Consider the following 55,312-nt stretch of genomic DNA (forward strand, 5'->3'; position numbering starts at 1 on the left):
GAAATTATCGACGGCGCCCTGGTCGTGACCGACAACGATGCCAAAGCAGACGGTGTGGACACCAATGCGGTGAAAGCGACGGTAACCGATGCCTCCGGCAACCCGGTTCCGGGTGTGGCGGTCACCTTCAGTGCCGGTAACGGTGCTACCATCCCGCCCAGCGCGGACACAGACGCCAGCGGTGTTGCCACGGTCACCCTGACCAACACCACCTCCGGTGCCACGGTAGTGACGGCGACGATCAACGGCAGCAGCCAGGACGTCACCACCACCTTTGTGCCGGATGACACCACTGCGGAAATTATCGATGGTGCCCTGGTGGTCACGAAGGATAACGCGAAGGCAAATGGCACTGATCACAACAGGGTGAAAGCGACGGTAACCGATGCCTCCGGCAACCTGGTACCGGGTGTGACAGTCACCTTCAGCGCGGATAACGGAGCCACGATCCCTGCCAGTGCAGACACCAACGTTCTCGGCGTTGCCGCAGTGACCCTGACCAATACGGCAGCCGGAGCCACGGTGGTTACCGCAACTATTAACGGTAGCAGCCAGGATGTCACCGCCACCTTTGTGCCGGATGACACCACGGCCGAGATCATTGATGGCGCGCTGGTGGTGACCGACAACGATGCGCAAGCTGACGGCGAGGACACCAACGCGGTGAAAGCGACGGTTACCGATGCCACCGGCAACCCGGTACCGGGCGTGACGGTAAACTTCAGTGCAAATAACGGCGCTACCATCCCACCAACTGCAGATACCAACGCCAGCGGGGAAGCCTCTGTGACGCTGACCAACACCACGTCCGGCGCCACAGTGGTTACTGCGGCAATTAACGGCAGCAGCCAGAATGCCAGCACCAATTTTATGGCGTTCACACCGGATGACACGAAGTCATCAATCACGGCAACGCCAGAAAGCATCCCGGCAGACAACACAACCACTGCACTGGTGCAGTTAACACTGAAGGATGAGCTGGATAACGCAATAACGGGCAGGGCAGCAGATATTACCTTTGATGTTACAGGGGTAACTGGCACAACCGTTGGGACTATCACAGAAAGCGCGTCTGACCCGGGGGTTTATGAAGCGACGCTGAAAGGCAGTGAAACCGGTATGGCAACAGTGACACCAAAAGTTGACGGAACCGCACTGTCAATCAGCACTCAGGTGGAACTGGTGGTTAACTGGACATCACTGACTGTCACACCGACCAGTGAATACGTGATACCAGGCGATAACCTGCAATTCACCGCAACAGCAGTGATAGAAGGCGCTGATGTTGATGTTTCAGATGAAGTGACATGGAGCAGCAGCAGCGACGCGGTAGCAACAGTCAGCAGTTCTGGTCTGGCGACTGGCGTTAGTGCAGGTTCGGCAAACATTATTGCCACCAACGGAGCCATGTCTTCTCAGGGCAGCCTGACTGTGGTTGACCCGGACTGGTCAGAAGTATTCGGTGAACGCCGGGCCGGAGATAACTCCAAACTGTATCAGGTTAGTTCAGATAATATGCTGGCATTCCGCTGCGGATCAATTGTGGATGCCATGGGGACCCCAAGCCAGGGGGTAACCGGAGGTACCGGTGGTACTGCCCGGCAAACCAGTACGGAAAATGTGACATCAGTGGATGTGGAATGGGGGAATTTTTCCTATGAACCAGGGGGCGTGACTATCTCCAAACTGACTATCCACTACAGCGATGCTGCTGACTTCGTTTGTGGTAGCTCGGGTTCTACTTCGAGTATCCAGAGAGGGAGCTGGACAGTTCCTGCCGGGATGAGGTTTACCGGGTTTTATGTCTACTCAAAAGCGTATTCTCATGAAATGCAATTTACCGCCACGCCATAAGTAATTCTGGCTGGTCGTAAGATATAACCACTGGCACACTGTCAATTACTTTGGCAGTGTGCTTTTTTTTGTGAGTTAAAGTCAGTGAGACTGAAAGTTGCAATTATGCAACATATATGGCGCGAATTCTTAAAACAGGCTGTAAATAATCACGGTGTTTATTCTGTTGATATATATCAATTGCTGTCTGATGCCGTTTGTTTATTTTATTGCCAGCGCAAAATATCTGTATGAACGGGTATTGCCAGTCAAATTTCAGCAACAAAATATTAGTGGTGATTATTCCATTTTCTAAAATGGTATGGCGCCATACAGTCTTGCCGGGAGGAAACGAATATTAACTGGAAAAATATAGGCAGCATAGGAGTTATCGCTGCCATGGTAATGGTGCTAAAAGTAACCGCCAATGACAGGCCGGTGCGCAGTGCCGCTGAATTTGGTAACGGCCATCAAAGACTGCACTATGTACAGCATATTCAACGCATGAAAGACCAGGCTATGAGTTTATCTTCCCGAACCAGGGGAGCCCTCGTGGGTAAGCATCTCCAGTTTGAGCGGGTCTATATTGATGAAGGCGCAAAAAGTGTGGTGTATGAATTTATTGCACCAGCACTAACCGGAGAAAATGTTCAGTCAATTTCAGGTGCTGAGTTAAGCCAGCTTGAAAAAGAAGGCGCTGACTATTCTCACCAGAGTGTCAGGAATAGTGATGACATCTGGTTTTTAATTAGTCTGGGGTGGCGAGTTGAAAGCTGTTTGCTCACCCAGGAGGGCATAATCCTGGTAGATGATATCTTTAATAAGCAGGACATTTTGTAACCGGTGCCGTTGATGCGGGTTACTGTTGACCTCCATGCCGGGAAACCTCCACCCGGGCATAGTAAAATATGGTGCGGATTTTATTATTATTGATTTTAATATGCGATGGTACAAAAAATACTAATTCAGAATTCTCGCCGGGCAGCATGAGATTTTATTTTTGTTGCTGGTTTTATGTGCGCCTTTTAATTTGAAATGGTAAGTGGTTATTATGGATAATCACCTGGCCCGTATGGTTATCCGGATATTTCCCTGCCTGTGCGGTAGCTGTGGCCTGTTTATGATAAATATTGGGCGGTCTTCCCGGTAAGCCAATTACCACCAATATAATTGGCTCTGGGCGATTTTAACTGAGTTGGCTACGTATTTATTAGCTTTTACATAATTATATTTTCCTGGCTGGCGTGTGGAACGCCGGGCGTACTGATGCACTGAGATGCACTGAAAGGAAAATCGAAAATTACTGTTAACACCAGGATGGCAACGCAACAATGAAAACACGTTTTACACCCCGCAACCGCGCTCTGATGCATTCTTGTACGCTTGGTTTACTACTGCCTGCGCTACTGGGTACTTCCTTTGCAGCCAGCGCGATAAGCCTTGGCCTGCAGGCTGGGGAACATTACACCGATGTGCGGGTGGATATGGGCAAGGAAACGCCAGGGTTTTATTCCCAACTGACCTGGGCGCATAACGACAATGACGGTGACCGGGGCGGAATGGAACTAGGGTTCGGCCTGCCACTGGGCAGCTTTATGATTTCTGCTGGCGGGAAATTACTTTACCTGCATCCGCGTGGTGAAGACGACGGTTATGCACTGGCAATAGGCAGCCGGCTCGCCTGGAACATCACCCAAAAATTTACCATTTTCGGCGAGGGGTACTATTCACCAGACTCATTATCCAGTGAGGTTGACCACTACCGGGAAATGGATGCAGGTTTACGCTGGGCGATTGTTCGGCCAGTCACGCTGTCTGTTGGTTACCGGTACATTGATCTGGCCGGTAAAGACGGGCGTCGCAGCCGTAAACTTGCCGATGGTATGTATCTGGGGGGAGAAGTGGGGTTCTGAACCCGTTCACGCGGTGAATGACTATTGGGCGAGCCACAGGCCGCCCACCAATTCTGTTGTACAACCTGAGGCTCATTTTTGTGCGACCCACTTTTATTCATGATAACTCACTGGCTGCTGTTGGCTTTACTGAGTTATTGAGCAGCCAGCTTCAGGCACAGTGGCGCGGGAATTCTTTCGTTCATGTTGTTTCCCGCAGCATGCCATGCAGCAAGCTTCAGTATGACCACATGGTCTCCACACCTGGTTATTCAGCTGGCGCGTGTGTGGTGCTGGAGTCTATGCCAGCAAATTCTTGCCGGGCAAAATTACGAGTAAAAGAGGGGCGCATATTTATTATTAACGCCCGTCTTTCGTTACCGGAAATGCGCCTGATTGCCAGGTATATCATTAGCTACCTGAGCGATTTCTCAGGCACTCAGCGTAAAAATAACTGGCAGGTTATGTGGGAAATCGTACCTCTGCATGTTTTACGCAGCCGTGCTCCCTCCTGGCTCACTCGCAATGAGCAGCGCACGTTGCGTTACTTACTGGCTGGCTACCCCATGAAAACGATAGCCGCCATTAGCGGGCTGAATGTAAAAACTATCAGCCGTTACAAACATGGGTTGATGCATAAACTGAATGTGTTTTCCCGCGCAGAGCTGCATTTTCGGATATGCATGGAAAAACATATTTTGCAGCCAGAGGTGGGGAAGATCTGCAAAGTAAATGTACCAGTGAAAAAGTTGAGTGAGTGCACTGAAACACACCCCATAAACCTGAAACCGTATTTAACAATACAGGCTGCCTGCATGTTGGAAGCACCCGAAATTCAGGATGGGTGCTGCCTCAACCGGCCAGTCTGCCATCTTTTAACCTGAAATGTAATTTGAAATGAAACAGAGTGGAATCACTATGGGTAATGCCTTAGCGGTATCGGGTGCAGCGCCGCAAAACGATAAAGTGACCTATAACCGTATGGCGGATAAAGCGCGGGGGCAGGAGCAGTCTTGTAAATTTAACGCGGCAGCAGAGCTGTGGCTGGAAGCGAAGGTCCTGGCGCGTTTGGATGTTAACCGCAACTGGGCTGAAGGGCGTTATTTGCATTGTGCTCATATGTGCCATTTGCTTGAAATAGCTGATGAATACGGTCGCAGTAGTTTGCCGCAGTGTTGCCGCCAGGACGTATTGTAACTATGGAACCTGTTTGTGTCTCAAAAGCAGGCCATGGTGATCACATTGCTGTCTGTTTTTCTTCCCGGGTGCTGGCAATTTATTTGAAGTTGTCGTTACCAGTATTTGACTATAGCCAAAAAGAAGATAACGAACATCCATAAATACCAGGGAGGTTATTTTGAAATACAGTCACTTTCTGTTGCTGTTGTTAACTATATTACCGGGTAGTGTTTACGCACAGAACGAAAGAAGCAATAACCAGAATAGCGAGAAGTACAGCGTTAGTGAATTTATGGCTGATTTTACCCGTTACCACCCGGGAGACCTGGCTCCGGCGCTTTACCTTACTAAACCCTATATCATCACTGCATGGAAAGTTCGGAATTTACCTGTGCCGGGCGCTGAAAATCACTGGACGTATATGGGGGAAACCTATGTGCTACTGGACAATAAAACAGGGCGCATCATCAAAGCTTATCAGCATGATATTTTTTATCCTCAGAGTTAATTGTGGTGAATAACTGCCTGAAAAGATATAGCTCAACCAGGCGTGTAGGGAGGCTTGCCAGATAACCCGTCTTCAACATAACGCCTCTGAGGAAACAGAATGATTATACCCAGGGCCATATTTTTGAACCAGACATATCAGAAGTCATGTGTCGAGCACCGCCACCAGGTGATGAAAGAAATACGCCAGTTTAAAAGCGAAATTGTCAGGATGTTGCGGGCAACGGAAAATCATAAGTTGGGGAATATTCGGATTGAAATGCCATGTGCTGATTATCCAGTACTGACAGTACTGGTGGCCGGGAACATCTGGCAACAATACGTAATGAAATTACCATGGCAGGTTATGATGTTTTTTTTACCTACACAGAAAGCGGCGATGTATCGTTTTCTGTCGACTGGCGAATGGTTGTGAATAACCAATAACAGGAATCAGGGTATAGCACCGTGTATTCCTGCTGTAGTGGTATCCCGGTAGTGTTGCTACTTAACCTGCATCTCAGCTTTATTTATAACCGAGATAAAAGAGAGAGAAGAAGTTATGCGGCCAGAGTATATATTCCCTTTTGTTGGAATGTTCCCCCGGGTGGCAGATGGTCACATGCAGGCGCTGGCTAATGCGTTAAATAGCCAGAGAGAATTGTGTATGCACTGGCAGCCAATCATAAACTTGCAGACTGGTAAAATAACCAGTATGGAGGCGCTGGTGCGCTGGCACCACCCGGTAAAAGGCTGGATAAAGCCAGCAGAATTTGTTCAACAGGCTGAAAAACAGGGGTTGAGCCGTTTGCTGACCCGGCATGTTATTACTCTGGTCTTAGCACAGCTCACCCAGTGGAAGGGCAAAGGGCTGGTATTGCTACCAGTTTCGGTAAATGTTTTCGCAACCGACCTGTCTTCCCCGGGGTTTGCAGAATACATTATTGGTTGCCTTACTAAGGCGGGTATAGCCGGGAACTTACTGATTATTGAGTGTATTGAAACTGCAAGCCTGCTGCAAAATGAGGCAGTAGTAACATGCCTTAACGTGCTACGCAGTGCTGGTGTACGGATTGCTTTGGATGACTTTGGCGCGGGTTACAGCAATATTGGCTGCCTGGGGGCACTGCCTTTAGATATCATTAAACTGGATCGCTCACTCATAAAAAATATTCGCCATGACGCTGTGGATGTAAAAATATTGCAGCATACGGTACGGTTACTTAGTGCGTTGAACTATGGCATTGTTGCCGAAGGTATTGAGCATCAAGAAGAAATGAATATATTACAACTAACTGGTTGCAATAGTGCTCAGGGGTTTTATTTCTCCCCACCGGTTGCGGGTGAACAGGCCGAGCAATTTATACGCCAGGCCGGTAAGTCTTTTGCTATTGTTAGTAGTGACGGTTGATATTTACCTTAAATGTGCCGGGCGTGGTTACTGAAAATAGTAGCTAAATTTTTTTAATACCGGCCTGCATGTGTATTTCATAATGCAGCACTTCTTGTAACTGACTGCCAGGTCACCTGGTCAGGTTTTGTGGGCAGTTAACTGTGATGGATTTCATTTTCATTGATTTGGGGTTGTTGTGCTGGATCAGCGCCCTGACCAGTTGGGTATTCTACCAAATACACACAACCGTACTGTTGGCAGTGTTGTCAGGTACGGCATTTATTCTTCACTATTTGAAAAAGGTAACACCAGGGATGTTTGGTAAAAAGAAATCGCAGCAAGAGGTACATCTTCCGGTATTAGAAAAAAACAGTGGCAGCCCGCATGGTACTGTTATTGCTCAGGGCGTATGTTTTGACGGAAACATCACAGCGTCAGGGCAGGTCTATATTTACGGTACTGTAACCGGAAATATTTATGCCCGGGAAGGAAAAATTAGTGTGATGCACAATGGTTCAGTGACAGGGAATGTTGAATCACAGTCACTTATTGTTGATGGCTCAGTACATGGCGAGAGTTGTGCTGAACATGTTGAAATTTGTGAAAATGGGCGTGTAGAAGGGCGGCTACGTTACAGCACACTGTCTATTGTTCAGGGGGGCGTGCTGGCTGGGGACATGGCACACAATTCAGATTGCCCAACAGCAAATATTGTGGATTTTTCGTCTGAGCAAGACATTGCAAAAGAAGTTTAGGTCTGGTGCAGGCAATTGCCCGCACCCGGGTGGTAATGTTATTCAATAACAATATTACGACAACTATTTTACGACAACCGTGTTACAGGAACCCATGTATTATGAAATACAAATTACTGCTATTAGTGTCAATACTGGCTATCGCCGGGTGTAGTGCCGAAGGCGATACCGCCAGCCAGCAACGTGCATCAATACAAAAAATGCGTACGGAGACGCTAACGAAGTTATATACACTCCACCCTGAAGCGCGTAGCGAGATAAAACACGCTCAAGGTTACGCTGTTTTTACCGCGAACAGCAGTAAAATATTCCTTGTTGGTTTTGGTAGTGGTTATGGTGTTGTCAGAGATATGCGTAGCGGAAGAGATACCTACATGAAAATGGCACAAGGCGGCGCAGGTGTAGGGATTGGTGTTAAGCAATTAAGCTCCGTTATGGTTTTTCATGACAGAGATTCTCTGGATAAGTTTATTAGCAATGGTTATGTAGTCGGGGCCGATGCTAATGCTGCGGCACAGTATAAAGACAAAGGGAGTTCCGCCGGAGCAACGGCAAAAGGTGTCGCTCCTGATTCCGCTGCATTACCAGCCAAAGTGAGTGTTTACGAAATCACGGAGAAGGGCCTGGCGGTTCAGGCTATGCTGAATGGTTATAAATACTGGCCGGACAGTGATTTGAATAAATAACCGGGTTGTAGTTTAACGTTGCTTGTTTACTTTTTCTGGGTTATTGGCCCTGTATTGTGATACCGAAACATCTTTATTTTTATCACCTGTTGCGTGGTTACGTTTGTGATACTTGTTTTCCACCCAATTGTAGATAACACAGATGGCTAATAACCCAATAATTGTCCATGTCTGCCACATAGTTTTCTCTTTCCAGTAAATAATATGGGTCACCAGCATACTCCGCTCTATCGGGGTGGGTAATTATTTTTATTCATAATTATAATTATCCATAATGAATTGAACCAAAGTGATAACCTCATTTAGAATCAGTGCCTCAGTCATTTGGTTGGCATATTGGTTTGGCTGGTTGCTTGTGCGGTTCGTGAAAACAAAATGCTATTCTCCGTGTGATAATCCCCCCCATTTATGAAAACAACTGTATATATCAGATATGAATTTTTCTCTGAATAGCTGTATTTGTGCCTGTATGTTAGTAGGTAACTAATAATGAGAACATCCTTTTGGGCTTTGCTCATACTACAATTGCTGGCAAGCAAATTGTGTTATGCAGAAAGTGACAAAACACCGCAGTCCTCGGATACCTCTTTCTTCCCGGTCTGGGGCGAAGAAGCAACAGCTCGTGGCTATGAGTTACCGGAACCTGTTGGCATTAATGTCAGCCATATGAATATCCGCCAGAACGTGGATGTTGATAGCATTACATTTTCCGGGTTAAGTCTGGGCTCTCACCCTATACCCGTGGATATGTTCGCGATTGATGTCGGCAATACTCGTGAGCACAGTACGACAGACAATATCCGCCTTGATCTATGGGTTTTCCCCTTTCTGAATGTATATGGCCTTCTCGGCAATACACAAGGGGCATCCATTTCAACAGTTTCCGTTGATGCAAATCCTGCAAACTTTAGTGGCATTGACCACCTCATTGCTCAGTCTGTCCACCGGATGCACCAGAGTGGTGAATTACAGAATATTGATTTCAAACTTAAGTTTAAAGGTATGACCTGGGGCGGAGGGGTGACGCTTGCTGGTGGCTATAACGACTGGTTTGCTCTGGTTGACACCAATTATACCCGTACCGATTTTGACATTCTGGATGGCAAAATTTCAGCGCTGACTGTGTCGCCACGCGTGGGTTATCGCTTTCATTTTACCGGCATTGCTGGGCCTTCCCATTTAAGCCTGTGGGTTGGCAGCATGTATCAGGATGTGCAGCAGGAGTTTAAAGGCAGCCTGGCTGATTTATCTATGCCAGCCGTTTTGGTGCCTTTAATTAACAGTGTCAACCAAAACGGCCAGGGGCGTTTTGCTGTAAACCAGCACCTGACTTCCCCATGGAATCTTCTGGTGGGGATGCAATATGAAATCACGCAAAATTTCAATATCCTGGCTGAGGTCGGGTTTGATGAGCGAAACAGCTTCTTTATAGCCGGTGAATATCGGTTCTGATGGGCAGGGGGACGCAACTCATTGTGAGCCTGCTAAGCCTTGGGTGTGGCCTCTCACACAGTGCAACGCTCAACCGGGAGACTGTCGATACGCTGTTGAACCAACTGGGAGCCGACAGAGCGCCTCTGGCGGGTGATAACGTAGCCTGGAGTGTGTTGCCCGGGCCTTTTTATACGCCGGAACTACGCCTTGGCATGGGCGCTGCCATTGCAGGGGTATACCGCGTCACCCCGCCAGATGACACTACAACACAAAATTCCGCCATTTCTTTCACCGGGTTTGTCAGCACCAGTGGTGCTTCGGGGGTAGGTGTTCATAACTACACCTTTTTTGCTGGTGACCGCTGGCGGCTTTTTGTGGACGGTAACATTGCCAATATACCGACAAAATTTTGGGGAGTGGGTTATGACGCCGCACAAGGTACTGCCCAAAATTACTATGATACGTCGTTGCGGATACACCCACAGTTATTACGCCAGCTTGCAGACCACTTCTATCTGGGTATCGGCTGGGACTACTCGGCACAACATGCTCGTTTTGACCATCCGGAAAACGGCAAATCAACTCTACCAAATTCATCCGTCAGTTCTGGCATAACGTTCAGTCTGAATTACGACTCTCGGGACGTGATAACCCGTCCTCAGCAGGGGCAGTTTTTCAATATGGAGTTGCGTTTCTTTGACCCAAAAATGGGGGCGGATACGCGATTTTCCGTCACTGAATTACAGTACGACGTTTTTTTCCCTCTTGATGCCAGGCGAGTGCTGGCACTGGATACGTGGGGGCAATTTGCCCATGGCGATATCCCGTGGAACAGATTGCCTCAGGCCGGAGATGACCACCGGCTGCGAGGTTATTACCCGGGGCGCTACCGGGATAATGATGTAGTGAGCGTCCAGATAGAATACCGGCAAAAAATGTCCTGGCGGCATGGCATTGTTCTGTGGGCCGGTATGGGGGCGATTGGGGATAAAACACAGAATTTATTTCACCATCCTTTACTCCCCACAGTGGGGGCAGGTTACCGGTTCGAAGTGAAACCGGATATGAATGTTCGCCTGGATTTGGGTGTTGGCAGAGATAGCGCCGGGTTTTATTTCCAGGTAGCGGAGGCATTTTGATGTACACCAGGTTAGTGATACTGATTTTTATCCTGTGGTGTAACACAGTGAGTGGGGAACCGGTAATTAACAATGCCCCGGTTGTAACTGCAGAACACCTGGCTGCGCCATCGGCATTACGCCCATGCTGCGCATTTGGCAATGGCCTGAAGGTTAAGATAGGCAGTCTGCCGGTACCGTTTTACCGTGTCGATAATATATTCTCAGCGGATAATCCCGGGCATCACCACTATAATGATTCACATTTTGCGGCGCTGGTGGCTCTCTCAGGGCTTGGCCGTGAACGCAATGGGATTATTTATACGCATCACGGTGGGTTTATTGATATCGCACATGTCAGGGACACTGCTGACAATACGTTCTATTTGTTCACGCAAATTTACCCCAGGTTAGGCCAGGAGTGGCGGCTCTTTCTGAGTGAGGAGTTGGGGGTGCGCCGGATTCAGCTTTATAGTTTCACTCCCCCGGCAATGCGTGCAGAGCGGTACCGTGTTTCTGCCTGGCTTGCCGGGCAACTGGCATTTCAGTTGGCTCAATGGCACGAGATAGCCCAATGGTATGGTTATCAGTCCGTTTCAGGTTTTCCTGAAGCTATATCGGCATTTTCGCCGGAAGATCTTTATTCAAATTTATTGGGAGCCCGCCTTGCAATAGCGGTTATTTTACGCGGAGAGGCGGGTTCCGTAACGCAGTACAACAATTCGATGGATGCCCGCTTGTCGCAGGCGTTATTACGGTTGGGGGCGGTGAGCCGTAAGGAAACGGAGGAAAGGTTCAGTTCTGTGGATGGTGTCTGGTGGGACAGTACGCGCAGGGTGCCGGATAAATACCTTGTGTTGCGGCGTAACTATGATCTCAGGGCGCAGCGCCAGCCTTTAACTGTACCGGGAGAAGACCGGAAACCATACTTACTTCAGCTCCCCGGGCGGGTTAACGGGGCCGTTCTCAGTCAGCTTGGCGAATTGGAAATCTACCCGGGGGAGTCAATGAAAGCATTGCCTTCCCCAGCGGCATTTTATGCGCCAGCTGATTTTGTTCAATTAGCTGAAATAGCAAAAAGAGCAGACAGTCTTGAGCATAAACAAACTGGCAGTAGACAGGTAACCAGGTAACAATGGTTTAAACAGGTTAGTTATTATGTGATATAAATTAACACGCATTATGAATCAAAATAATATATTTTGATTGTTAAAGATTATTTTTTGTCTGTGATGTGAACTGGAATTTGAAAACTCTCAATTCAATCCCGTTTTATTATGTTTAACGCTTATTTATGCCAGGATGGCCGCACGTTGTAGATAATTTCTAAGGATTAAGCTGTGAGTAAAATAGCGATGTTGCCCGCTCTGCTGGTGTTTGTGTTTACACCAGTCGTTTATGGAGCACATAACCCGCCACCGCCGCCACATCATAACGAACACCATGATAAGAACCACCATGATAATAATGGCCACCATAATGACAAACACCATCATGATAATGGTCATCACTATGGAAATGAGTCACATCATGATAACGGGCCACATCACGATAACGGACCACATCACGATAACGGACCACATCACGATAACGGACCACATCACGATAACGACTCACATCATGATAACGGGCCGCACGAAGGAAATCATGATGGCGGCCATACGACTCCGCCACCTCCACCGCCTCACCATTAACTGTGGCGGGGTAATAGCAACGGGCACAACAGTGTGCCCGTCATGTTTTCATCTGGTGGAACGCCAGGTTATGCCAGACCCGGCCTCATTACTCAGGACTGCCCTTCAGGCATAGCGGATGAGTGGTGTGAGGAAATCAGCCACTGGTTATCAACGTAGTCGTAAGTGAATGTATACCGAGCCTGAATGGTTGTGTTATCGCTAAAGGTAAAAGTATAAATACCGCTGTCAATTGCCGTATTGCAACCGAGGCGCACAGTGCGCTGGTTAATTTCCCCAACCGGCTTTTTTTCTAAAAAATGTTCAAAATAATCTACTCGCTGATCATTGGTGAGGCGAACCTGGTTTGAAACCGTTGGCAGTAAGACGGCATCGCGGGTATATAACGCAGCAACTTGCTGAGCATCACCAGTTTGTAATGCATTATTCCAGACAGTAAACCGTGCTTCTATTTCCGGAATGTCGCTATCCGTACACGTAATTTTTTCTGCTGCAATACTATTCATAGAGGCAATTAAACTAAACAGGGCAATTCCAGTGCGTAAAATCATTTATTCTTCTCTCCATATATAGGCAGGCAAGAGATTAAAGAATAACGTGTGGGGAATATACTGCCTTTACACATGTTTAAATGTGCGTGGTTGTATTTTTTATTGTCAGTTTTTTCGTGGGCTGTTTGCTGCAGGTAAATGTTTTTGCGTAACATTAAAAGAAAATATGCTGAAAAATAAATAATCGGCCTGCCAGTATATGCACAGGCCCGCCAGTTGGCGTAATCACAATCACCTGACGGTTCAACTTGTCCGGGCAATACTAACCCGAGTAGCTATAAGCCACCTGATGAGCCAGTAAACCTGAAAACGAGTTGAATCGTCAGGAATATACAGTGGAATAAAAAGGCAATAACGAATTGATTATTCCATGAAAAAGCCTGCGTGAATAGTATCTGGATAGCACAAAATGCAAAAATAATCTTTATTCCGTTTAAGAAATCGCATGCAGCATGAAATCACGCACTGAGGGTAACTGGCGAATAAAAATTAAACATTTACCAGTCTTCCCGCTATTTTATGGTGTTGGACAGGGAGGGCAGTGCGCCAGAAACACAGAAAAATCCGGTTTCGTTGCCAGCGAAGAGGAAACTGGCCTCATTGAATATTAAATGTGATATAAATCACATTAGCCTGCAATGGGCAATTAACTGATGATTTTGCATGAGAAACAGACTGTTATGGATAATAAACCGCGCCGCGACCTGGGCGGCAAACTGGCGTTATGTGCTTTCTGGATTTTTTGCCTTTATGCCCTGTGGGCTATTTTGCGTTATTTCTGGGTAGTCAGTGCTGTTCAGCCTGTTCCTGGTAACGTTCATGGTACATTTTCCGGCAAATTGCTGGATGCCCTGGCCGGGGGAATGGTATTGGGTGCCATTGCTCTGGTTTTGGGGGTTGTTGTCTGGTTTACCCGGCCAGCCAGTCACCGCTAGAATGTCACTTTAGTGTCATCATTGGCTGGCAACGTATAGCCACATGTGCAGCTCGGGAGTGAAAATGTTATTACAAGACTGGCAGTTACAGTTTGAACAATGGTTGTCGCAGCACGGGCCTCAGGATGATGCAGCCCATGACTTATCACATTTTCGCCGGGTCTGGTGCACAGCGCAAAAGATGTTGCGCCACCACGAAGGGAACGCACTGGTCGTGTTAACCGCATGTTATTTTCATGATGTGGTTAATTTGCCTAAAAACCACCCGGAACGCCATCTGGCATCCAGAATGGCCGCTGATAAAACCCGGCACATTCTGGCAACTTATTTTCCGGCTTTCCCGGCGGAGATCTATGATGCCGTCGCTCATGCAATAGCCGCGCACAGTTTCAGTGCCGGGATAGTGCCTCAAACAACAGAAGCCAAAATTGTGCAGGATGCAGACCGGCTGGAGTCCCTGGGGGCAATAGGACTTGCCCGTGTCTTCTATGTATCTGGTGCGCTGGGCAGGCCGTTATTCGATGCAGAAGACCCGATGGCTGAAGCCCGCGAGCTGGATGATACCCGCTTTGCATTAGACCATTTTCGCAAAAAACTTCTCGCACTCCCGGCTAAAATGCAAACTGAGACCGGGCGCAGCCTGGCGCGCCACAATGCCAATTTCCTGGTGGATTATATGGCAAAGTTATGTGCCGAACTGAATGGGGAATTGCTTGGCTTTGATGAGCACATTCGCCAGCAATTTACCTGTTAACCTCCTGCCCATATCTCGTCCAGGCAGTTCACGGCATAGCAGTGGGCTGCCTTTATTTTGCTGCGCCTTTTGCGTGATTTTTGTTACGGACATAAAATATTGGTTAATCTTCCACCAATGTTGGTAACAGCAGGAGTTTTTTTTGCGTAAATTGATTACAATCAATTTACATTTTCTGCTGCCTGATACCGTATACCCACTTTAATCAATAAAAATAATGTGGGCAAAAGGATGCAAGTCAATCGCAGAGGATTTTTTAAAGTCTGTGCAGGGGGAATGGCTGGCACCACCCTTGCCGCACTGGGGTTTACACCCGTTACTGCACATGCCAGCACTCGCGAATATAAACTGATTCGGGCCAAAGAAACCCGCAACAACTGCACTTACTGCTCAGTAGGTTGCGGCATGCTGATTTACAGCCTGGGTGATGGCGCGAAAAATGCCACCTCTTCAATATTCCATGTCGAGGGTGATCCAGACCACCCGGTCAGCCGCGGGTCTTTGTGCCCGAAAGGTGCCGGGGTGGTGGATTATATTCACAGCGACCAACGGCTCAAATACCCAGAATACCGCGCGCCAGGTAGTGACACCTGGCAACGTATTAGCTGGGAAGATGCAATCGATCGCATTGCACGCCTGATGAAAGCAGACCGCGATGCGAATTTCCAGGTAACGAACAGTTCAGGCGTAACAGTCAACCGCTGGCTGACCACCTCAATGTTTTGTTCTTCCGCTGCCAGCAATGAAACCGGGGTCCTGGACCAGAAGTTCTCACGGGCACTGGGAATGCTGGCTGTGGAAAACCAGGCGCGTTTGTGCCACGGGCCTACTGTATCAGCATTGGCGCCCAGCTTTGGTCGTGGGGCTATGACCAATAACTGGAACGATATCAAAAACGCCAATGTGGTATTGGTGATGGGCGGCAACCCGGCAGAAGCGCACCCGGTCGGTTTCAAATGGGTTGTGGAGGCCAAAAATCATAATAAGGCCACGGTGCTGGTGGTTGACCCGCGCTTCAACCGTACCGCGTCGGTTGCCGACCGCTACGCACCCATCCGCGCAGGCTCGGATGCGGCGTTCTTGCTCGGGGTGATTAATTATCTGCTCGGCCATGACGCAATTCACCATGACTATGTGAAAGCCTTTACCAATGCGGCATTGCTGGTGCGCGACGATTACGCCTTCAACGATGGTCTGTTCAGCGGTTTCGACGAAAAACACCACAAATACGACAAAACCAGTTGGGCTTACGCACTGGATGATGAAGGGATGGCGCAACGTGACGATTCGCTGCAAAACCCGCGGTGTGTGATTAACCTGCTCAAACAGCATGTCGCGCGTTACACGCCAGAAATGGTCGAAAACCTGTGTGGTACCTCACAAGCAGATTTCCTGCATGTTTGTGAACAACTGGCTACCACCGCTGTACCAAACAGAACCGCAACTATTCTTTATGCCCTGGGCTGGACTCACCACACCAATGGCGCACAGATCATCCGTGCTTCGGCAATGATTCAGTTGTTGCTGGGGAATATCGGTATGCCTGGTGGCGGTATCAACGCATTACGAGGGCACTCCAACGTACAGGGCTTTACTGATCTTGGTTTGCTCTCACAAAGCCTGCCGGGTTACCTGAAATTGCCATCAGAAAAACAGAGCACGCTGGAGCAGTACCTTGGGGAAAATACACCTCATGCGCTGTTGCCAGGCCAGGTCAATTACTGGGGCAATACACCGAAATTTTTCGTCAGCTTTATGAAAGCCATGTTTGGCGACGCGGCACAGGCCAGCAACCAGTGGGGATACGACTGGCTGCCGAAGTGGGATAAAAGCTACGACTGCCTTACCCAGGCCGAAATGATGGCGGAAGGGAAATTCACTGGCTGCCTGGTGCAGGGCTTTAACCCACTGGCGGCATTCCCGGATAAAAATAAAGCGCTGCGGGCCTTTTCAAAACTGAAATACATGGTCGTGATTGACCCATTAAGCACTGAAACCGCCAGCTTCTGGCAAAACCAGGGCGAAATGAATGCGGTTGATTCTGCTGCTATTCAGACAGAGGTGTTCCGTCTGCCTTCTTCCTGCTTTGCTGAAGAGAATGGCTCTGTTGCTAACTCATCTCGCTGGCTGCAGTGGCACTGGGCCGCAGCACAACCACCAGGTGAAGCCTGGAACGACGGTAAAATTCTTGGCCATTTATTTATGCGCCTGCGTGAGTTGTACCGGCAGGAAGGCGGCGTTGCGCCAGAACCTGTATTGAACACCCGTTGGGAGTACAACGACCCGCACGACCCAATGCCTGAGGAAGTCGCGCAGGAAGCCAGTGGTTATGCAGTGCAGGATGTTCAGGATGCAGCTACACAAACCAGCCTGAAAAAAGGGGAGCAGTTAGCCAGTTTTGCTCAACTGCGAGACGATGGCTCAACAGCCAGTTTCTGCTGGATCTACTGTGGTAGCTGGACTCAGGCGGGTAACCAGATGGCACGGCGCGATAATGCCGACCCAAGCGGCCTTGGCGCTATATCCGGGTGGGCATGGGCCTGGCCGGTCAACCGGCGCATTCTGTATAACCGTGCATCGGCAGATGCACAGGGTAAAGCATGGGACCCGAAACGCGCTCTGATTGAGTGGAATGGCTCGAAGTGGGCAGGGCTGGATGTGCCGGATTACCCGGTGACGGCTGCGCCGGAGAAAAATGTCGGGCCATTTATCATGATGCAGGATGGCATGGGGCATTTATTCGGGCTGGATAAACTCGCCGACGGGCCATTCCCGGAACATTATGAACCAACTGAATCGCCAATTGGCACGAACCCGCTTCATCCGGCAGTAACCTGGAACCCGGTAGCGCGCCTTTACGCCAGCGATAAAGCCATGATGGGCACGGCCAGCGATTTCCCGTATGTCGCCACCAGTTATTCCATTACCGAGCTGTTCCGCCACTGGACCAAGCATGCGTTGCTCAATGCGATTGTTCAGCCAGAGCAGTTTGTGGAAATAGGCAGTGAACTGGCAAAAGAGAAGGGCATTGTTGCGGGCGATGAAGTGAAAGTGAGCTCGAAACGCGGCTATATCAAAGCTAAAGCGGTGGTGACTCAACGTATTCCGCGCCTGAAAATTGATGGCAAAACAGTTGATACCATTGGTGTGCCTTGCCACTGGGGCTTTGAAGGCACTACCCGTAAAGGTTTTCTGGCAAATACCCTGACACCCAGCATTGGGGATGCCAATTCACAAACGCCGGAATATAAGGCGTTTCTCGTGAATGTGGAAAAGGTGTAAGGGAGATAATAAACGATGTCATATCAATCTCAGGATATTTTACGCCGCTCGGCAACCAATGGTTTGACGCCCGCGCCACAGGCCCGGGATCACAAACAGGAAGTGGCGAAGCTAATTGATGTCACCAGTTGCATTGGCTGTAAGGCCTGCCAGGTGGCGTGTTCGGAATGGAACGACATTCGCGACGAAGTGGGGCACAACCATGGGGTGTACGACAACCCGATGGATCTCAGTGCCAAATCATGGACTGTGATGCGTTTTTCCGAAGTGGTGGAAGATGGACGCCTGCAGTGGCTGATTCGCAAAGATGGCTGCATGCACTGTAGTGACCCGGGCTGCCTGAAAGCCTGCCCGTCAGAAGGGGCTATTATTCAGTATGTGAACGGCATTGTGGATTTTCAGTCTGAGCACTGTATCGGCTGCGGTTACTGCATTGCCGGGTGCCCGTTCAATGTGCCGCGTATCAACAAAGAAGATAACCGCGCGTATAAATGCACACTCTGTGTGGATCGCGTCACGGTGGGCCAGGAGCCGGCATGTGTAAAAACCTGCCCAACCGGGGCTATTCACTTTGGCAGTAAAGAAGAGATGCAGGTGCTGGCGCAAGAGCGTGTGGAAGAACTGAATACCCGTGGTTTCAAAAATGCCGGGCTGTATGACCCGCAGGGCGTGGGTGGTACGCATGTTATGTACGTGCTGCATCATGCCGACCGCCCGGGGCTCTACCATGGTTTGCCAGAAAACCCCGCTATCAGCGAGACGGTTAAATTCTGGAAAGGCATTTGGAAACCGCTGGCAGCCATCGGCTTTGCCGCCACTTTCGCCGCCAGCATATTCCATTATGTGGGGGTTGGGCCGAACAGGGCTGAACCGGAAGATGAAGGCGAAGGTGAAACCCAGGGGAAAGAGCACAAAGGACAAAAAGAGAAGGAAGGGGCTGAATAATGAAGAAAGAAGAGAAGATTATTCGCTACACTGCGCCGGAACGTATTAACCACTGGGTAACCGCGTTCTGCTTTTTGTTTGTCGCCATTAGTGGCCTGGGGTTCTTTTTCCCGTCGTTTAACTGGCTGATGAATATTTTTGGTACACCGCAACTGGCACGCATTCTTCACCCCTTTGCCGGGGTGCTGATGTTCTGTTCGTTTATCCTGATGTTCTTCCGCTACTGGCACCATAACCTGGTCACCCGCGACGATATTTTATGGGCAAAAAACATCCATAAAATTGCTCAAAACCAGGAAGTGGGCGACACCGGGCGGTATAACTTTGGGCAGAAATGCGTCTTTTGGGGCGCAATCTTACTGCTGCTTTTGTTACTGGTCAGTGGTGTGGTTATCTGGCGCCCGTGGTTTGCGCCATATTTCCCCATCCCGGTGATTCGCCTGGCGCTGTTGGTACACTCTTTCGCTGCGGTGGCGTTGATTGTGGTTATCATGGTGCATATTTACGCGGCACTGTGGGTGAAGGGCACAATTACAGCGATGGTAGAAGGCTGGGTGACCGGTACCTGGGCGAAAAAACACCACCCGCGCTGGTACCGTGAGTTGCAGCAGAAACGTTCACAGAACGAATAACGCGTTTATTTTGCAAAGATTGTTCTGCAAAGATTGTTCTGTGAAGATAATTTTGTGCATGATAAGAAAAACCCGGGTAACCCGGGTTTTTTTATGGCTTGCGTGTCAGTTCGACTGCTTTATCAATACGTGATGCCAGTAATTTGGCCACCGCAGCAAACACCGGAACCACCACCGAATTACCAAACTGGCGCCAGGCCTGGGTATCAGATACCGGGATACGGAACCGGGCTTCACCTGGTTGTTCAAAGCCCATCAGGCGTGCGCATTCACGGGGTGTCAGCTTACGGGGGCGGTTAGCCTGGTTGCCTTTATCGCCAAAATCCTGTTCGCCTAATGCGCTGTTCCAGCCGCGGTCTACCAGAATCTCGGAGCCATCTTTGTAATAACGCGCCGAGAGCGTGCGTGCCACCGCGTGCGGGTTGTGCGGGTCAACCAGACCGAAGCCAAAGCCATTCCCTTTTTCCCGGTGTTTACGGGCATAGTTATACAGGTACTTCCACAGAATTTCGCTGAGGATGTATTTCGGGTTGACCTCGTTATCCAGCAGGTTGCTGAATGTTGGCCGTTGTTCCGGGTAAAACTGTGCAATATCACGCAAGGTGAAGTTATCAGCCAGGGCTAAATCGCGGCGAAAACCAACCAGAACAATCCGCTCGCGGTGCTGAGGAAGAAAATGTTTCCCGTCGATAATTTTCGGGTCTGAGGCACTGTTATCGCTGCTGTCTGCTACATCGTAACCCAGCTCATCCAGAGTGTTCTGGATAACCCGAAATGTGTTGCCTTTATCATGGCTTTTCAGGTTCTTAACGTTCTCCAGCACAAAAATGGCCGGGCGTTTAACGGCAATAATGCGGGCAACATCGAAAAACAGTGTACCCTGGGTTTCACACTCAAAACCGTGTGCGCGCCCGAGTGCATTTTTCTTACTGACCCCCGCTAAACTGAATGGCTGGCAGGGAAAACCGGCCAGCAATACATGGTGGTCGGGAATGTTATTGTCGATATTCTGCCAGGCAGCCTGCTGGCTGATTTCGGGCTGGTTACTCAGGGTGATATCGCGAATGTCATGGTTAAATTTGTGCGCAGGGCTGCAGTACCAGTTCGCTTTGTAGGTTTTTACCGCATGTTTGTTCCATTCACTGGTAAAAACACACTCGCCACCAATTGCTTCAAACCCACTGCGAATGCCGCCAATACCGGCAAACAGGTCAATAAAGCGAAAACGGTTTTTTGGTGTTGCCGGGGGCGAAGGGAGCATGGCGGCTAACCGGATTATTTCTGCCTCGGTTAATGCCTGCCCGTTGTGCTGGCGGGCCTGTTGTAATTTGGGGCGGTTCCAGCGGCCGGGGCTGACTTCATTCAGCGCCGCAAGAATGGTTTTGGTATCATAAACAGCCAGCACATGCTGCAGGCAGTCGGCATCTGTGCCAGTAAATGCTGTTGGCGTAATCAGTGATTCAGTCGCGTCCATGGTGCAATCTTATCCGCAGAAAGTGCGCGCAGATTACCACACATGGCTCGCTTCGCCTATTGGCAGCATGTTGCACATATTGTTACGGGCAGGGAAAAACGATGGCAGATGTTCACAGCAAAGCGGTACGGCGCAAAAATATGCAGGCCATTCACACCAGTGATACAGCAATAGAACAGCGCCTGGCCGGGCTGCTCGACAGCCTGGGGTTTGACTACCGAGTGCAGGATAAAACATTGCCTGGCTGCCCGGATTTTGTTGTTGATGCGCAACAGTGTGTGGTGTTTACCCATGGTTGCTTCTGGCATCGCCATGATTGCCATTTGTTTAAAGTCCCGGCAACGCGTACCGAATTCTGGCTCGAAAAGCTGGGTAACAATGCGCAGCGGGATGTGCGTGACACCCAGCAACTAATTGCCAGCGGCTGGCGGGTATTGTGGGTGTGGGAGTGTGCGTTACGTGGTAAAGAAAAACTGACTGACGAACAACTCTCCACCCGGCTGGAGGAGTGGATTTTCAGTGGAGGAATACTGGCGGAAATTGACTCGCAGGGTATTCATGACCGGTCAGACAGTGGGCCTGCCTGACCGTTTGGCGTTATTTTTCTGCCGGGCAAGGCTCAGCAGCGGTTTTTACCGGAAACAGTGTCTTTCCAAGCGTCACCAGCACTACGGCGAAAATAATAATCCCCAGTGCCAGCCACTCTTTGCCTGAGAGTGATTCACCGGCAAACCCGGTTCCGAGTAATACAGCCACCACCGGGTTAACATAGGCATAACTGGTCGCAATGGCCGGGGAGACATTACGTATCAGGAACATATAAGCATTAATGGCGATAATTGACCCAAATAAAGCCAGGTAGGCCACGGCAAAGAAGCCGGACGCAGAGGGCAGGGCTGTGAGGCGTTCGCCAGTGAGCGCCGAGGCAAACAGTAAAATCACCCCCGCGGCCAGCATTTCAATAGCGCCCGCCATCATCCCTTGCGGCAGGGTAATACGTGAACCATACACGGAACCAAATGCCCAGCTTAATGACCCAATCAGGATCATCAGCGCGCCCCAGGGGTTACCACTCAGGTTGCCGCCACTATTCAGCAGCACAATGCCCGCAAGGCCGAACGCGATCCCCATCCATTCTATTTTGCGTGTTTTGATACCGAACAACCGGCTAAAACACAGAGTGAACAGCGGAACTGTCGCCACCATCACCGCCGCAATACCTGACGGGACATTTTGGTGTTCAGCAACAGTAACCAGACCATTACCCACCGCTAATAACAGAAAGCCCAGCAGCACCGCATTAAAAATTTGGCGCACTGGCGGCAGGCGATGGCCGCGTATTAGTAAAAACAGTAATAACAGCACTCCCGCACTGAGAAAACGAGTCCCTGCCATCATTAGCGGCGGCCAGCTTTCAACGCCAATACGAATAGCAAAATAGGTTGAACCCCAGATGATATACAGCGCAAACAGCGCACCGACTAACGGCAACAAATTGCCAACACGCATAATCCCTCGCAAAATCTGACAAATAATAAGTACCCTGATAGTTAACCGGAAAAGTATCAGGCTGGCGAGTGATTTACTTGTGTCATTGGTGTTATTTTTGTGTTGACATATGCGCAGTTTCAGCAAGGTAAACCGGCTGAAATGAGTGAGATAAAGCGACCTGCGTCTGGGGCTGACATATTCCGTCATCTGGCTGCCAGACGAGGTGCAAACACAATAATGATGAGGACTGATACCTGTGGCAGGAAGTAGTTTATTAACCTTACTGGATGATATTGCAACATTACTGGATGATATTTCTGTTATGGGGAAACTTGCCGCGAAGAAAACGGCAGGTGTCCTGGGCGATGACTTGTCGCTCAATGCTCAACAAGTTACTGGTGTCAGGGCCAACCGGGAATTGCCCGTGGTGTGGCAGGTAGCAAAAGGGTCTCTGGTCAACAAGGTAATTTTGGTACCTATGGCCTTACTTATCAGTGCTTTTATTCCCTGGGCTATTACACCGCTATTAATGCTGGGCGGTGCGTTTTTGTGTTTTGAAGGCATGGAAAAAGTGCTGCACAGCCTGGCATCACGCCATGAAAATTCAGATGAACAGCGTGAAGCCCGGCTCAGCCAACTGGCAAACCAGGATCCTGTGCAGTACGAACGTGCGAAAGTGAAAGGTGCCATCCGTACCGATTTTATCCTCTCGGCAGAAATTGTCGCGCTGACGTTGGGGATTGTCTCCAGTGCGCCGTTAATCAACCAGATAGTGATACTGGCAGGGATTGCGCTGCTGGTCACCGTTGGGGTGTACGGTATTGTCGGGGTTATCGTTAAGCTTGACGATATGGGCTGGTGGCTGGAAAAACGCCCTTCAGTGTTGGCCCAAATTCTGGGTAAAGGGTTGCTGATACTTGCTCCCTGGCTGATGAAAACATTGTCAGTGGTGGGTACGCTTGCCATGTTTTTAGTGGGTGGCGGTATCCTGGTTCATGGCATACCCTGGCTGCACCATCACATTGAAGCGCTTTCAGCATTGTCTGAAAATTTACCGGGCTGGTTGATAACCCCGGTAGCTACGCTGGTGGTGGGAATGTTGCTCGGTGCCGTGGTTGTCGGCGCTGTGGCTCTGGTGAACCGTATTAGAGCAGGCAAATAAGCGAAAATAATTGCGCATTTTTTGTGCGCAAACTGCCAAAACTCTTGCTATACATTATCTGTTGGTATTCACCCTGATAATGGAGGCAAAGATGGTCTTTTTCGTCAGTGATGAAGTGCGGCGTAAATCAGGCGGACCCCGGATGATAGTCACGGGTTATGCCAGTGGCATGGTGGAGTGCCGTTGGTACGATGGTTTTTGCGTACAACGTGAAGCCTTCCATGAGGATGAATTAATTGCCGGTGGAATGGATTAGCGAGCAGTAATTCCGCGTTATCCAGTGCAAAGAAATAAACAGGGTAACCGGCAGTTCAGTTTGGGCTGCCGGTTATCCAGGATTAGTCTATGGCGTATTTACCGATAAGTGAGCGGGCTATATTATGTCGCGCAAATCTTCTCCGGTTTTACGCCATTTTCATTTCTGTGGGCGCTAACGCCGGTGATTCTTCCCATACCCAACATTTTCAATTGTTATGCATGTCAGTCTGCTATGCAGTAACCGCTTTGCTATATTGCAGAAAATATTGCAGAAAATGGATACTGCCGGAAATCGGAGTAGTTGCCGTTATTGCCGCAATTTGATGCATGAAGGGAATTCCGCAGCATCTGAGTACGCCAGTTGCACCGTATTTTTGCCCGTACGCAGAGCGGATGGAGCCAGTGAGGCCGCATGTTCGCTAAGTTAACTAATATCAAAAACCCCCAAAAACTTGTTACGCTCTGTTTTACCCTTGTGTTTTTGGGGGCCTCGCTACTGGTGTGGCGAGAAGGCGTGATGCTGGAGCAGGCCTATATCAGCGACCAGCGTAATACGCTGGATAACATAGCTTCTTCCCTGGACAAACAACTGCAGCACAGTGTTGATATTTTGTTTTTTTACCAGCAGGCAATGGAGTTTTCGCTGGATACGCCTTTTATTACCAATAGCACGCATCCAAGCCTGAAAGCATTTAACCGCGAGCGCCATAAACCCTGGTGGTCGATTAGTTATGACCAGCGGCGTACCATTCCTGTGTTTGGGGTATCTGAAGAGTTTGTCGAGCAGCACAGCGATTTAATGCGTAACAACCGTGCACTCGACAGAGAATTGAGTGCCGCACTGGAACTGAGTTACTTGCTGCCGTTATCGCGCTATGCCAGTACGCTACAGTTCCGCACCTGGTATATTTCCCGTGCCGGGATGTTTGTTACCAGTAATGGGCATAAGCTGGATAAGTCAGTTCAGACCACCTTCCGGCGCATGTTGTCCCGGCCATTTTTTGCCCAGCAATCCCCGGCCAATAACCCGGACCGTGCAGTGTGCTGGAGTTATTATCAGGATAAAACCAACCCGGAGTATCAGGTGGTGACCGCCAGTGTTCCGCTGGATTACGAAGGTTACTGGTATGGCGTAATCGGGATGGATTTTACGCTGGATGTGTTGCACGGCTACCTTAAAGGGATTGCTGAGCAACACTCAACGGATAATGGCTCAGTGTACCTGCTGGACAGCAAACTCACCGCACTGACTTCAAGCCAGGGTCGCCATGGTGAACATTTGGTGATGAGCCCTGTTGACCAGGCTCGCCTGGCGCAGGACATGAGCAGCAATACTGTGGGCGCCTTGCGGATGCAAAACCGCTTCATTACCTGGGCGAAGCTCGATAGTTTTGATGGTGTGTTGATTCGGGAACATAACCTCTATCAGGGGCTACGCGGGGACTTTGGGCATATTATTCTGCTCCTGGTTTTTGTCTGGGTAATGTTCACCGTATTGCTGATTGGGACCTGGTATTTTATCCGCCGCCTGGTGACCAGCATGTCTGTGATGCAAAGCACGCTGTCGTGGCGCGCCAATTATGACACGATGACGCGCCTGTTTAACCGTGGTGCGTTTATAGATCAGGCGCAACAGTTGTCTGCCCGTTGTCGCCCGAATAGCCAGCCTTTTTCGGTGATTCAGTTAGATCTTGATCATTTCAAAAGCATCAATGACACCTGGGGGCATCAGGCCGGGGATAAAGTGCTGAAACATGCCGCTGCAATTATCAGTAATACGGTGCGAGGCCAGGATATTGCCGGGCGGGTAGGGGGCGAGGAGTTTTGTATTGTGATGCCCGGAGCCAGTATTACCGATGCAGCTCAGGTGGCTGAGCGTATTCGTGAGAAACTTGCCAGCAAACCTGTGGTGTACAGCGCAGAGGTGGTAATTGCTATCAGCGCGTCTTTTGGTGTCAGCAGCTCAACAGAAAAAGGCGATTATGATTTTGAGCATCTGCAATCCGTTGCAGACAACCGGCTGTACGCCGCCAAAGAAGGCGGGCGAAACCGGGTTTGTGCTGAAGACTAATCAATATCTACACTTCGCCTTTGTTGTCCAGCTCTACGGCGTCATACAGCCGTGGCAGCAGGTCAGGAAAGGCGGACTGAACCCGGCTCCAACTGGGAATGAATGGTTTGTCGTTAGGGCGTTCCACAAAGGCCTGTCCCGCCTCAAGAATCACCTGAGTGAACATCTCAACGGCAGCTTCTTCGTTGTGCAAATCAAACGACAGGCCATTCATTACTGCATCATGGCGGTACATTTCAATGACATCCAGCGCATTCCGGTAGTAGGTCGCTTTCAGTACCCGGAAGGAATCCCCGGTCACCTGTGCACCCTGGGTGGCCAGTTTGCGCAGCAATGACTGGACAATGTCATTACACATACGCCGCAAACCCCCACTACCGTCTTCACCAGTCAGGTTCTGGTGCTTATGGTCGTAGTTATCAGCAATTTCGACCTGGCAAGTCTGCCGGGTTGCGTAATTGCGGTAGATTTCAGATAACACGCCAATTTCCAGTCCCCAGTCTCCCGGGATTTTAATGCCTTTTAAAACTTGCGTGCGCATGGCGAACTCACCAGACAACGGGTAACGGAAACTGCTCAGGTATTCCAGGTAGTCACTGTTGCCATAGACCATTCGCAGAGAACGTAGTAACGGGCCGACCAGCAAGCGACCCACGCGGCCATTCAGTTTGTTATTGGCAACCCGGGCGTAAAACCCCTTACTGAAGACATAATCAAACGACGGGTTGGCAACCGGGTAAAATAGCCGTGCCAGCATGCCTTTATCCCAGGTGAGAATGTCACAGTCGTGCAGGGCTACACACTGGGTTTTATCCGAGGCCAGTGTATAGCCGGTGCAAAACCAGACATTGCGCCCTTTACCCATAGCTCCGGGTGCGAGACCTTCTTTTTCCAGTTCGGCATCCAGCGCCTTCAGGCGTGGCCCGTCGTTCCACAAAATCCGGTGGTGCTGGGGGAGTTGAGCAAAAAACTCGCGTGCATAAAGGAATTGTTCGCGAGTGGCATTATCAAGGCCAATCACAATCTCTTCCAGCCAGTCTACGGTGGCCAGTTGGGTAACAATATTCTTCAGTGCCGGGCCTTCCAGCTCAGAAAAAAGGGAAGGGAGTATCAGCCCCATTTTATGTTTACGTGAGAAACCACGCAGAGCGGTCTCCAGCGATTCTGTTGGCCGCTTAACCAGGTTATGAAAGTTTGTGATGACACCATTTTGATGAAAGTCGGTCATTATTCCCTCCTCAATCGGAAACTGAAATAAAGTGATCCAGGCCTTCTCGCCAGCCCTCCGGGCCGTAGTGCGTGGTACGCAAAATGCGGTCAGGTTGTTGTTGTTCTTGTTGCGGGCAGAGTTTACCCGTGCCGTGGCTGTTAATGACCACGGCGTAATCCATCTCATTCAGCAGGCTGGCGTCATTAGGCGCGTCACCTAACCCTAACGTCAGGCGGCGGATACCATCATGTTGCTGGTAAAAAGTAATGATGGCCTGCGCTCCCCGGCCTTTCCCTGCATCAATATCAGCAACATGCCAAAAGCGCCCACCCTGAGTCAGGCCAAGACCCACACGGCGTAACGCTGCACGGAACTCGCCGAGGCGTTCAGGTGTGTCTTCCCATATCAGGGGTTCCGATGCGGTACGCTGCATGGCAAGGGCGGCCTGTTCAGGGTTTAACCCGGTCCAGCTGCAAACCTGGCTGACATCCACATTGAGAAAACCCGTAAACCGGAAATCTCGCCGCAGTGAATGGAGCAACTCACCAATGTTTGCCCGGGTAATGCCATTGTGGGTCAGTGGCTCTGGTTTACTGTCCGGTCCGGGGTACTGAATAGCCGCGCCATTTTCTGCGATAAAAGGGTGGCCGGTTAAGCCCAGTATTTTTTGCCACCGGGTGATTTCGACAGGTGTTTTGCTGCTGCACAGAATCACGGGCACGTCATGTTGCTTAAGGCGCGCCAGCCAGCTGGCGGCAGGTTGCCAGTCATAAGTATGGTGGTCGAGGAGAGTGCCATCGAGGTCACTAAAAATCAGCAATGGCTGACGAAGATGCGGCATGTTGTCCTCCTTTCCTTATCGCCCACTACAGCACAGAAATCATGCTGTATTACGGTTACAGAATTGGGACAGCGTATGTCGCCAGGTTATTCCTAAGAATACGCTGATTCCAGGCCGCTCAAGCAGTCGTTTTTCTTATGGATAAAACAGCCGCAATACACAGTCAGTGGCGTGTTTCACTTTTGCCAGCCTGGAATAATAGAATATATGCTTGTTTTAAGAGGAATCTGTAGTTATGTTTTCCATCGGCACCGGTTTTTCTGGTGTAACGAATTTTTGATGCTACTTGCGCAGGCAAGAGTTCGCCCCGGCCACGGGATAAACCTGTAGCCGGGGCGCTTTATTTTAGCGGTTAATTTCGGCCACGCTGAAATCGCGAATATCCAGTTCGAACGCATCAGCAAGCTCAGGCCAGGTATGAAAGTTGCGCCCGTCAACACTCACACGTTGCGGATGTTCCGCGTTGTCAGCCCGACGCACTTCACTTTCGCTAATTTCATTAATGGCTGCCAGTAAAGCATCCACATCGACAGCGTTACTGCCAGTATTACGGGAAGTCATTTCTGTTACCCCTCTGAACGCCAATTAGCCAGTTAAAGTATAGCTGTATTTTTTGTGGTTACCTGGCCTGGTAAATTCATCTAAACTAAACCCAACAATGATTCGGAGGGTGGTATGAATATTAACGATCATGTGACAGTGAAAACTGATGGTGGCCCGCGACGCCCTGGTGTCGTGCTGGCAGTAGAGCAATTTAGTGAAGGCACCATGTATTTGGTTTCACTGGAAGATTACCCGTTGGGTATTTGGTTCTTTAATGAGAAAGACCACCCGGATGGTATTTTTGTTGAAAAAACCGCCTGATTCACTGCAGGGTACGACTACCGGGCTGAGTATTACACTGCCCGGTTTTTTTTTGCCTCTAACGCATGAGTTGACGGCTTTTTGAGAAGATTCCGGGAATGTGACTGGTGTTTTAACTTATTGTTTTTAATTGTTATGTACATTGTAGTGGCTGCTGGTGTACGGCTTGACGGCGATGTGATTAACAAGTCAAACACATGCCGTTGCTGTGCAGATTACATTATTATTTTCATGTAGGGTAAAGAGTTGTGATGGTCAGGACCGCATATTAACAAAAATGCCATTTGTGACGTTATCAGCCAGACGGACAACATGATAAATCACTTGCTTATTGTGCGTTTTAATCTTCTTCTTAATATTCCCTTTGTGGGATGAAACCGTCTTAGCCTTGATATTCATCTGGTCAGAAATCTGGATGGTATCCTGCCCGGACATCCACATTTTTAACATGTGAGATTCAGTACGGCTTAACGATAAAGTAGGAACGGATATCTGTGTAATACACTGATTTTCGGTTGCTAAATAATCACCAACAATGCTGTCAAGTGCTTCAGGCTTAATTGATTTAGAACTAATCAATAAATTTTTCCGAACGCGCAAATATTCGTCGAAATGAATATTCGCAATAGCCATAAACACAATAAATAGTGTGGATGGATATTGGTTGATGATCTGCTTTATCCGCTGACTACTTTCTGCATCATGAATAAAACAGTCTTCGTTTATAAATACCACATTAGGCTGGGCAGACTGGCAAGAGACGGCAAGTTCACCGACATTTTCAACATTCAAAATATGTCGCTTCTTTACCCCCCGACTGGCCAGGTAACCGGTGAGCCCTAGCCGGGTATAGCTACATAAGTCCATGATAATCGTCGACATAGCAAACCCTCACTAAACGTGTTATCCGTAAAAGCACAACGTATGTTAACCATTCGCGTCGTGACGCTAAACAAAAATCCATACCGGATTAGCGTGCCTGAAAGACAAACACGGCTGTTTGCTTGTGCTATTTATGGTTGAGATAAATTCCTGTTAATCCGGTTATCTTATCTCACGCGCACCCATAAATACTGGAACCTCGCCACATCACAATACATTATTTTGCTGTACTGACCCGGTACCTGAATAGCTGGCCGGATACAGTGCATTCAAATCTGTTTCCTGACGGGCGTGCAGTGCAACATAAATAAACATTCAGCAGACAAGCCATTCACCAGAAGTATCTCTGTATTTCAGGTAAAGTCACTATCCCGTAAAGTTCTGTATAATTTGCCAGGAATCTTCTCAAAGTAAAGAGAATGTTTTGTTATGGGAAAGGGGAGAAATCTTTTAAAGCAGGCCTGCTTTATGCTTAGGGCTGATTGGTGGTTTTGATTTTAAGATTTTCCTTAGGTGGTGAATGTATCAGGAGGGTGTCGTTACTCCAATATTGCTAATGATTTCAGAAAGCAGATTAAACAGATCCGCGAACAGGCGTTCAGCGAAGGGCGCGATAAGCGGCATCAGAACCGCGATGATAATCATGCCTGTAGTCAGCGTAATTGGGAAACCGATCACAAAAACAGATAATTGCGGTGTCATGCGGTTTAGCAGGCCTAATGCCAGGTTAACGGTGAGCAACAGCGTAATCAATGGTAAGGCCAGCATGATACCATTGATAAAGATAAGGCCACCTGCACGGGCAAGTGACATAAAGACATCCGGGTTAATCAGTGACGGGCCAATGGGCAGTGTGTGGAAAGAATCCACCAGCAGGGAAATCATCCATAAATGCCCGTTCCATGTCAGAAACAGTAACAGTGCCAGCATTTCCATAAACCGCGCCAGCACTGGCATGCTCATGTTGCTCGACGGGTCGAGAAACGTTGCGAACGACAACCCCATCTGCAAGCCCACAATTTCCCCGGCAGCACGAATAGCAGCAAATGCGATTTGCATGGTAAAGCCCATGGCAATGCCAATCATGGTTTGCTGAAGCGCAGTCCAGATGCCTTCTGGCGAGAAAATGGGGATTACCGGGAAAGGGGGTAATAATGGGGCGACTACTGCAGTAATAATCAGGCCCAGGCCCAGTTTTACCTGGCGGGGAATCGCCCGTTCACTCAAAATGGGAGCAGTCGCAATCAGGGCCATGATGCGCAGCAAAGGCCAGAAATAGAGGTTCAGCCACTCGGCCCACTGTAAACTGGTAACCTCAACCATAAATAATTCTTAACCAATAATATAAGGTAAGTTGGTGAACAGTGTGCGCATATAATCAAGCAGCAGGTTCAGCATCCATGGCCCGGCGAGGATAATCGTCACGAATACGGCCAGAATTTTGGGTATAAAGGCCAGGGTCATTTCGTTTATCTGGGTTGCTGCCTGGAGCATACTGATCAATAAGCCACTGACCAGCGCCACTAACAGCAGCGGGGCTGCCAGCATAATGGCGATACGCATTGCTTCCGTGCCCATCATCATGACCGATTCTGGTGTCATCGCAGGGTCTCCAGGTTAACTGTAAAAACTTTGCGCCAGCGAACTGACAAGCAACTGCCAGCCATCCACCAGAACAAACAGCATAAGTTTAAAAGGCAGTGAGATGGTTGCCGGTGGAACCATCATCATACCCAGCGCCATCAAGACACTGGCAACCACCAGGTCAATAATCAGGAACGGGATAAAAATGGTGAAGCCGATTTGAAACGCCGTCTTTAACTCGCTGGTGACATAAGCAGGCAACAGAATGCGCATGGGAACGGCTTCCGGGCCTTCAATCGGTGGCGATTTGGACAGGCGGGCAAACAGTGCCAGGTCTGCTTCACGAGTCTGGCGCAACATAAACTGCCGCAAAGGTTGCGCACCTTTTTCAATTGCCTGCTCCATAGAAATCTGGTTCTGGCTGAATGGCTGGTAGGCATCGGTATAAATTTTGTCAAACACCGGAGCCATAATAAAAAAGGTCAGAAACAGCGCCAAACCCAGTAACACCTGGTTTGGTGGTGATGAAGCGGTACCCAAAGCATTTCGCAACAGGCCAAACACGATAATGATACGGGTAAAACTGGTCATCATCAGCAGTACAGCTGGCAGGAAGGTCAGCGAGGTGATGAAAACCAGCGTTTGAATGGGTAGTGACCAGCTTTGCCCACCGCCGGACAGCGGCTGGCTGATAATACCGGGTAACTGAGCAAAAGCGGCGGGCATGACAAACCACAAACCCGCTAAAGCGAAAGGCAGCAAACGACGCATCACTGCTTCCCCTGACGTTTAAGAATTGTTTTTAGTGCATCCTGGAAACTCGGCGGCTGGCGTGGTGCTGATGCACCATCCGCAGGCGTTTCTTCTTCATTTGGCACTGCCGGGGGCAGGGTGTGTAAATGGGTTATTTGTGTGGCAGTTACGCCCAAAACCAGCCGGGCATCTTCCACATCAACAATAACCACTTTTTCACGCTGCCCAACAGTAACACTGGCAGTGACTTTCAGCCCCCGGGCACTACCATGCCTGGGGGTAAAACCAAAGCGTTTAGCAAACCAGGCAATGCCCAGAATCAGAATAATGATGACGCATAACGCGGCGCTCACCTGAATAAGAGACGTGGCCGGTGAACTGACATCCTGCGCGACTACCGCGCTGGTCTGGTTTGCCATCAGCGGCTCAGGCGACGCATACGTTCAGAAGGCGTGATAATATCGGTAATACGTACCCCGTATTTATCTGCCACTACCACTACTTCACCCTGGGCAATCAGGTAGCCGTTTATCAGAATATCCAGCGGTTCCCCGGCCAGACCTTCCAGCGACACAATAGAGCCTTGTGTCAGTTTTAACAGCTCTTTGATTGTCATGCGGGTACGGCCCAGTTCAACGGTCAGCTTGACCGGGATATCCATAATTAAATCGATATCCTGTAAAGAACCCGTCACGTCTTTATCTTCAAGAGAACGGAAAATACCGTCGCTACTGGCAGCAGGCTTACTTTCCGCTTCTTTTTGTTCGTTCAGTGCTTCTGCCCAGGGATCATCGGCCGATTCTGTACTTTTTTGTTCGTTCAGCGCGTCAGCCCACAGATCGTCCACTGAGCCTTCTTTTCCATCGGACGGTTGGTTGGTATCACTCATTTGGGCTGTTCCTCATTCATCGAATTCAAAATCGGGTTAATCAAATGTTCAACGCGCAGCGCGTACTGGCCATTGAGGGTGCCGTACTGGCTGGTCAGTACCGGTACACCATCCACATGAGCGATAATGCGATCCGGTTTATCAATTGGCAGCACATCGCCAGGCTTTAATTTCAGTACTTCTGATAAGCGTAGCGAAACATCGGCGAAGTTGGCTGTCAGTTCCAGCTCTGAATGCTGAACCTGGCGAACCAGAGTTTCGCGCCACGACTGGTCTTCCTGACGGGAGTTTTCCAGTGGCGGGTTAACCAGTGTTTCACGTAACGGCTCAATCATGCTGAAGGGCAGGCAAATATTGAACTCCCCGGTCAGCGTACCAATTTCCACATGGAAGGGCGTGTTAACCACGATATCGTTCGGCGAAGTGGTGATGTTGGTGAATTTCACCTGCATCTCCGAACGAACATATTCGATATCTAATGGATAAATCGCTTTCCAGGCGTCACTGTAGGCTTCCAGTGCCAGTTTAAGCATACGGTTGATAACGCGCTGCTCGGTATGGGTAAACTCACGGCCTTCTACTTTAGTAGGAAAGCGGCCATCGCCACCAAACAGGTTGTCCACCGCAATAAACACCAGGCTTGGCGAAAACACAAACAACCCGGTGCCGCGTAACGGTTTTAAATGAATCAGGTTGAGGTTAGTCGGAACCGGTAAGTTACGTGCAAATTCCAGATATGGCTGGATGCGAATACCACCCACCGTAATATCCGGGCTACGACGCAACAGGTTAAATAACCCCATGCGGAACTGGCGCGCAAAACGTTCGTTGATTATCTCCAGTGCCTGGAGACGTTCACGCACCATTCTGCGCTGTGTATTGGGGTCATAGGGGCGAACATCGCCCTCACCCCCGGATTTTTTTGGCTCATCGCTGCTGTCATTGCCACCATTGAGCAATGCATCGATTTCCGCCTGAGAAAGAATACTGTCACCCATCACATCACCGCAAAATAAAGGCAGTGTACAACACGTCAGTGACAACCTGTTGGGGTTGCCCCGGCACCAGAGGAGGAGCAAGCGTTTGTTTGATAGCTTCCATCAATTTTTGCTTGCCTTCATCGGTTGCGAGCACAGTTGCATCCTGGCGTGAAAGCAGCAGCAACAAACGGCTGCGTACTTCCGGCAGAAAATCATTAATACGCTGGCGCGTTTCTTCATCTTTGAGACGCAGTGTAATGCCGATATACAGCACACGATCTGCATCACCCAGATTAACTGTAAATGTATCCAATGGGAAAAAAACGGGTGCTGGAGGCGGCGGCGGCGGTTCAGCATGCGCGGTTTTATCCGCGGGTGCCTGTTGCATACGCCAGTAGCTGTAACCGGCTACGGCGCAGGCAGCCAGAGTAATCAGGACCAGTATAGGTATCCAGATTTTACGTTTGCTTCCTTTACCTTTAGTAACTGTATCAGTCATTTGGCGAATTATTCCTGTGTCAGTACTGCGTCATTTTATTATCGCGTCTTCGCCGGGGAACAATAGCGGGAAAAGACGCGATTATTCGCGCTACTTTAACGTTTAAGCAAAGATATCAATGGCATTGTTGCCAGAGCCTGTTGCCGTGAGACTGGCCGGGGCGATAATTGCCTGGTCGTCACTGTTATCGGCCATAAACCCGGTTTGATTATTGTTGCCGCCGTTATTTTGTTGACTGAACTGTTGCTGTTGCTGCCCGGCAAAGGTATCGCTGCTAATACTGCTCTGGCCCAGTTGGATGCCACTTTCTGCCAGTTGCGTACGCAGGGTTGGCAATGCAGCTTCCAGTGCGGCACGCACATGGCTATGGGCTGCGACCATATGTACCTGAGCCTGGTTGTCTTCGAGCTTCAGGCTGATTTGCACGGCACCCAGTTCTTCAGGGTGCAGGCGTAATTCTGCGTTTTGTTGGCCGTTACGGGTGAACAGCGTTATTTGCTGACCAATATTTTGTTGCCATTCAGACGTGCCTAACTGCGCATTGATTTGCGCTGTCGCCGGAGCCACTACCTGAGCGGTAGATTGCGGCTGAAGGACATTGGTGCTGCTGAATACAGACGCGGTGGCAGAATGCTGGCTGGTGGCCTGGCTTATTGCAGAGGCCAGTTTATCGGTTTTACTATCCGCGTTATCCAGAGTGGCCTGTGCGGATGTGTTTACATCGGCCTGCGCAGCCATTGGGTTAAACACGTTTTGCTGTGCTGTTTGCTGAGCACTGGCCGCAGCTGTGGTATCTGTTACGTGCTTGTCTGTGCTGCTAACGGTGGTGTGCGCTTTGGTTGCTGTGTTCTGGCCGGTGGTCAGAATACTCGCTAAAGAGGTGGAGAGTTTACCTTCACCCGTGGTTTTATCTGTTGCCACATCGTCAGTGGTTTTTGCCTGCAGAGCTGTTGCCGGCGTTTGCTGGGGCAGCATTGCAAACAATGCACTCAGCGCAGAAACCTGCTGGTCAGAAAGTGCAGTGCCGTCTTCGGCTGTAGTCGCCGTGGTGTCAGTGGTTGTTACACCTTCACGGGTGGTTAATGTCGCGGTTTTCGCGCCCAATAACGCCAGCAAACTTTGTGCATCTCCGTCTGTTGCGCTATCCAGCTGTTCCAGCAATGCGCCAAGTGAAGTTGGCGTGTCTGCATCACTGGTTCCGGTATTTTTACCCGCAGCATTTTGCGTCAGTTGTGCCAGAGAGACAGTTTTGCCGTTGGCAAGCGTGAGTTGTTGGCCCAGAGTTTCACCCAGCAAGGCGAGAAAATCCGTGCTGAGACCTTTGCCCTTGCTGAAAGCCGAGGTCGCCTGGCCGGAATCTGTGGTTGCTGTAACGGCAATTTTGGGTAACGTTATCATTCGCTTTTCCTCAGTGAGGCCCGTTGGGCAAACTCATCCATTTTTTTCTGATCCTGGCGGTTTTCTGCTTGCAGGGCTGCAGTCGCTTTACGTTCCTGCAGGGTCTCCCAGGCCTGGAGCCGCTGTTTCTTTTCTTTCCAGAAGTTCAGAGCCTGGTCCACCTTGTGGTTCCACTGCTCCAACTGCTTGCGGTGCTGTTCTATGGCAATTTCCAGTGTGGCAATAAATTGCTGATAATTACGCCAGCGCTCGCTTGCGATTCCCTGGCACATATCATTATTCAGATTATTGCGATATTCATTCTGGTAATTAAGCAGCATTTCTAGCTGTTCTTTGGCCTGTTGACAGCCACGGCGCATATCACCAAGACGAATGGCGGCGTCGTCAACTTCTTTTGCAGCCAGGTCGTGTAATGTGTCTAACGCACTGTGTTGACTCATTTTCACTCCCCCTTATTCACTCAAACTGTCGGGAAAATCAGGTCAAGAGACTGACATGACTCTTCCCACCCTGCGCGTTCGTAAATACCTTGCTGTAAAAACGCCTCCAGATGCGGCCAGAGGGTTATTGCTTTATCCAGCAACGGGTCACTGCCTTTTGCATACGCCCCGACGCTCACCAGATCACGGTTACGCTGGAAGCTGGAAAGCAACTGCTTGAAATGGCGCACTTGCGCGTAGTGCGTCTCAGAAATCAGTGAGGTCATGGCACGGCTGATTGAGGCTTCAATATCAATCGCCGGATAGTGCCCGGATTCAGCCAGCCTGCGGGATAACACAATATGCCCGTCAAGAATGGCGCGGGCTGAGTCCGCAATTGGGTCCTGCTGGTCATCGCCTTCAGTCAGTACGGTATAGAAAGCGGTAATAGAGCCCCCGCCATCAATACCGTTGCCCGCGCGTTCAACCAGCGCCGGTAATTTGGCAAACACAGAGGGCGGGTAACCCTTGGTTGCAGGCGGTTCACCAATGGCGAGGGCAATTTCACGCTGCGCCATGGCATAACGGGTCAGTGAGTCCATGATGAGCAATACATGCTGACCACGGTCACGAAAATCTTCTGCAATACGAGTGGCATAGGCGGCACCCTGCATACGCAACAACGGGGAAACATCTGCGGGGGCGGCAATGACCACGGATCTGGCCCGGCCTTCGGCTCCAAGAATGTTTTCAATAAAGTCTTTAACTTCGCGGCCACGTTCGCCAATCAGCCCTACCACAATGACATCGGCCTGGGTGTAACGCGCCATCATACCGAGCAGAACGCTTTTCCCCACCCCGGAACCGGCAAATAAGCCCATGCGCTGCCCACGGCCTACAGTCAGTAATGCATTGATTGCCCGAACGCCAACATCGAGCACATGGTCGATAGCAGTACGTTGTAGTGGGTTAAACGGTTGGGTTATCAGTGCGCCGGTAAAACCGGTTTCCGGCGAGGGCAGGCCATCAAGTGGCCGCCCACTGCCATCCAGCACACGGCCAAGCAGGGCAGGGCCAAGGGGGAGTTGTTTACCGCTGTGTAATCCGTCACCTGTCAGTGTGCGGGCATAGACGCGTGCGCCAGGCAAAATACCTTCCACTTCTTCAAGTGGCATTAAAAATAGCTTGTGGCCGTTAAAACCGACCACCTCGCTCTCTACTTCGGTGGTGCCCAGGTTATCCTGACGCTCAATGATACACGTGGCCCCCAGCGGGAGTTGCAGCCCGGTTGCTTCCAGCACCAGCCCCGTCGCACGGGTTAGCCTGCCGTAGCGGCGTACTTTGGGTAATTGCGCAATCCGTGCTTCCACGTTATCCAGGGTGTTAAGCCAGCGTGTCAGTCGGGCCGTCATTACAATACTCCGGGTGCCGCAAGGCGGCACAATTCTTGCCAGCGAGTCGCGACGCTGGCATCTAAATCGCCTTCGTCCGCAGAGACTTTACAGCCACCCGGGTGAAGACTTGGGTCAGCGCGCAAACGCCAGCCATGCAGATTAAGTGTAGCACCTGCCATCTCTTCAATACGTTGCAGGTCGTCCGGGTGCACCCGCAAAATGGGTTTGCCACTGAACATGGGTTCTTGCTGCAACAAGGTCTGGATTTGCTTAATCAGCGCGCTGTTATCCACCACCGGCATTTGCCCGATAACCTGGCGTGCCGCTTCCAGCGCCAGTTGCATCAGCCGGGATGGAATGACGCTGTCGAGAGCATCCAGCGTGTTCTGAAATTCACTGACCAGTTGCTGCATTTGAGCATGGATCGGTGCCTGTTGTTGCTGTGCCTGCGCCAGGCCTGCTTGTTGCCCCTGGACAAGCCCTTCCTGGCGACCTTGCTCAAAACCCTGTTGCTTGCCTTCAGCATAACCGGCATTAAAACCCTGCTCGCGCGCGGCATCGCGCATCATTGCCATTATCTCTTCAGGAGTGGGCTCCTGAGGTTGAACAGGTTCACTGGCAGGCTCAGTTTCAGCAACCGGCTTCGGCTTGCGTTTCTTTTCCGCCAGCAGGCTTTCAAATACGGCAGCCGGAGGGTTCAGGTCATCCGGCATCCATAATTGCCAACTCGGTTGCGGCTTAGACATAGGCATCGTCTCCGCTGCCTATTACCATCTCGCCAGATTCGGCCAGGCGGCGAACAATAAGCAGGATAGCTTTCTGTTCGTTTTCCACCTGAGACAGGCGCACCGGGCCACGGTTTGCCAGGTCGTCGCGCAGGATGTCGGCAGCACGCTGCGACATGTTGCGCAGGAATTTCTCCCGCAGTGGCTGCTCGGAGCCTTTCAGTGCAATAAGCAGCGATTCGGATTCCACTTCCTGCAGCAGACGCTGGATACTGCGGTCGTCCACTTCCACCAGGTTTTCGAACAGGAACATTTCGTCGATAATTTTCTGCGCCAGTTCGCCATCGAATTCGCGAACTGCCCCAATGACCGCCTCTTCGTGCTGGGTTTTCATCAGGTTGATAATTTCTGCCGCCGTTCTCACGCCGCCCATTTTGCTGCGTTTGAGGTTCTGGCCATCGAGCAGGCTGTTCAGTACCTCGGTCAGTTCTGCCAGTGCGGCAGGCTGTACACCACCGAAGGTGGCGATACGCAACATGACATCGTGGCGCATACGCTCGTCGAACAGAGCAAGAATGTCGGCTGCCTGGCCACGTTTGAGGTGTACCAGGATGGTGGCGATAATCTGCGGATGTTCGTCGCGAATCAGGTCGGCTGCACTCTGTGGTTCCATAAAGTTCAGCGTTTCGATGCCAGATGCGGTATCGCGGGTTTCCAGAATATCTTCCAGCAGGCTGCTTGCCCGCTCTTCGCCCAGCGCTTTAACCAGCACTGAACGCAGGTAGTCGTTGGTGTTAATACTCAATGCAGCGAATTGTTCGGCATTGGCTTCAAACTCTTTTAACACTTCAGTTAACTGTGAGTTTGATACCTGATGCATATTTGCCATCGCGGCACTTAAGTGTTGTACCTCCCGCGCGGAGAGGTGCTTGAACACCTCAGCCGCACGGTCTTCACCAATGGTCATCAGCAGGATGGCGCTTTTTTCAGTACCGGTCATATCACTCATAGTTCATTCCCCATCCACTGACGGATAACCAGGGCCACTACACGTGGATCGTTATCGGACATTTCGCGAATACGTTGACTCATTACTTCCGCACTCAGGCGCTGGTTATTGCGACGTTGCGATTGTTGCTCATCTTTACTGAGGGTAACCTCAACGGCTTTATCCTCTTCTTGCAACTGACGGGCGCGCTCTTCTGCCGCTTTAACTGCTTCCTGGCGACGCACGAGATGTGGGCGCACCATTTTGCGCCACAGAATCCACGCAACCAGGGCAATCAGCAGCCAACGACCCGCTTCCAGGCATTGGTTGATAAATGCCGGTGTTTTCCAGAACGGAATGTTGTCCGCACTGTTGTCTGGTGCGGTAAATGGCGAGTTCACGACGTTAACGGTATCGCCGCGTTTGTCGGAGAAGCCCATTGCTTCGCGGGTCAGGTCTTCAATTTGCTTCAGTTGCTCGGCAGTGAGTGGCAGTGTTTTGCCATCAGCAGCCGTTTTGTAATTCACCACAACAGCGACAGATAACCGCTCAATATCACCAATATTCATTTTGGTGTGCAGAATGGTGCGATCCACTTCGTAGTTAGTGGTTTCATCATGAGTAGTATTACTTGGCACTACCTTATTGGTTGATGCCGTCTGGCCATTTTGCTGATTAGCCCCTTGCTGGCCATTCTGCTGCGCGTTTTGCTGAGCATTTTGCGCGTTGTTTTGGGTGGTTATCGGCGCACTGTTGGCCGGAGCTGGTTGGTTAGACAATGCTCCTGGTACACCGCCAACAGAAGAACCGCCCAACTGTTCATTGTTATTCAACTGACGAGAACGAATGGCCTGCTGTGCCGGATCTGTGTTCGGGCCATATTGTTCCTGCGTTTGCTCTTTGGCATTGAAATCGATTTGCGCAGAAACCTGAGCATGCACATTACCCGTACCAACAATGGGGCCAAGTATTGCTTCAATACGTTGTTGGATACGGCTTTCAACTTCGCTGGCATATTTCAACTGTGCATCATTCAAACCACGGCCAGAGGTATCTGAACGGGTCAACAAGTGCCCGGCCTGGTCAACGATGGTGACATTACCCGGCGGCATCCCCGCAACGGCGCTGGAAACCATATGGACGATGGCGTCAATTTGGCCATCATCCAGCGCACGGCCGGGTTCGAGGTTTAATGTGACAGATGCAGAAGGGGATTTTTGTTCGCGAACAAATAAAGAAGGTTTTGGCATGGCAAGGTGGATACGGGCGCTTTTCACCGGGCCAAGTGTTTCGATAGTACGCGCCAGTTCGCCTTCCAGAGCGCGTTGGTAGTTAATTTGTTCGCTGAACTGGCTGATGCCGAATTTTTCGTTGTCCAGCAATTCAAACCCGACGGCACCGCCTTTGGGTAAGCCTTGTTGAGCCAGACGTAACCGCAAGTCGTAGACTTTGTCGTCTGGTACCAGAATTGCGCTACCGTTATCTGCGAAACGGTATGGGACGTTCATCTGGGTTAACTGGGTAACGATGGCACCGCCGTCCTGACTGGAGACGTTGCTGAACAAGACGCTGTAGTTCGGGGTTTTAGCCCATAAGACCAGGGCAACAACAATCGCGATAGCGGTACTCGCCGCGACAATCAAGGGGATCCTTGGATTGGCACGCAGGCGGTTAAGCCATTCCAGCGGTTTGGCTTGCGGCGATTGAGTGGAGGTTGTGGCATTCATTGCTCGCCTCTCTTCTCAGCGGTGTCAAAGTTATTCGAGTAATAAAACAAAGCAGACTCCCGGGTCGGCAACACGACAAAAGTTCCACAATAATGGCTATGTTATTATTTGCGTTTGTGGGGAATTCGATGCCTCAATAAGCTGAACTTTTTGACGTTATTTAGCGCTTTTATCTTCAGGCGCTCATGCTAGTCTTGCCAACACTCATAAAGGTAATCAGGAGTCAGTCATGGCAATTCAGGGCATCGAAAGCGTACTGCAGCAGCTTCAGGCCACTGCCATCGCCGCAGGAAACAAAGACGTGGACACCACGGCGCAAAATGGCGGTGTCAGTTTTGCTGGTGAATTAAAGTCTGCACTGGACCGTATCAGTGACACACAGAATGCCGCACGCGCTCAGTATCAAAAATTTGAATTGGGTACGCCTGGCGTGGCACTGAATGACGTGATGGTGGATGCGCAAAAAGCCAATATCTCTTTGCAAATGGGCGTTCAGGTGCGTAATAAGCTGGTGGCAGCCTACCAGGATATTATGTCCATGCAGGTGTAGATTATTTAACTATCTGAATTTCATTTATTATTTACTCCTAATCCTACAGCGTGGGGCATGGATGGGGCAAATTCAGATAGCTTTTGGTTCAGGATAACGATCTGCTCCTGGTTGTTATCCTCCATCCATGAGCCATAAACCCGGTACACCATTTGTGCATCCGAATGGCCCATTTGCTTTGCAATAAAATTAGGGTTCGCTCCCGCAGTTAATGACCAGCATGCATAGGTGTGCCTGGACTGGTATGCTTTGCGGTAACGAATACCGGCTCGTTTCATTGCTGTTTCCCATATCTGGTTTACTGAACCCACTGCGTAATGATGCCCCGCCAGGCCATTACTGGTAACTATTTGTGGGTTGAAAACGAAAGTGCATGGATGCACTTCTGACCTTCCATACTCCCTCAGCACAACCTCTACCTGATACTGCTTTCCAAGCCGTGTCATTTCAGCCTGACTTTTCAGCACATCTATCGCCGGTTTTATCAGATTAATAACCCGATTTGTTCCGGCCTCAGTTTTTGGCAGCGTAAATTCTTTGGTAAGGGTGTGATTCCTCCGGATCACCATCGTTCCTGCCTTAAGGTCTATATCTTCCCAGGCCAGCGCCACCAGTTCACCATGCCGGATACCGGTATATACTGCCAGTGACCACATGTTTTTTATCTGCTGGTGGCGACAGGCATCTATCAGCCTGGTGAACTCTTCCCGTGTTAATGGATCCGGTTCAGTGCGCGATTTCTTCATCGGAGATATCCCGGAAAATGGGTTATCCGGGATGTAGCCGCTGTCGGCCGCAAACTGGAACATGCCTGACATAATCCCCATGTAATTGTTTACTGTCGGGACCGTGCGCCCCTTAACCGGTTTCTTGTGCCCGAGTTTCAACACCTGGTTACCGGTTAGTAAATCACGGCGGATAAACAGCAAATCTTCCTGGGTCACTGATGATGCCAGTCTGTCACCGCCAATCCGTGGCAGCATATTTTTAACGATGGAACAATACCGCCCGAAGGCATTATTGCTGATTTCCATCTTCTTGAGCTCGAGCCACTTCTTGGCCAACTCAGAAACCAGGATGTCCTTACTTTCAATACCAAACTTTTTGAGGTTGGGAGAACCTGGAAACTGAGCAGCATAATTAAAGCTGCCTGTTTTTATTGAAAAACAGACTGATGCCCGTAACTCTCCCGCGATTTTTCTGTTTTTTGGTGTATCAGGTACACCAAGACTTTCCCTTGTCCTGGCGCCCTGATACATGAACCATATGCGAAGGGATCCGCCATGGTTTTCAACGCCGGTTGGAAAGGCCTTTTTAGCCATTGTTATCCTCCTGCGCCCAAGAGCGGGTATAGATTACAGTTTTCATCACAATCTCACACCCGGTTGTTTTGCTGCCTGGCGTTCAATCCAGTTGTTGATTGCGTCGCAGTTGTACAGGCACTCGCTATTTGCTTTTGGGTTACCGTCCGGCGAAATATGCATGTACTCACGCCCGGCGAGCCAGGACTCGCGGCGGGCCCGCATGATTGTCCCCGGGCGAAGCCCTGTGATGTCTATCAGCTTTTGCTCTGAAACCCATTTATTGGGCATCAATTGAATGACCGACTCCATATTCACCCCGCAATCAGGCCACAAAGAATAATCACCAGCCACAACAAAGCACCCAGCAGGCACACTACGAATGCTTTAGCTCCAAATGAATACTGGCGCATATCAGGCCTCCGGTACTGGTGGTTGAGACTGTTCTTTGATATGCAAACGAGGCTCGCCATCTTTAGGCTCAGGCCACTGTCTTGCTTTGTTCACTTCCAGTTTTTCAATCATCGCTTGGGTAATCTGCTCGTCGGTGATACCAGCCCGGCGTTGAGCATCCCAGAGCAGGAATTGCATATCAGCCCATTCGCTAAGGTCGTTGGGTTTTGCTGCTGCCTCCATAGCTTCTTTGGAAAGGTGTTTTAGTGGCCCAACCGGACCGACATTGCCAAAGGTGGCCTGCGACCACTGAGCATGCTCAAGTCGAACCTGATCTCGATCCAATACCGACTCAGCCATTAGCGATGCCAGTGCGATTTCAGTAATACGTAAATACAGGGCCGCGCGTGACGGGTTGCTAAATTCACCCTCTTTCAAAAACTTCGACATTTCAGCCACGTCGGCACGGCACACGGCGATTAAATGCTCTTTTGTGAATGTGGCGATATCACTCATTCCATGCCTCCAGCTCGTTCTCAATTTCTTCGTCTATCTCTTCGGTGGTGGTTTCCTGATTGAGATAGTCGCGGGCTTCTTTTAAATACTGTGCCCGGCGCTCATCAAACCAGGCTGAAAAATCAGGTGACCAGCCATGGGTATGCCCACAAAAGTCCACACGGGCATTATCCTCTGCCATGCGTTCAACCATGCAATCTGCCGTTATAATTGCCGTTTCGCGGATATACCCACGGATGTCACGCTTGCGCCAGTACGGGCTATACTTCGAGTCGCAGCGACCTTTAAATTTAACTTCCCAGCGCCGTATGCAACGGGCATAGAGTGTTTTACTCATAAACCACCTACCTGTTTGCGTTTCAGTTCAGCATCGCTCTTGCAATAAGCACACATGGTGCAGCCTGGAACGGCTACACGGCGCTTTTCTGGAATAGGTTCGCCGCAGGCTTTGCAGTGAGTTGCGGAAACCGCATCGTGGTTAATTCGGGCGTTGGCTATCGCTATGCTGATATTGAATTCAGCTCGTTCGTTGGCTTCATCAATGAGCTCTGCCATCTTTCACCCCCTGACGTAGTGCTGCTTTGTAGCTGACTTTGGCCGCTTTTTTGGTTTTGCACCACTCACCTTCAACGTCACGGCGCGGGTATCCATAAGCAGCATCGTATGAGCAGCGATACATCCGGCATTCCCCCTGGCGGTTATATTCGACTTCTGGAATTCGGTAACCCAGCAACCATTCGCTGAATGAAAGACAGCTATCTGCATCGAGATATTCTTCGTATCGTGTCTTTTTCTTCGGCTCAGGTAGTGCGGAAATTGCTAACGCTTTCCCTTTATCCGTGACGTGGTAAAGAACGCCACCACCACAGAAATCTGGCGAAGGTCGAGATGTAGCCAGGCCTTCAGTAACAAGCTCCTGCCACTGTGAGTTGTCTGCATGACCGTCTCCAGCGAGAAAATAATTGCGGTAGGGTTCTCGATTACGCTCATTGATGCCAAGAGCATGCTGCATGAGTTCAATTCCCGTACTCATAACGAATCACCTCTCTGGCGGAGTTGGGTGGCGAAATACAATGCGAATTCACCAGCCCGGCGAGTGGCCGTAATCGCCTCGTTGCTTGCTGCTTCGTTTGGCCTGGTTTTCATCATCTCACCGCGACGCTTCTGGCAATACTCTGCAAACATCTCCACACCCTCAGCCCTGATGGCTGTAATGGCCTCATCGGTAAGCGGGGTTTCGCATTTCTGCCAAATGAGGTGCATTTCAGCGCCAGCCGGCTGGTGTCCACGCAACTCTTCCGCCAGACAGTCATTCATGCATTTGATTGCTGCGTTTTCGTTAACCAAAACCTTCCCACGCACACGCAGTGCATCTATACGGTTAATCAGTTCGTGCATGATTTCGGTATACGTAGTGATTGGTGTCATGCTGGTGGCATAACTGCGGGCTGTCCGGATCAGTTCTTCAATCGGCATATCGTGCAGTGACATGTTCATGCGGCACGTCCTTCCAGTTCGTTAAACCGGTTAATAAACAGCGTTGATGCTTGACCAGGGCAGAGTGGGGTAATAGTGAAATGTTCAGTGGGCGAAATGCCGTCCAGATATGGCCAGCGGGTACCATCATCAATGTTGAGGTCCCGGCGCTCTGTAGCCAGCATGATGAGGTCTGCATATTTGACGACCTGACTATGTTCTGCCGGTAATCCGTATTTTTCCCGGATCACGCTGTCCACGTAGTGCTCTATTTCCCGGTAATCAGGTAACAGTGCTTTCAGTGGTGCCGGAATATCACAGCAGTAGGCCTCGGCGGCATCATGCATCAGAGCTTCAAAGGCAAATTCACCGGGTACCAGCTGGCTTACCAGAACTGAATGCTGGGCGACGGAATAAAACTCGGGCAGGTGCCCTGCGAACCGGCAGGCATGGGAAAGGGCAGTAGCAATATCCTCAATGCAAATAGCATCATGGCTGATATTTCGGTAATCAATATGGTTACCAGATAGTGTCTGAATAAAGCTCATGGTCAGTTCTCCGTATTATTTACGCGCTGCACCGCGCTGAATTTTGGTTGAGCGAATCCCTCGCCGGGTGGCGATTAATTTCTCAGTCTTTATTGCTTTCAAACCGGCCATGGTTATAGCCGGTTAGTTTCTCCACACAACACAAAAGGGCACCTGTGGCTGCAACCACCCGGGTGGATTGGGGAATGAGCCCGTCACCCGGTGATGCCCTTGTGTGTTGTGTAAAAAATTGCGGTACCAGTCAGAACACTATCTTCATCCTCCTGGTGTTGGGTTGAAGATCTGGTACCGCCAAAGGTTCTACACAGCATTTGCGTTCCTTCGCAGTGGTCTGGGGTCATGGATAAACACCAGACTCCTGCGCCCTGAAAAAGCTGGCGGTTACCGACCATCAAGGGAAGCCGGGCCGCCAGAACAGGGATGGTGCAACTTGTCATTCTTAGCTATCAACAGCTGGCTGCTGTTGATGATTAGAGTTTAATTAATCAAACAAATCTGTCAATAACAAAGTTCGTAAAATTAAACTTATTTGGTTTGGACATAAAAAAACCAGCCGAAGCTGGTTGATTTGCAATGCTTTTATTTAAGGTAAATTCATTTCTACCCTTGTACATACTCCGACAATTTCACATTTATCGTCTATGGGTATTGGCCTGTATGCTGGGTTCAATGGCATAAGATACATATTCGGTCCATCAACAACCAATTTCTTAATGGTTGATTCATTGGAGCCATTTAGACGAGCTACAACTATTTTTCCACTTGCTGGCTCTATGTCAGGATCAACAATCACAAGCGAACCATCTGGAAGAGATATCCCAGCTCCTGGCGGGCTAGACATAGAGTCACCAGTAACTCTTAAAGAAAAAGCAAATGGCGATACCTTAGCTGTTGTTTCAATCCACTCTGTCACTTCATCAAGGTTCCCTTCAACCATCTCTTTCCAATGACCAGCCTGAACAGAGGAAAGCAACGGAACACGTCTCCGTATTTCCGGCCCCGGGTAGGCATTACCTGATGTCTCTTCTACAAGCCCACCATTTGTTAACCATCTTTCAGAGACGCCCAGAACTTCAGCTAATTTGCTGAGGTATCTGGCTGATGGCTCGGTACCACCATTAACCCACTGGCTAACCGTCCCCTTTGAGGCTCCGGTAGCTGAAATCAAATTGGTGCTCCGCAGTTTCAGCGCTTTGATGCGTTGGTTTATGCGGTCGCTCATAGTTTCATTTTTCATGTTTAAAAATTTAAACATTCTTTGGTTTAATTTCTTGACTATTTTTAGTTTGAAACATTAAACTTTCTCGTGTTGACATACCTTGGAGGTGAAATGTTTAAACAACAGCTAATCGAGCACTTCGGCACAGCGACAGCAGCTGCTAAAGCCCTGGGTGTTTCGAAATCAACAGTAAGTCTGTGGAAAGAAACTGTTCCATGGAAATACGCACTACTTGCAGAGAAGAAGACCAATGGGGTCATCAAATACGATCCGGCTGCATACAAAAAGACTAATGAAACGGCAGCTTAAAACAACCACAGACAGAAGGGGTTAACCGTGGATAAGCAGCACTGGAAAGTAGAAAAACAGCCAGCCTGGCTGGTGGCCGCAATCAAACGAACGATTACTGAAATGCCGGGAGGGTATGCAGAAGCTGCTGAGTGGCTCGGTCTGTACAGGGCTGGGAAATTGTCAACTGATGCACTCTATAACCGGCTTCGCGATGAAGGCGATCAAATCTTCCCTCTGGAATGGGCAATGGTGCTACAGGATGCAAGCGGCACTAAGCATGTCACTGATGCAATTGCTCGCCGTAGTGGTGGGGTATTCGTTCCGCTAGTGGAAATTGATGACATTGACAACGGCGACATAAACCAGCGTCTGATGGAGTCAATCGAATGGATGGGTAGGCACTCTCAGTATCTGCGTAAGGCTACAGCTGATGGGGTGATTGATTCTACTGAGCGAGAGCAAATCGAAGAGAACAGTTACCAGGTGATGACTAAGTGGCAGGAGCATTTGACACTGCTTTATCGCGTTTTCTGTGAGCCAGAAAAAGGTGACGCCCGCGAGTGTGCAGCTCCGGGCGCCGTGGCGTGTCGTATTCGTGGAGAAACTAACGCATGAACAGTTTAACGGCTAACAGCCGCTTACCGCAACTACGGGCGTTTCATATTTCAGGAACGACGCAATGGCGGTATGAGCGAATGGTATCAGGGCGCTGGGTGGCATGTAACCACAGTCGGGCGCTGGGTGTCGTGGGGGTGTTTTACCGGAGGGCCAGAGCGTTATGCAGGAACTTGACCGCCAGTACAAAGACCCACGAGGTTTTCTTGTCCACGTCATTGGCTACGACCGGGAAAAACAGCAGGTCATTTTTATGCGCCAGGGCTACCCGCATGAGTGCATGCAGCCTGTTGAGCGTTTCAGGGAAAAGTTTAAAAGGGTGGATCCGTGAGCCAGATATTTGAAATCGTACAGTCGCTGTCTGGGCAACGGAACAGTATTACTATCCCGGTGCCTTACCTCGACTTTTTTTCTGGTGACCAGCAGGCACATGCGCTTGGTGCGGTGCTGAATCAGCTTGTCTTCTGGTCGGGTAAGTCTGACCTCAAGGACGGCTGGTTCTACAAAGAGCACAGCGAACTGGCAGCAGAGATCCGGGGTGTCAGTGACGACCAGGTACAGCGCCTGGTAAACAAGATATGCACCCGGTGGTTACCGGGTATTGTTGAGAAAGCGCAGAAGCAGGTTAACGGTACGAAAAAGACACATTACCGCATTGATGGTGATGCGTTAATTGACGCCCTGTTCCCGCCGACACTGGATTCCGCAGAATCGCGGAACGGGAAACGTGAAGTCGCGGAACCCATTCCGCAGAATCACGGAACCGAAACCGCAGAATCGCGGAACCCTAACCGCGAAGTCGCGGAACCTATTCTCTATACAGATCATTACTCAGATCACCACAAACAGATCATAAACCCTTCTTGTCCGGCCGCTTCGCAACCGGACGGCAATACTTCCACCAACGATTTTATTACCCGTCACCCTGAGGCTGTTGTGTACAGCGCAGCAAAACGCCAGTGGGGAACTCAGGATGACCTGACCTGTGCAGAGTACATCTGGAAGCGCATTGTGAGAATGTACGAGCATGCTGCTGAGACTGACGGAGAATTAACCCGCCCGAAAGAGCCAAACTGGACAGCCTGGGCAAATGAAGTTCGCCTGATGCGTGTTCAGGATCTCCGTACTCACAAGCAAATATGTGAGCTTTTCCTCAAGGCAAACAAAGACCCTTTCTGGTGCAGGAACATCCTTAGCCCGTCAAAACTGCGTGAGAAGTGGGATGAACTGATGCTGAAACTGGGTTCATTGCCAGTCAGTAGCAGACAGACTGGTCGGGTGGACACATTCAAAGGCAGTTATGCCGGTACTGATTACAGCCAGGTTCCGGAGGGATTCCGCTCATGACAAATGCATACTGTGAGGCTCTTGAAGCCCTGCGTTCTAAGCCCTGCCACGAACTTAAAGAAGTGGGTGACCAGTGGTGTACACCCGATGGCATCTTCTGGGGCATTAACGCCATGTTTGGCCCACTGGTGCTGGACCTGTTTGCTGATGAAAGTAATGCGAAATGCCCTGCATGGTACACCGCAGAAGATAATGCCATGCAGCAGGACTGGTCAGAGAAACTGAGCACACTGGGTGGCGGTGCTGCCTTTGCCAATCCTCCGTACAGCCGTGCCTCTCAGCATGAAGGGGATTACATCACCGGGATGCGCTACATCATGCAACATGCCATGGCCATGCGTGAGAAGGGCGGTCGTTATGTATTCCTGATCAAGGCTGCAACCAGTGAGGTCTGGTGGCCAGAAGACGCTGACCATATTGCCTTTATTCGTGGGCGTCTTGGTTTCGATCTGCCGTCCTGGTTTATCCCGAAAGATGAGAAGCAAAAACCGACTGGTGCATTTTTTGCCGGGGCTGTGGCTGTGTTCGACAAGGCGTGGAAAGGCCCGGCAGTCAGCTATATCAACCGTGCGGATCTGGAAGCGAGTGGCAATGCCTTTATGAGTCAGGTTCGCTTTGAGGCTGAACGCATGCTGGCCCGTATGGCAAAAGAGCCTGAACACTTACCTGTTGTTGAGGAACCGGCAGAGCAAGAGAAACCGGCTCCCGCCAGAGTTAAAGATGCGGAAAAACCAGAAATGCCACTGACCCGGGAAGATATTCTCAGCCAGAGTGGCATCACTACCCTGGCATGTGCCGTGGCGGCGTTCGGCGACAAAGAGGCCTACACCTTCACTGAATCCCGGTATGCCCATACCTGGGCGGCAGACTCCGTTGAGAATCCCGTTATGGTGACGATTCCACAGGAAACTATCAGCAAAGCCCTGGCATTTATTCAACAGGATCAGGCAGACATCAAACTACGTGAGTTTGTTGCCAGTCAGGGTTTCGATAATGACGACCTTCGCCAGTCTGTTACAGAGCGTCTTATCACCGTCAGCAAAGAGTGCGCAGAAGAGTACGGGTTATCGGTCGGGCAATTCATTGCCATCGCTGATGATATTGACCATGAAGCCTGGCAGAACTTTCGTCATCTGCGTGCCGCTGTCAGGGAAGCCATAAAACCCTGCTCAGTCTGGCCGGGAGAGGTTAACGTTATCTTTGGTCAGGTCGGGCAGGCGGATCTGCTTCCCGAGCCCCTACAAAACAAACTTAAGTCACACATAAACCGCATGTGGCTGGAACGCATGCCATCCGTTGAAATCATTCAGTCAGCAAACAGCCTTGTCCTGGCTATGGGAGTGGAAGCCTGATGCGCGAAATCATTGTTGATAATTTTGCTGGTGGCGGCGGAGCCAGTACGGGTATTGAGCTGGCAACTGGCCATAGTGTGGATATTGCGATTAATCATGACCCGAATGCGGTTGCGATGCACACCACCAATCACCCGGACACCCTGCATTATTGCGAGAGCGTATTTGATATTGATCCGTGTGCTGCAACTGCCGGGAAACCTGTTGGCCTGGCGTGGTTCTCACCTGACTGCCGGCACTTCTCAAAAGCCAAAGGTGCCAAACCAGTAGAGAAAGCGATTCGGGGCCTGGCATGGATTGTTCTTCGCTGGGCTCTGGCTGTTCGCCCCCGGGTGATGATGCTGGAGAACGTGGAAGAGTTTAAAACATGGGGCCCATTGTTGACCGGGGAAATGCGCCCGGATCCTGCCCGTATTGGTGAAACATTCGAAGCATTCTGCGGCATGCTTTCCGGTGGCATACCGGCTGATCATCCTGCTTTACTCGAGGCCTGTGAGTTTCTTGGCATTAACCCGGGTAGCAAAGAGGCCAGTAAACTCGTTGCCGGGCTTGGCTATAACGTCGATTATCGCGAAATGCGCGCCTGTGACTATGGTGCACCGACTATCAGAAAGCGTTTCTTCATGGTCATGCGCTGTGATGGAAAATCAGTAGCGTGGCCTGATGCAACGCACGGCGACCCTAAATCCAGTGATGTGCGTAGCGGGAAACTGAAACCCTGGCGCACAGCCGCTGAATGCATTGACTGGTCAATCCCGTGCCCGTCAATTTTCGATCGCAAAAAGCCACTTGCTGAAAACACCCTGAAACGTATTGCCCGTGGCATACAGCGGTTTGTTATCGACAGTGCATCGCCCTTCATCGTGAAGTGCAATCACACTACCAGCAAAGGTAACTATGACTGCTTCAGGGGCCAGTCACTGGAAGAGCCGTTACAGACCATCACCAAAACCCATGGTTATGCTGTTGCGACACCGGTAGTTACTCCGTTCCTGGCTGGCAATGGGGGCAGTGAGTATCAGGCAAAACCCAGGCCTTTAGATAAATCCGCACACACAATCCTCAAAGAGTCCCGCGCCTGTATTGTTGCGCCGGTGATTGCTCGCCAGTTTGGAGCCAGTACAGGGCACCGGGCAGATGAACCGAGCGCTACGATAACTGCTGGCTTTGGTGGTAAATCCCAGCTTGTTTCTGCATTTCTCGCTAAACACTATGGCGGTAATTATCAGGGGGCAGGTGTAGGGATGGACGAGCCAGCACATTCAGTGACGACAGTAGACCACCATGCTGTTGTTGCCTCACACCTGGTAAAACTTCGCGGGACATGCCGGGACGGGCAGCCAGTTGATCAACCCATGCCGACAGTTACTGCTGGTGGTCTGCATATAGGTGAAGTGCGCACTTTCCTGGAAAAATATTGCGGACCAGAAAGCACTGGGCTGGTTCACATCGATGGAGTGGCCTATCAAATTGTTGATATTGGCATGCGCATGCTACAGCCCCATGAGCTTTACGCAGCTCAGGGGTTCCCATCCTGGTACATCATCGACATGGATTATCGTGGCGTGAAATATGCGAAAGACAAGCAGGTTGCCCGGTGCGGTAATGCGGTACCACCACCATTCGCAGAGGCTCTGGTAAGAGCAAATTTGCCTGAAATGTGTCAGTCAAAACAGGAGGCAGCATGAAGCTTATCCTGCCATTCCCACCCAGTGTTAACGCCTACTGGCGCTCGCCGAACAAAGGGCCAATGGCTGGCCGTATCCTGGTCAGTGCCGAGGGCCGTAAATATCAGAGTGCTGCCTGTGCCGCCATCATCGAACAGTTACGCCGTTTGCCAAAGCCATCCAGCGAGCTGGCAGAGGTTGAAATCGTTTTGTTCCCGCCGAACAACCAGCGCCGTGACCTGGATAACTACAACAAGGCCCTGTTCGATGCCCTGACGCATGCCGGGGTATGGGAAGACGACAGCCAGGTTAAAAAGATGCTGATTGAGTGGGGGCCGGTAGTGAAGAGGGGAAAGGTCGAAATCACGATAAGTCTGTACAAACCGGCGGGTGCAGCCGCCTGAACAGTGGAGAACGTATGAGCAGTTTAATGAACGTTATTAGTGATCCGGGTTTCCCTGCCATGTCCAGTCTGGAAATTGCTGGCCTGTGTGAGAAACGACATGACCATGTTATGGCTGACATCCGCAACATGTTGCTACAGCTCGAAATTCAATCTCCCCAGTTTTCGGGAGATTACCGGGATGACCGTGGCCGCTCATATCCGTGTTATCACCTGCCGCGTGATTTATGCCTGACACTGGTGTCTGGGTACAACGTCGTGCTGCGTAAACGGGTTATTGATCGCTGGCTGGAGCTGGAAGAAGCAAAGAAATCGCCGGTACCACAATCACTCCCCGAAGCCCTGCGTCTGGCCGCTGACCTGGCGGAAGAAAAACAGCAACTGGCAGAGAAGTTAGAAGCCGCGGCGCCCAAAGTGGAGTTTGTGGATCGCTACTGTACTGCCAGTGGTTCGATGTCATTTCGCCAGGTGGCAAAGCTGCTGAATGCCAAAGAGCCTGAGTTTCGTTTGTTCCTCCTGGACAACAACATCATGTACCGGCTGGGTGGCACACTGACACCACACCATCAGCATATTGCCCTTGGACGCTTTGAGGTAAAAACCGGTACCTCGCAGACATCCAACCACGCATTCAGCCAGGCGCGCTTCACGGCAAAAGGCATCAAGTGGGTTAGTGGGCTGTGGATTGAGCATGTGATGAAGGGATCCGCAGCATGAGGGCACTGTTAACACCGGATGTCGCCCGGAAAATGGGCATTGTGCTGTTACGCCCCGGACCGGAACTGATGCCACTCTTTTCCCGTGGGCGTGTGCTGGTGGAGCATGAGCCCGCCGATATGGCAGATCTGCCCACCGGACTGGTACCACCCGTAAGGCAGCCACTCACGGAAGATCCGTATCTGCTTCGTTTCTTTCTCGATGAACGGGTTATTCAGGCGGCAGGTGGCATCAGCGCTCTTGAAGCCTGGCTGTTCATGAACGGGAACACCTGCCAGTGGGGCGAGGGTGACTATCACCACCATGAGATAACCACCCGCAGAGAAGCCGAAGGCGCGTTACGCCTTTGCTGGCACTGTGACACCCAGTTTCGCGATCAGTCATTTAAGGCACTTACCGATATCGCCAGGAAGAACGTGGTTGAGTGGGTAGTGGATAAGGCCAGGGCAGCACTTCACTTTGATGAAAGCCACACACTCACACTGCCTGAGCTGTGCTGGTGGGCTGTTCGCCAGCGTGTATTTGAGGCATTCCCTGAGCCAATGGCAGAACAGGCGCTGGGCTGGCAGGTGGAGCCCATCAAATCCGTTTACCGCGAATGTGACCTGATGCCTTCGGTACCGGCCACCAGCGTGATAGAGGAACACGTAAAACCTGTACTAACCCTGGCGGTTGACCCGGAAACACCGGAATCCTTCATGCTGCGACCAAAGCGCAGACGCTGGGTAAACCAAAAATTCACGAAGTGGGCAAAATCGCAGCCCTGCGAATGCTGCCGTAAACCCGCAGACGACCCCCACCACATTATTGGCCACGGGCAGGGTGGGATGGCAACAAAGGCGCATGACTTATTCGTGATACCGCTGTGCAGGGCGCACCACGACGAGTTACACGCCGATACCGTGGCATTTGAGGAAAAGTACGGGAGCCAGCTGGCTCTGTGGTTTCGTTTTATTGACCGTGCGCTGGCAACTGGCGTTCTGGCTTAAGTGGAGAATACGTATGAATCTGGAAGCATTACCGAAATTTTACTCACCGAAATCACCAAAACTGAATGATGAAACCCCGGCTACCGGGAGTGCATCCCTCACCATTACTGATGTGATGGCGGCTCAGGGCATGGTTCAGTCAAAAGCGCCACTTGGGTTTAACCTCTTCCTGGCAAAGATGGGGATTCAGGATCCACAGCCAGCCATTGACGGTTTAACGAATTACGCGATGGCACTTGATAATCCGGTACTGAACAAGCTGACAGAATCCACCCGGCTGGAGATTGTGGATTGTCTGGTTAAGTTTGCCTATGCCGATTATTCACGTTCCGCAGCCAGTAAAAGCGAATGCCCACATTGCCACGGGAAAGGAGTGATCCGGACGATGCGAGATGTGGTGAAACACCCTGGCGTAAAAGGTGTAGAACCCACAGTTCGCCATGAGGAAGTGGAAATGCTTTGTTCCCACTGTGATGGTAAAGGTGAAGTCAGTACAGCCTGCCGCGGGTGTAAAGGAAAGGGCACCGTTCTGGATGAGAAGAGAACCAAACTGCTTGGTGTTCCAACCATGAAAGTCTGTGGTCGTTGTAACGGCAATCGCTACAGCCGGGTACCAACGACACTGGCTAAAGCAGTGATTGAAAAACTGGTTCCGGATCTAACGAGCTATCAGTGGTACAGCGGCTATGCATCAGTGATCAATATGCTGGTTACGAAGTGCTGGCAGGAAGAAACATACGCAGAGAAGCA

General features: G+C 50.3%; 64 protein-coding genes and 1 pseudogene (1 of these 65 cut by a window edge). 34 read left to right on the forward strand and 31 right to left on the reverse strand.

Annotated features, from left to right (window positions below; translation table 11 throughout):
- The 10 genes from DT73_RS00005 to DT73_RS00050 form a co-directional block, all read left to right on the forward strand.
- Positions 1-1,854 (forward strand): Ig-like domain-containing protein (locus DT73_RS00005; protein WP_036102151.1); only part of this gene is annotated, 1,854 nt, incomplete at its 5' end.
- 378 nt (positions 1,855-2,232) lie between these two features.
- Positions 2,233-2,673, forward strand: coding sequence for a hypothetical protein (locus DT73_RS00010; RefSeq protein ID WP_036102152.1), 441 nt, complete (start codon positions 2,233-2,235; stop codon positions 2,671-2,673).
- 491 nt (positions 2,674-3,164) lie between these two features.
- Positions 3,165-3,746, forward strand: coding sequence for a YfaZ family outer membrane protein (locus DT73_RS00015; protein ID WP_369792541.1), 582 nt, complete (start codon positions 3,165-3,167; stop codon positions 3,744-3,746).
- Between the two features lie 80 nt (positions 3,747-3,826).
- On the forward strand, positions 3,827-4,609 hold the full coding sequence (locus DT73_RS00020) for a helix-turn-helix transcriptional regulator (protein ID WP_160173946.1): 783 nt from the start codon (positions 3,827-3,829) through the stop codon (positions 4,607-4,609).
- A 34-nt stretch (positions 4,610-4,643) separates the two neighbouring features.
- The gene (locus DT73_RS00025; RefSeq protein WP_036102157.1) at positions 4,644-4,922 is read left to right on the forward strand and encodes an ANR family transcriptional regulator; all 279 of its coding nucleotides are present in this window, start codon (positions 4,644-4,646) and stop codon (positions 4,920-4,922) included.
- A gap of 160 nt (positions 4,923-5,082) precedes the next feature.
- Positions 5,083-5,412 carry an RcnB family protein gene (locus DT73_RS00030; RefSeq protein WP_036102160.1) on the forward strand — a complete coding sequence of 110 codons (330 nt, stop codon included), beginning with the start codon at positions 5,083-5,085 and terminating at the stop codon, positions 5,410-5,412.
- A gap of 123 nt (positions 5,413-5,535) precedes the next feature.
- On the forward strand, positions 5,536-5,826 hold the full coding sequence (locus DT73_RS00035) for a hypothetical protein (RefSeq protein WP_152552453.1): 291 nt from the start codon (positions 5,536-5,538) through the stop codon (positions 5,824-5,826).
- A 126-nt stretch (positions 5,827-5,952) separates the two neighbouring features.
- The gene (locus tag DT73_RS00040) at positions 5,953-6,801 is read left to right on the forward strand and encodes an EAL domain-containing protein (RefSeq protein ID WP_084172213.1); all 849 of its coding nucleotides are present in this window, start codon (positions 5,953-5,955) and stop codon (positions 6,799-6,801) included.
- A gap of 146 nt (positions 6,802-6,947) precedes the next feature.
- A complete protein-coding gene (locus DT73_RS00045) occupies positions 6,948-7,538 on the forward strand; it encodes a polymer-forming cytoskeletal protein (protein WP_051691226.1) in 591 nt (196 codons plus the stop codon).
- Between the two features lie 101 nt (positions 7,539-7,639).
- Complete coding sequence (locus DT73_RS00050; protein ID WP_036102166.1) at positions 7,640-8,224, forward strand: YSC84-related protein; 585 nt, start codon at positions 7,640-7,642, stop codon at positions 8,222-8,224.
- A gap of 12 nt (positions 8,225-8,236) precedes the next feature.
- On the opposite strand, the gene DT73_RS00055 is transcribed toward DT73_RS00050, so the two are convergent.
- On the reverse strand, positions 8,237-8,437 hold the full coding sequence (locus tag DT73_RS00055) for a hypothetical protein (RefSeq protein WP_152552454.1): 201 nt from the start codon (positions 8,435-8,437) through the stop codon (positions 8,237-8,239).
- A 276-nt stretch (positions 8,438-8,713) separates the two neighbouring features.
- On the opposite strand from DT73_RS00055, the gene DT73_RS00060 reads away from it, so the two are divergent.
- The 3 genes from DT73_RS00060 to DT73_RS00070 are packed head-to-tail and all read left to right on the forward strand — an operon-like array spanning position 8,714 to position 11,909.
- On the forward strand, positions 8,714-9,676 hold the full coding sequence (locus DT73_RS00060; protein ID WP_036102169.1) for a lipoprotein: 963 nt from the start codon (positions 8,714-8,716) through the stop codon (positions 9,674-9,676).
- A gap of 23 nt (positions 9,677-9,699) precedes the next feature.
- The gene (locus DT73_RS00065) at positions 9,700-10,797 is read left to right on the forward strand and encodes a BamA/TamA family outer membrane protein (protein ID WP_369792542.1); all 1,098 of its coding nucleotides are present in this window, start codon (positions 9,700-9,702) and stop codon (positions 10,795-10,797) included.
- Positions 10,797-11,909, forward strand: a complete 1,113-nt coding sequence (locus DT73_RS00070) for a DUF4056 domain-containing protein (RefSeq protein WP_036102191.1) — start codon at positions 10,797-10,799, stop codon at positions 11,907-11,909. Before DT73_RS00065 ends, DT73_RS00070 begins: the two co-directional genes overlap by 1 nt.
- Positions 11,910-12,159: 250 nt before the next feature.
- Here the strand turns inward: DT73_RS00070 and DT73_RS00075 are convergent, their stop codons facing one another.
- Both DT73_RS00075 and DT73_RS00080 read right to left on the reverse strand, forming a co-directional pair.
- Positions 12,160-12,450: a hypothetical protein gene (locus DT73_RS00075; protein WP_152552455.1), complete on the reverse strand. Its 291-nt coding sequence runs from the start codon at positions 12,448-12,450 to the stop codon at positions 12,160-12,162.
- A 112-nt stretch (positions 12,451-12,562) separates the two neighbouring features.
- The gene (locus tag DT73_RS00080; RefSeq protein ID WP_036102196.1) at positions 12,563-13,021 is read right to left on the reverse strand and encodes an SgcJ/EcaC family oxidoreductase; all 459 of its coding nucleotides are present in this window, start codon (positions 13,019-13,021) and stop codon (positions 12,563-12,565) included.
- 680 nt (positions 13,022-13,701) lie between these two features.
- Between DT73_RS00080 and drpB the strand changes: the two genes are divergently transcribed.
- The 5 genes from drpB (at position 13,702) to fdoI (ending at position 19,569) form a co-directional block, all read left to right on the forward strand.
- A complete protein-coding gene (gene drpB, locus DT73_RS00090) occupies positions 13,702-13,956 on the forward strand; it encodes a cell division protein DrpB (protein WP_036102424.1) in 255 nt (84 codons plus the stop codon).
- Between the two features lie 64 nt (positions 13,957-14,020).
- A complete protein-coding gene (locus tag DT73_RS00095) occupies positions 14,021-14,710 on the forward strand; it encodes a phosphohydrolase (protein WP_036102200.1) in 690 nt (229 codons plus the stop codon).
- Positions 14,711-14,941: 231 nt separating this feature from the next.
- Entirely contained in the window at positions 14,942-17,992 is a 3,051-nt protein-coding gene (fdnG, locus tag DT73_RS00100; RefSeq protein WP_072006878.1) for a formate dehydrogenase-N subunit alpha, read from the forward strand.
- Between the two features lie 15 nt (positions 17,993-18,007).
- Positions 18,008-18,937 carry a formate dehydrogenase subunit beta gene (gene fdxH / locus DT73_RS00105; RefSeq protein ID WP_036102201.1) on the forward strand — a complete coding sequence of 310 codons (930 nt, stop codon included), beginning with the start codon at positions 18,008-18,010 and terminating at the stop codon, positions 18,935-18,937.
- A complete protein-coding gene (gene fdoI / locus DT73_RS00110; protein ID WP_036102202.1) occupies positions 18,937-19,569 on the forward strand; it encodes a formate dehydrogenase cytochrome b556 subunit in 633 nt (210 codons plus the stop codon). The genes fdxH and fdoI overlap by 1 nt, the downstream gene beginning before the upstream one ends.
- A gap of 91 nt (positions 19,570-19,660) precedes the next feature.
- Here the strand turns inward: fdoI and dcm are convergent, their stop codons facing one another.
- Positions 19,661-21,043, reverse strand: coding sequence for a DNA (cytosine-5-)-methyltransferase (gene dcm, locus DT73_RS00115; protein ID WP_051691227.1), 1,383 nt, complete (start codon positions 21,041-21,043; stop codon positions 19,661-19,663).
- 101 nt (positions 21,044-21,144) lie between these two features.
- Here dcm and DT73_RS00120 point away from each other — a divergent pair, with 101 nt between their 5' ends.
- Positions 21,145-21,630 carry a very short patch repair endonuclease gene (locus tag DT73_RS00120; protein ID WP_036102203.1) on the forward strand — a complete coding sequence of 162 codons (486 nt, stop codon included), beginning with the start codon at positions 21,145-21,147 and terminating at the stop codon, positions 21,628-21,630.
- Between the two features lie 10 nt (positions 21,631-21,640).
- Here the strand turns inward: DT73_RS00120 and yedA are convergent, their stop codons facing one another.
- On the reverse strand, positions 21,641-22,552 hold the full coding sequence (yedA, locus tag DT73_RS00125; protein ID WP_036102204.1) for a drug/metabolite exporter YedA: 912 nt from the start codon (positions 22,550-22,552) through the stop codon (positions 21,641-21,643).
- A gap of 238 nt (positions 22,553-22,790) precedes the next feature.
- On the opposite strand from yedA, the gene DT73_RS00130 reads away from it, so the two are divergent.
- The 3 genes from DT73_RS00130 to dgcQ all read left to right on the forward strand — a co-directional run bounded on the left by DT73_RS00130 (position 22,791) and on the right by dgcQ (position 26,025).
- Complete coding sequence (locus DT73_RS00130; protein WP_036102206.1) at positions 22,791-23,696, forward strand: DUF808 family protein; 906 nt, start codon at positions 22,791-22,793, stop codon at positions 23,694-23,696.
- A gap of 91 nt (positions 23,697-23,787) precedes the next feature.
- Positions 23,788-23,952, forward strand: a complete 165-nt coding sequence (locus tag DT73_RS25250) for a YodC family protein (RefSeq protein ID WP_064594376.1) — start codon at positions 23,788-23,790, stop codon at positions 23,950-23,952.
- A gap of 414 nt (positions 23,953-24,366) precedes the next feature.
- Complete coding sequence (gene dgcQ / locus DT73_RS00135) at positions 24,367-26,025, forward strand: cellulose biosynthesis regulator diguanylate cyclase DgcQ (RefSeq protein WP_036102209.1); 1,659 nt, start codon at positions 24,367-24,369, stop codon at positions 26,023-26,025.
- A gap of 7 nt (positions 26,026-26,032) precedes the next feature.
- Here the strand turns inward: dgcQ and DT73_RS00140 are convergent, their stop codons facing one another.
- From DT73_RS00140 to DT73_RS00150, 3 genes are all read right to left on the reverse strand, one after another.
- Positions 26,033-27,253 (reverse strand): glycosyl transferase, encoded by a 1,221-nt coding sequence (locus tag DT73_RS00140; protein WP_036102213.1) that lies wholly within the window; start codon positions 27,251-27,253, stop codon positions 26,033-26,035.
- 10 nt (positions 27,254-27,263) lie between these two features.
- A complete protein-coding gene (locus tag DT73_RS00145; protein ID WP_036102216.1) occupies positions 27,264-28,076 on the reverse strand; it encodes a mannosyl-3-phosphoglycerate phosphatase-related protein in 813 nt (270 codons plus the stop codon).
- A 345-nt stretch (positions 28,077-28,421) separates the two neighbouring features.
- Positions 28,422-28,637: a YodD family protein gene (locus DT73_RS00150; protein WP_036102219.1), complete on the reverse strand. Its 216-nt coding sequence runs from the start codon at positions 28,635-28,637 to the stop codon at positions 28,422-28,424.
- Between the two features lie 114 nt (positions 28,638-28,751).
- Here DT73_RS00150 and dsrB point away from each other — a divergent pair, with 114 nt between their 5' ends.
- The gene (gene dsrB, locus DT73_RS00155; protein WP_036102221.1) at positions 28,752-28,940 is read left to right on the forward strand and encodes a protein DsrB; all 189 of its coding nucleotides are present in this window, start codon (positions 28,752-28,754) and stop codon (positions 28,938-28,940) included.
- Positions 28,941-29,195: 255 nt separating this feature from the next.
- On the opposite strand, the gene rcsA is transcribed toward dsrB, so the two are convergent.
- The 14 genes from rcsA to fliF form a co-directional block, all read right to left on the reverse strand.
- Positions 29,196-29,822 carry a transcriptional regulator RcsA gene (gene rcsA, locus DT73_RS00160; protein ID WP_036102225.1) on the reverse strand — a complete coding sequence of 209 codons (627 nt, stop codon included), beginning with the start codon at positions 29,820-29,822 and terminating at the stop codon, positions 29,196-29,198.
- 525 nt (positions 29,823-30,347) lie between these two features.
- The gene (fliR, locus tag DT73_RS00165; protein ID WP_036102232.1) at positions 30,348-31,145 is read right to left on the reverse strand and encodes a flagellar biosynthetic protein FliR; all 798 of its coding nucleotides are present in this window, start codon (positions 31,143-31,145) and stop codon (positions 30,348-30,350) included.
- A gap of 9 nt (positions 31,146-31,154) precedes the next feature.
- Positions 31,155-31,424, reverse strand: coding sequence for a flagellar biosynthesis protein FliQ (gene fliQ / locus DT73_RS00170; RefSeq protein ID WP_036102234.1), 270 nt, complete (start codon positions 31,422-31,424; stop codon positions 31,155-31,157).
- 15 nt (positions 31,425-31,439) lie between these two features.
- Positions 31,440-32,177 carry a flagellar type III secretion system pore protein FliP gene (fliP, locus tag DT73_RS00175; protein WP_036102236.1) on the reverse strand — a complete coding sequence of 246 codons (738 nt, stop codon included), beginning with the start codon at positions 32,175-32,177 and terminating at the stop codon, positions 31,440-31,442.
- Entirely contained in the window at positions 32,177-32,578 is a 402-nt protein-coding gene (gene fliO / locus DT73_RS00180) for a flagellar biosynthetic protein FliO (protein ID WP_036102238.1), read from the reverse strand. The genes fliP and fliO overlap by 1 nt, the downstream gene beginning before the upstream one ends.
- Positions 32,578-33,048, reverse strand: a complete 471-nt coding sequence (gene fliN, locus DT73_RS00185; protein WP_036102240.1) for a flagellar motor switch protein FliN — start codon at positions 33,046-33,048, stop codon at positions 32,578-32,580. The genes fliO and fliN overlap by 1 nt, the downstream gene beginning before the upstream one ends.
- Entirely contained in the window at positions 33,045-34,046 is a 1,002-nt protein-coding gene (gene fliM / locus DT73_RS00190) for a flagellar motor switch protein FliM (protein WP_036102242.1), read from the reverse strand. Before fliM ends, fliN begins: the two co-directional genes overlap by 4 nt.
- A 4-nt stretch (positions 34,047-34,050) precedes the next feature.
- On the reverse strand, positions 34,051-34,527 hold the full coding sequence (gene fliL / locus DT73_RS00195; RefSeq protein ID WP_036102244.1) for a flagellar basal body-associated protein FliL: 477 nt from the start codon (positions 34,525-34,527) through the stop codon (positions 34,051-34,053).
- A gap of 102 nt (positions 34,528-34,629) precedes the next feature.
- Complete coding sequence (locus DT73_RS00200; RefSeq protein ID WP_036102246.1) at positions 34,630-35,925, reverse strand: flagellar hook-length control protein FliK; 1,296 nt, start codon at positions 35,923-35,925, stop codon at positions 34,630-34,632.
- Positions 35,922-36,365: a flagellar export protein FliJ gene (fliJ, locus tag DT73_RS00205; RefSeq protein WP_036102249.1), complete on the reverse strand. Its 444-nt coding sequence runs from the start codon at positions 36,363-36,365 to the stop codon at positions 35,922-35,924. Before fliJ ends, DT73_RS00200 begins: the two co-directional genes overlap by 4 nt.
- Before the next feature lie 20 nt (positions 36,366-36,385).
- Positions 36,386-37,756 carry a flagellar protein export ATPase FliI gene (gene fliI, locus DT73_RS00210; RefSeq protein ID WP_036102252.1) on the reverse strand — a complete coding sequence of 457 codons (1,371 nt, stop codon included), beginning with the start codon at positions 37,754-37,756 and terminating at the stop codon, positions 36,386-36,388.
- Positions 37,756-38,484: a flagellar assembly protein FliH gene (gene fliH / locus DT73_RS00215; RefSeq protein ID WP_036102264.1), complete on the reverse strand. Its 729-nt coding sequence runs from the start codon at positions 38,482-38,484 to the stop codon at positions 37,756-37,758. The genes fliI and fliH overlap by 1 nt, the downstream gene beginning before the upstream one ends.
- On the reverse strand, positions 38,477-39,472 hold the full coding sequence (fliG, locus tag DT73_RS00220; protein ID WP_036102265.1) for a flagellar motor switch protein FliG: 996 nt from the start codon (positions 39,470-39,472) through the stop codon (positions 38,477-38,479). The genes fliH and fliG overlap by 8 nt, the downstream gene beginning before the upstream one ends.
- Positions 39,469-41,178: a flagellar basal-body MS-ring/collar protein FliF gene (gene fliF, locus DT73_RS00225; RefSeq protein WP_036102267.1), complete on the reverse strand. Its 1,710-nt coding sequence runs from the start codon at positions 41,176-41,178 to the stop codon at positions 39,469-39,471. The genes fliG and fliF overlap by 4 nt, the downstream gene beginning before the upstream one ends.
- 229 nt (positions 41,179-41,407) lie before the next feature.
- On the opposite strand from fliF, the gene fliE reads away from it, so the two are divergent.
- Positions 41,408-41,728, forward strand: a complete 321-nt coding sequence (fliE, locus tag DT73_RS00230; RefSeq protein ID WP_036102270.1) for a flagellar hook-basal body complex protein FliE — start codon at positions 41,408-41,410, stop codon at positions 41,726-41,728.
- A gap of 20 nt (positions 41,729-41,748) precedes the next feature.
- Here the strand turns inward: fliE and DT73_RS00235 are convergent, their stop codons facing one another.
- From DT73_RS00235 to DT73_RS00280, 9 genes and pseudogenes are all read right to left on the reverse strand, one after another.
- The gene (locus DT73_RS00235; RefSeq protein WP_036102273.1) at positions 41,749-43,050 is read right to left on the reverse strand and encodes a site-specific integrase; all 1,302 of its coding nucleotides are present in this window, start codon (positions 43,048-43,050) and stop codon (positions 41,749-41,751) included.
- A gap of 45 nt (positions 43,051-43,095) precedes the next feature.
- Positions 43,096-43,341: an excisionase family protein gene (locus DT73_RS00240; RefSeq protein ID WP_036102276.1), complete on the reverse strand. Its 246-nt coding sequence runs from the start codon at positions 43,339-43,341 to the stop codon at positions 43,096-43,098.
- Positions 43,342-43,455: 114 nt separating this feature from the next.
- A pseudogene (locus DT73_RS00245) lies at positions 43,456-43,938 on the reverse strand (DUF550 domain-containing protein); the annotation flags it as partial.
- On the reverse strand, positions 43,931-44,275 hold the full coding sequence (locus tag DT73_RS00250) for a hypothetical protein (protein WP_036102278.1): 345 nt from the start codon (positions 44,273-44,275) through the stop codon (positions 43,931-43,933). The pseudogene DT73_RS00245 and the gene DT73_RS00250, both read right to left, overlap by 8 nt.
- The gene (locus tag DT73_RS00255) at positions 44,272-44,493 is read right to left on the reverse strand and encodes a TraR/DksA family transcriptional regulator (RefSeq protein WP_036102282.1); all 222 of its coding nucleotides are present in this window, start codon (positions 44,491-44,493) and stop codon (positions 44,272-44,274) included. Before DT73_RS00255 ends, DT73_RS00250 begins: the two co-directional genes overlap by 4 nt.
- Positions 44,477-44,971, reverse strand: coding sequence for a hypothetical protein (locus tag DT73_RS00260; RefSeq protein WP_036102285.1), 495 nt, complete (start codon positions 44,969-44,971; stop codon positions 44,477-44,479). The genes DT73_RS00255 and DT73_RS00260 overlap by 17 nt, the downstream gene beginning before the upstream one ends.
- Positions 44,968-45,435, reverse strand: coding sequence for a hypothetical protein (locus DT73_RS00265; RefSeq protein WP_036102288.1), 468 nt, complete (start codon positions 45,433-45,435; stop codon positions 44,968-44,970). Before DT73_RS00265 ends, DT73_RS00260 begins: the two co-directional genes overlap by 4 nt.
- The gene (locus DT73_RS00270) at positions 45,432-45,962 is read right to left on the reverse strand and encodes a hypothetical protein (RefSeq protein WP_036102290.1); all 531 of its coding nucleotides are present in this window, start codon (positions 45,960-45,962) and stop codon (positions 45,432-45,434) included. Before DT73_RS00270 ends, DT73_RS00265 begins: the two co-directional genes overlap by 4 nt.
- Before the next feature lie 583 nt (positions 45,963-46,545).
- Positions 46,546-47,217 (reverse strand): LexA family transcriptional regulator, encoded by a 672-nt coding sequence (locus tag DT73_RS00280; RefSeq protein ID WP_235234340.1) that lies wholly within the window; start codon positions 47,215-47,217, stop codon positions 46,546-46,548.
- 75 nt (positions 47,218-47,292) lie between these two features.
- Here DT73_RS00280 and DT73_RS00285 point away from each other — a divergent pair, with 75 nt between their 5' ends.
- The 10 genes from DT73_RS00285 to DT73_RS00325 form a co-directional block, all read left to right on the forward strand.
- Positions 47,293-47,490 (forward strand): Cro/CI family transcriptional regulator, encoded by a 198-nt coding sequence (locus tag DT73_RS00285; RefSeq protein WP_036102294.1) that lies wholly within the window; start codon positions 47,293-47,295, stop codon positions 47,488-47,490.
- Positions 47,491-47,517: 27 nt separating this feature from the next.
- A complete protein-coding gene (locus DT73_RS00290; protein ID WP_036102298.1) occupies positions 47,518-48,087 on the forward strand; it encodes a YmfL family putative regulatory protein in 570 nt (189 codons plus the stop codon).
- Positions 48,088-48,250: 163 nt separating this feature from the next.
- Positions 48,251-48,418, forward strand: a complete 168-nt coding sequence (locus DT73_RS25255) for a DUF4222 domain-containing protein (protein ID WP_072006879.1) — start codon at positions 48,251-48,253, stop codon at positions 48,416-48,418.
- Positions 48,415-49,434 carry a hypothetical protein gene (locus tag DT73_RS26605; RefSeq protein ID WP_036102301.1) on the forward strand — a complete coding sequence of 340 codons (1,020 nt, stop codon included), beginning with the start codon at positions 48,415-48,417 and terminating at the stop codon, positions 49,432-49,434. Before DT73_RS25255 ends, DT73_RS26605 begins: the two co-directional genes overlap by 4 nt.
- Positions 49,431-50,786, forward strand: coding sequence for a phage N-6-adenine-methyltransferase (locus DT73_RS00300; RefSeq protein WP_036102304.1), 1,356 nt, complete (start codon positions 49,431-49,433; stop codon positions 50,784-50,786). The genes DT73_RS26605 and DT73_RS00300 overlap by 4 nt, the downstream gene beginning before the upstream one ends.
- Entirely contained in the window at positions 50,786-52,474 is a 1,689-nt protein-coding gene (locus tag DT73_RS00305) for a DNA cytosine methyltransferase (protein ID WP_036102308.1), read from the forward strand. Before DT73_RS00300 ends, DT73_RS00305 begins: the two co-directional genes overlap by 1 nt.
- Entirely contained in the window at positions 52,471-52,857 is a 387-nt protein-coding gene (locus DT73_RS00310; RefSeq protein WP_036102312.1) for a RusA family crossover junction endodeoxyribonuclease, read from the forward strand. Before DT73_RS00305 ends, DT73_RS00310 begins: the two co-directional genes overlap by 4 nt.
- Positions 52,858-52,871: 14 nt before the next feature.
- Complete coding sequence (locus DT73_RS00315; RefSeq protein ID WP_235234344.1) at positions 52,872-53,573, forward strand: phage antirepressor KilAC domain-containing protein; 702 nt, start codon at positions 52,872-52,874, stop codon at positions 53,571-53,573.
- Complete coding sequence (locus DT73_RS00320; RefSeq protein WP_036102315.1) at positions 53,570-54,562, forward strand: DUF968 domain-containing protein; 993 nt, start codon at positions 53,570-53,572, stop codon at positions 54,560-54,562. Before DT73_RS00315 ends, DT73_RS00320 begins: the two co-directional genes overlap by 4 nt.
- A gap of 13 nt (positions 54,563-54,575) precedes the next feature.
- Positions 54,576-55,312 carry the 5' portion of an antitermination protein gene (locus DT73_RS00325; RefSeq protein WP_036102318.1) on the forward strand. It continues 22 nt past the right edge of the window, so only the first 737 of its 759 coding nucleotides appear in the window; it begins with the start codon at positions 54,576-54,578; its stop codon lies beyond the right edge, outside the window.

Source organism: Mangrovibacter sp. MFB070 (genome assembly GCF_000705335.1).
GTDB classification, from domain to species: domain Bacteria; phylum Pseudomonadota; class Gammaproteobacteria; order Enterobacterales; family Enterobacteriaceae; genus Mangrovibacter; species Mangrovibacter plantisponsor.

Excerpts from the sequence above, each read along its gene's own strand:
- DT73_RS00010 (WP_036102152.1), top strand. The coding sequence starts at position 2,233 with ATGGTAATGGTGCTAAAAGTAACCGCCAATGACAGGCCGGTGCGCAGT.
- DT73_RS00015 (WP_369792541.1), top strand. The coding sequence starts at position 3,165 with ATGAAAACACGTTTTACACCCCGCAACCGCGCTCTGATGCATTCTTGT.
- DT73_RS00025 (WP_036102157.1), top strand. The coding sequence starts at position 4,644 with ATGGGTAATGCCTTAGCGGTATCGGGTGCAGCGCCGCAAAACGATAAA.
- DT73_RS00040 (WP_084172213.1), top strand. The coding sequence starts at position 5,953 with ATGCGGCCAGAGTATATATTCCCTTTTGTTGGAATGTTCCCCCGGGTG.
- DT73_RS00045 (WP_051691226.1), top strand. The coding sequence starts at position 6,948 with ATGGATTTCATTTTCATTGATTTGGGGTTGTTGTGCTGGATCAGCGCC.
- DT73_RS00050 (WP_036102166.1), top strand. The coding sequence starts at position 7,640 with ATGAAATACAAATTACTGCTATTAGTGTCAATACTGGCTATCGCCGGG.
- DT73_RS00060 (WP_036102169.1), top strand. The coding sequence starts at position 8,714 with ATGAGAACATCCTTTTGGGCTTTGCTCATACTACAATTGCTGGCAAGC.
- DT73_RS00070 (WP_036102191.1), top strand. The coding sequence starts at position 10,797 with ATGTACACCAGGTTAGTGATACTGATTTTTATCCTGTGGTGTAACACA.
- DT73_RS00080 (WP_036102196.1), bottom strand. The coding sequence starts at position 13,021 with ATGATTTTACGCACTGGAATTGCCCTGTTTAGTTTAATTGCCTCTATG.
- drpB (WP_036102424.1), top strand. The coding sequence starts at position 13,702 with ATGGATAATAAACCGCGCCGCGACCTGGGCGGCAAACTGGCGTTATGT.
- DT73_RS00095 (WP_036102200.1), top strand. The coding sequence starts at position 14,021 with ATGTTATTACAAGACTGGCAGTTACAGTTTGAACAATGGTTGTCGCAG.
- fdnG (WP_072006878.1), top strand. The coding sequence starts at position 14,942 with ATGCAAGTCAATCGCAGAGGATTTTTTAAAGTCTGTGCAGGGGGAATG.
- fdxH (WP_036102201.1), top strand. The coding sequence starts at position 18,008 with ATGTCATATCAATCTCAGGATATTTTACGCCGCTCGGCAACCAATGGT.
- fdoI (WP_036102202.1), top strand. The coding sequence starts at position 18,937 with ATGAAGAAAGAAGAGAAGATTATTCGCTACACTGCGCCGGAACGTATT.
- dcm (WP_051691227.1), bottom strand. The coding sequence starts at position 21,043 with ATGGACGCGACTGAATCACTGATTACGCCAACAGCATTTACTGGCACA.
- DT73_RS00120 (WP_036102203.1), top strand. The coding sequence starts at position 21,145 with ATGGCAGATGTTCACAGCAAAGCGGTACGGCGCAAAAATATGCAGGCC.
- yedA (WP_036102204.1), bottom strand. The coding sequence starts at position 22,552 with ATGCGTGTTGGCAATTTGTTGCCGTTAGTCGGTGCGCTGTTTGCGCTG.
- DT73_RS25250 (WP_064594376.1), top strand. The coding sequence starts at position 23,788 with ATGGTCTTTTTCGTCAGTGATGAAGTGCGGCGTAAATCAGGCGGACCC.
- dgcQ (WP_036102209.1), top strand. The coding sequence starts at position 24,367 with ATGTTCGCTAAGTTAACTAATATCAAAAACCCCCAAAAACTTGTTACG.
- DT73_RS00140 (WP_036102213.1), bottom strand. The coding sequence starts at position 27,253 with ATGACCGACTTTCATCAAAATGGTGTCATCACAAACTTTCATAACCTG.
- DT73_RS00145 (WP_036102216.1), bottom strand. The coding sequence starts at position 28,076 with ATGCCGCATCTTCGTCAGCCATTGCTGATTTTTAGTGACCTCGATGGC.
- DT73_RS00150 (WP_036102219.1), bottom strand. The coding sequence starts at position 28,637 with ATGACTTCCCGTAATACTGGCAGTAACGCTGTCGATGTGGATGCTTTA.
- dsrB (WP_036102221.1), top strand. The coding sequence starts at position 28,752 with ATGAATATTAACGATCATGTGACAGTGAAAACTGATGGTGGCCCGCGA.
- rcsA (WP_036102225.1), bottom strand. The coding sequence starts at position 29,822 with ATGTCGACGATTATCATGGACTTATGTAGCTATACCCGGCTAGGGCTC.
- fliR (WP_036102232.1), bottom strand. The coding sequence starts at position 31,145 with ATGGTTGAGGTTACCAGTTTACAGTGGGCCGAGTGGCTGAACCTCTAT.
- fliQ (WP_036102234.1), bottom strand. The coding sequence starts at position 31,424 with ATGACACCAGAATCGGTCATGATGATGGGCACGGAAGCAATGCGTATC.
- fliP (WP_036102236.1), bottom strand. The coding sequence starts at position 32,177 with ATGCGTCGTTTGCTGCCTTTCGCTTTAGCGGGTTTGTGGTTTGTCATG.
- fliO (WP_036102238.1), bottom strand. The coding sequence starts at position 32,578 with ATGGCAAACCAGACCAGCGCGGTAGTCGCGCAGGATGTCAGTTCACCG.
- fliN (WP_036102240.1), bottom strand. The coding sequence starts at position 33,048 with ATGAGTGATACCAACCAACCGTCCGATGGAAAAGAAGGCTCAGTGGAC.
- fliM (WP_036102242.1), bottom strand. The coding sequence starts at position 34,046 with ATGGGTGACAGTATTCTTTCTCAGGCGGAAATCGATGCATTGCTCAAT.
- fliL (WP_036102244.1), bottom strand. The coding sequence starts at position 34,527 with ATGACTGATACAGTTACTAAAGGTAAAGGAAGCAAACGTAAAATCTGG.
- DT73_RS00200 (WP_036102246.1), bottom strand. The coding sequence starts at position 35,925 with ATGATAACGTTACCCAAAATTGCCGTTACAGCAACCACAGATTCCGGC.
- fliJ (WP_036102249.1), bottom strand. The coding sequence starts at position 36,365 with ATGAGTCAACACAGTGCGTTAGACACATTACACGACCTGGCTGCAAAA.
- fliI (WP_036102252.1), bottom strand. The coding sequence starts at position 37,756 with ATGACGGCCCGACTGACACGCTGGCTTAACACCCTGGATAACGTGGAA.
- fliH (WP_036102264.1), bottom strand. The coding sequence starts at position 38,484 with ATGTCTAAGCCGCAACCGAGTTGGCAATTATGGATGCCGGATGACCTG.
- fliG (WP_036102265.1), bottom strand. The coding sequence starts at position 39,472 with ATGAGTGATATGACCGGTACTGAAAAAAGCGCCATCCTGCTGATGACC.
- fliF (WP_036102267.1), bottom strand. The coding sequence starts at position 41,178 with ATGAATGCCACAACCTCCACTCAATCGCCGCAAGCCAAACCGCTGGAA.
- fliE (WP_036102270.1), top strand. The coding sequence starts at position 41,408 with ATGGCAATTCAGGGCATCGAAAGCGTACTGCAGCAGCTTCAGGCCACT.
- DT73_RS00235 (WP_036102273.1), bottom strand. The coding sequence starts at position 43,050 with ATGGCTAAAAAGGCCTTTCCAACCGGCGTTGAAAACCATGGCGGATCC.
- DT73_RS00240 (WP_036102276.1), bottom strand. The coding sequence starts at position 43,341 with ATGGAGTCGGTCATTCAATTGATGCCCAATAAATGGGTTTCAGAGCAA.
- DT73_RS00250 (WP_036102278.1), bottom strand. The coding sequence starts at position 44,275 with ATGAGTAAAACACTCTATGCCCGTTGCATACGGCGCTGGGAAGTTAAA.
- DT73_RS00255 (WP_036102282.1), bottom strand. The coding sequence starts at position 44,493 with ATGGCAGAGCTCATTGATGAAGCCAACGAACGAGCTGAATTCAATATC.
- DT73_RS00260 (WP_036102285.1), bottom strand. The coding sequence starts at position 44,971 with ATGAGTACGGGAATTGAACTCATGCAGCATGCTCTTGGCATCAATGAG.
- DT73_RS00265 (WP_036102288.1), bottom strand. The coding sequence starts at position 45,435 with ATGAACATGTCACTGCACGATATGCCGATTGAAGAACTGATCCGGACA.
- DT73_RS00270 (WP_036102290.1), bottom strand. The coding sequence starts at position 45,962 with ATGAGCTTTATTCAGACACTATCTGGTAACCATATTGATTACCGAAAT.
- DT73_RS00280 (WP_235234340.1), bottom strand. The coding sequence starts at position 47,217 with ATGTTTAAATTTTTAAACATGAAAAATGAAACTATGAGCGACCGCATA.
- DT73_RS00285 (WP_036102294.1), top strand. The coding sequence starts at position 47,293 with ATGTTTAAACAACAGCTAATCGAGCACTTCGGCACAGCGACAGCAGCT.
- DT73_RS25255 (WP_072006879.1), top strand. The coding sequence starts at position 48,251 with ATGCAGGAACTTGACCGCCAGTACAAAGACCCACGAGGTTTTCTTGTC.
- DT73_RS00300 (WP_036102304.1), top strand. The coding sequence starts at position 49,431 with ATGACAAATGCATACTGTGAGGCTCTTGAAGCCCTGCGTTCTAAGCCC.
- DT73_RS00305 (WP_036102308.1), top strand. The coding sequence starts at position 50,786 with ATGCGCGAAATCATTGTTGATAATTTTGCTGGTGGCGGCGGAGCCAGT.
- DT73_RS00310 (WP_036102312.1), top strand. The coding sequence starts at position 52,471 with ATGAAGCTTATCCTGCCATTCCCACCCAGTGTTAACGCCTACTGGCGC.
- DT73_RS00315 (WP_235234344.1), top strand. The coding sequence starts at position 52,872 with ATGAGCAGTTTAATGAACGTTATTAGTGATCCGGGTTTCCCTGCCATG.
- DT73_RS00320 (WP_036102315.1), top strand. The coding sequence starts at position 53,570 with ATGAGGGCACTGTTAACACCGGATGTCGCCCGGAAAATGGGCATTGTG.